Annotated in this window: 47 protein-coding genes and 1 tRNA gene (2 of these 48 running past the window's edge); 36 read left to right on the forward strand and 12 right to left on the reverse strand. The window is 69.5% G+C overall.

Annotated elements, in window-relative coordinates; translation table 11 throughout:
• The 8 genes in view from proB to RS86_RS12445 are tightly spaced (at most 48 nt apart) and all read left to right on the forward strand, a layout consistent with a single transcriptional unit that may run on beyond the window.
• A protein-coding gene (proB, locus tag RS86_RS12410; RefSeq protein WP_045272561.1) for a glutamate 5-kinase crosses the window boundary here: on the forward strand, window positions 1-11 show its end. The gene continues 772 nt to the left of window position 1, outside the view; the window shows 11 of its 783 coding nt (coding positions 773-783); its start codon lies beyond the left edge, outside the window; its stop codon occupies window positions 9-11.
• A gap of 48 nt (window positions 12-59) precedes the next feature.
• Window positions 60-1,364, forward strand: a complete 1,305-nt coding sequence (locus RS86_RS12415; RefSeq protein ID WP_045272562.1) for a glutamate-5-semialdehyde dehydrogenase — start codon at window positions 60-62, stop codon at window positions 1,362-1,364.
• A 48-nt stretch (window positions 1,365-1,412) separates the two neighbouring features.
• Complete coding sequence (locus tag RS86_RS12420) at window positions 1,413-1,640, forward strand: hypothetical protein (RefSeq protein WP_045272563.1); 228 nt, start codon at window positions 1,413-1,415, stop codon at window positions 1,638-1,640.
• A gap of 9 nt (window positions 1,641-1,649) precedes the next feature.
• Entirely contained in the window at window positions 1,650-2,246 is a 597-nt protein-coding gene (gene nadD, locus RS86_RS12425) for a nicotinate-nucleotide adenylyltransferase (protein ID WP_045272564.1), read from the forward strand.
• A complete protein-coding gene (locus RS86_RS20640; protein ID WP_045272565.1) occupies window positions 2,243-3,796 on the forward strand; it encodes a hypothetical protein in 1,554 nt (517 codons plus the stop codon). The genes nadD and RS86_RS20640 overlap by 4 nt, the downstream gene beginning before the upstream one ends.
• Window positions 3,793-4,182 carry a ribosome silencing factor gene (gene rsfS, locus RS86_RS12435; RefSeq protein ID WP_045272566.1) on the forward strand — a complete coding sequence of 130 codons (390 nt, stop codon included), beginning with the start codon at window positions 3,793-3,795 and terminating at the stop codon, window positions 4,180-4,182. Before RS86_RS20640 ends, rsfS begins: the two co-directional genes overlap by 4 nt.
• A 38-nt stretch (window positions 4,183-4,220) precedes the next feature.
• Window positions 4,221-5,105: a formate dehydrogenase accessory sulfurtransferase FdhD gene (gene fdhD, locus RS86_RS12440; protein WP_045272567.1), complete on the forward strand. Its 885-nt coding sequence runs from the start codon at window positions 4,221-4,223 to the stop codon at window positions 5,103-5,105.
• Window positions 5,102-7,456, forward strand: coding sequence for an FdhF/YdeP family oxidoreductase (locus RS86_RS12445; RefSeq protein WP_200892804.1), 2,355 nt, complete (start codon window positions 5,102-5,104; stop codon window positions 7,454-7,456). The genes fdhD and RS86_RS12445 overlap by 4 nt, the downstream gene beginning before the upstream one ends.
• A gap of 18 nt (window positions 7,457-7,474) precedes the next feature.
• On the opposite strand, the gene RS86_RS12450 is transcribed toward RS86_RS12445, so the two are convergent.
• The 5 genes from RS86_RS12450 to RS86_RS12470 all read right to left on the reverse strand — a co-directional run bounded on the left by RS86_RS12450 (window position 7,475) and on the right by RS86_RS12470 (window position 13,443).
• A complete protein-coding gene (locus RS86_RS12450; RefSeq protein WP_045272568.1) occupies window positions 7,475-8,017 on the reverse strand; it encodes an NUDIX hydrolase in 543 nt (180 codons plus the stop codon).
• A gap of 44 nt (window positions 8,018-8,061) precedes the next feature.
• Window positions 8,062-9,321 carry a diaminopimelate decarboxylase gene (gene lysA, locus RS86_RS12455; RefSeq protein WP_045272569.1) on the reverse strand — a complete coding sequence of 420 codons (1,260 nt, stop codon included), beginning with the start codon at window positions 9,319-9,321 and terminating at the stop codon, window positions 8,062-8,064.
• A gap of 101 nt (window positions 9,322-9,422) precedes the next feature.
• Entirely contained in the window at window positions 9,423-10,328 is a 906-nt protein-coding gene (locus RS86_RS12460) for a universal stress protein (RefSeq protein ID WP_045272570.1), read from the reverse strand.
• The gene (locus RS86_RS12465; protein WP_045272571.1) at window positions 10,325-11,824 is read right to left on the reverse strand and encodes an amino acid permease; all 1,500 of its coding nucleotides are present in this window, start codon (window positions 11,822-11,824) and stop codon (window positions 10,325-10,327) included. The genes RS86_RS12460 and RS86_RS12465 overlap by 4 nt, the downstream gene beginning before the upstream one ends.
• 62 nt (window positions 11,825-11,886) lie before the next feature.
• Window positions 11,887-13,443, reverse strand: coding sequence for an aminotransferase class I/II-fold pyridoxal phosphate-dependent enzyme (locus RS86_RS12470; RefSeq protein WP_082076754.1), 1,557 nt, complete (start codon window positions 13,441-13,443; stop codon window positions 11,887-11,889).
• Window positions 13,444-13,563: 120 nt separating this feature from the next.
• Between RS86_RS12470 and RS86_RS12475 the strand changes: the two genes are divergently transcribed.
• From RS86_RS12475 to RS86_RS12505, 7 genes are all read left to right on the forward strand, one after another.
• Window positions 13,564-14,490 (forward strand): LysR family transcriptional regulator, encoded by a 927-nt coding sequence (locus tag RS86_RS12475; RefSeq protein ID WP_045272572.1) that lies wholly within the window; start codon window positions 13,564-13,566, stop codon window positions 14,488-14,490.
• 113 nt (window positions 14,491-14,603) lie between these two features.
• A tRNA-Ala gene (locus RS86_RS12480) sits at window positions 14,604-14,676 on the forward strand.
• Window positions 14,677-14,846: 170 nt separating this feature from the next.
• Window positions 14,847-15,329 carry a hypothetical protein gene (locus RS86_RS12485; protein ID WP_045272573.1) on the forward strand — a complete coding sequence of 161 codons (483 nt, stop codon included), beginning with the start codon at window positions 14,847-14,849 and terminating at the stop codon, window positions 15,327-15,329.
• A 114-nt stretch (window positions 15,330-15,443) separates the two neighbouring features.
• Window positions 15,444-16,484 carry a hypothetical protein gene (locus RS86_RS12490; protein WP_152642156.1) on the forward strand — a complete coding sequence of 347 codons (1,041 nt, stop codon included), beginning with the start codon at window positions 15,444-15,446 and terminating at the stop codon, window positions 16,482-16,484.
• 88 nt (window positions 16,485-16,572) lie between these two features.
• Window positions 16,573-18,042, forward strand: coding sequence for a DUF3375 domain-containing protein (locus RS86_RS12495; protein ID WP_045272575.1), 1,470 nt, complete (start codon window positions 16,573-16,575; stop codon window positions 18,040-18,042).
• Window positions 18,039-18,767, forward strand: coding sequence for a DUF4194 domain-containing protein (locus tag RS86_RS12500; RefSeq protein ID WP_082076755.1), 729 nt, complete (start codon window positions 18,039-18,041; stop codon window positions 18,765-18,767). The genes RS86_RS12495 and RS86_RS12500 overlap by 4 nt, the downstream gene beginning before the upstream one ends.
• Window positions 18,764-22,120 (forward strand): ATP-binding protein, encoded by a 3,357-nt coding sequence (locus RS86_RS12505; protein ID WP_045272576.1) that lies wholly within the window; start codon window positions 18,764-18,766, stop codon window positions 22,118-22,120. The genes RS86_RS12500 and RS86_RS12505 overlap by 4 nt, the downstream gene beginning before the upstream one ends.
• 31 nt (window positions 22,121-22,151) lie before the next feature.
• Here RS86_RS12505 and RS86_RS12510 read toward each other — a convergent pair whose 3' ends face one another.
• The gene (locus tag RS86_RS12510) at window positions 22,152-22,379 is read right to left on the reverse strand and encodes a hypothetical protein (protein WP_045272577.1); all 228 of its coding nucleotides are present in this window, start codon (window positions 22,377-22,379) and stop codon (window positions 22,152-22,154) included.
• Window positions 22,380-22,464: 85 nt separating this feature from the next.
• Here RS86_RS12510 and RS86_RS12515 point away from each other — a divergent pair, with 85 nt between their 5' ends.
• Window positions 22,465-23,466 carry a helix-turn-helix domain-containing protein gene (locus RS86_RS12515; protein ID WP_045272578.1) on the forward strand — a complete coding sequence of 334 codons (1,002 nt, stop codon included), beginning with the start codon at window positions 22,465-22,467 and terminating at the stop codon, window positions 23,464-23,466.
• Between the two features lie 29 nt (window positions 23,467-23,495).
• On the opposite strand, the gene RS86_RS20645 is transcribed toward RS86_RS12515, so the two are convergent.
• On the reverse strand, window positions 23,496-23,663 hold the full coding sequence (locus RS86_RS20645; protein WP_160299689.1) for a hypothetical protein: 168 nt from the start codon (window positions 23,661-23,663) through the stop codon (window positions 23,496-23,498).
• 167 nt (window positions 23,664-23,830) lie between these two features.
• Between RS86_RS20645 and RS86_RS12520 the strand changes: the two genes are divergently transcribed.
• Window positions 23,831-25,168, forward strand: coding sequence for an RNA polymerase sigma factor (locus RS86_RS12520; RefSeq protein WP_045272579.1), 1,338 nt, complete (start codon window positions 23,831-23,833; stop codon window positions 25,166-25,168).
• A 466-nt stretch (window positions 25,169-25,634) separates the two neighbouring features.
• Complete coding sequence (locus RS86_RS12530; protein ID WP_045272581.1) at window positions 25,635-26,705, forward strand: flavin-containing monooxygenase; 1,071 nt, start codon at window positions 25,635-25,637, stop codon at window positions 26,703-26,705.
• 516 nt (window positions 26,706-27,221) lie between these two features.
• On the opposite strand, the gene RS86_RS12535 is transcribed toward RS86_RS12530, so the two are convergent.
• The gene (locus tag RS86_RS12535) at window positions 27,222-28,511 is read right to left on the reverse strand and encodes a threonine/serine exporter family protein (RefSeq protein WP_045272582.1); all 1,290 of its coding nucleotides are present in this window, start codon (window positions 28,509-28,511) and stop codon (window positions 27,222-27,224) included.
• 313 nt (window positions 28,512-28,824) lie between these two features.
• On the opposite strand from RS86_RS12535, the gene RS86_RS12540 reads away from it, so the two are divergent.
• The 3 genes from RS86_RS12540 (at window position 28,825) to RS86_RS12545 (ending at window position 33,227) form a co-directional block, all read left to right on the forward strand.
• Window positions 28,825-30,615 (forward strand): sigma-70 family RNA polymerase sigma factor, encoded by a 1,791-nt coding sequence (locus tag RS86_RS12540; RefSeq protein ID WP_160299690.1) that lies wholly within the window; start codon window positions 28,825-28,827, stop codon window positions 30,613-30,615.
• 222 nt (window positions 30,616-30,837) lie between these two features.
• Window positions 30,838-31,587, forward strand: coding sequence for a hypothetical protein (locus tag RS86_RS20980; protein WP_235281766.1), 750 nt, complete (start codon window positions 30,838-30,840; stop codon window positions 31,585-31,587).
• A 434-nt stretch (window positions 31,588-32,021) separates the two neighbouring features.
• Window positions 32,022-33,227 carry a glycoside hydrolase family 3 N-terminal domain-containing protein gene (locus RS86_RS12545; RefSeq protein ID WP_045272584.1) on the forward strand — a complete coding sequence of 402 codons (1,206 nt, stop codon included), beginning with the start codon at window positions 32,022-32,024 and terminating at the stop codon, window positions 33,225-33,227.
• A 21-nt stretch (window positions 33,228-33,248) separates the two neighbouring features.
• Here the strand turns inward: RS86_RS12545 and RS86_RS12550 are convergent, their stop codons facing one another.
• Together RS86_RS12550 and RS86_RS12555 are read right to left on the reverse strand one after the other, a co-directional pair.
• Window positions 33,249-34,160 carry a hypothetical protein gene (locus RS86_RS12550; RefSeq protein ID WP_045272585.1) on the reverse strand — a complete coding sequence of 304 codons (912 nt, stop codon included), beginning with the start codon at window positions 34,158-34,160 and terminating at the stop codon, window positions 33,249-33,251.
• The gene (locus RS86_RS12555; RefSeq protein ID WP_045272586.1) at window positions 34,157-35,215 is read right to left on the reverse strand and encodes an App1 family protein; all 1,059 of its coding nucleotides are present in this window, start codon (window positions 35,213-35,215) and stop codon (window positions 34,157-34,159) included. Before RS86_RS12555 ends, RS86_RS12550 begins: the two co-directional genes overlap by 4 nt.
• Before the next feature lie 123 nt (window positions 35,216-35,338).
• Here RS86_RS12555 and leuS point away from each other — a divergent pair, with 123 nt between their 5' ends.
• On the forward strand, window positions 35,339-37,957 hold the full coding sequence (gene leuS, locus RS86_RS12560) for a leucine--tRNA ligase (protein WP_045272587.1): 2,619 nt from the start codon (window positions 35,339-35,341) through the stop codon (window positions 37,955-37,957).
• 45 nt (window positions 37,958-38,002) lie between these two features.
• Window positions 38,003-39,745, forward strand: a complete 1,743-nt coding sequence (locus RS86_RS12565) for a GDSL-type esterase/lipase family protein (RefSeq protein ID WP_045272588.1) — start codon at window positions 38,003-38,005, stop codon at window positions 39,743-39,745.
• A gap of 46 nt (window positions 39,746-39,791) precedes the next feature.
• Here RS86_RS12565 and RS86_RS12570 read toward each other — a convergent pair whose 3' ends face one another.
• On the reverse strand, window positions 39,792-40,394 hold the full coding sequence (locus tag RS86_RS12570) for an HD domain-containing protein (protein ID WP_045272589.1): 603 nt from the start codon (window positions 40,392-40,394) through the stop codon (window positions 39,792-39,794).
• Window positions 40,395-40,702: 308 nt separating this feature from the next.
• Here RS86_RS12570 and RS86_RS12575 point away from each other — a divergent pair, with 308 nt between their 5' ends.
• The 10 genes from RS86_RS12575 to RS86_RS12615 all read left to right on the forward strand — a co-directional run bounded on the left by RS86_RS12575 (window position 40,703) and on the right by RS86_RS12615 (window position 53,842).
• The gene (locus tag RS86_RS12575) at window positions 40,703-41,299 is read left to right on the forward strand and encodes a hypothetical protein (RefSeq protein WP_045272590.1); all 597 of its coding nucleotides are present in this window, start codon (window positions 40,703-40,705) and stop codon (window positions 41,297-41,299) included.
• Window positions 41,296-47,505 (forward strand): DUF6531 domain-containing protein, encoded by a 6,210-nt coding sequence (locus tag RS86_RS12580; protein WP_045272591.1) that lies wholly within the window; start codon window positions 41,296-41,298, stop codon window positions 47,503-47,505. Before RS86_RS12575 ends, RS86_RS12580 begins: the two co-directional genes overlap by 4 nt.
• A 128-nt stretch (window positions 47,506-47,633) precedes the next feature.
• On the forward strand, window positions 47,634-48,143 hold the full coding sequence (locus RS86_RS12585; protein WP_045272592.1) for a hypothetical protein: 510 nt from the start codon (window positions 47,634-47,636) through the stop codon (window positions 48,141-48,143).
• A 472-nt stretch (window positions 48,144-48,615) separates the two neighbouring features.
• Window positions 48,616-48,924: a hypothetical protein gene (locus RS86_RS20420; RefSeq protein ID WP_152642158.1), complete on the forward strand. Its 309-nt coding sequence runs from the start codon at window positions 48,616-48,618 to the stop codon at window positions 48,922-48,924.
• Window position 48,925: 1 nt separating this feature from the next.
• Window positions 48,926-49,168, forward strand: a complete 243-nt coding sequence (locus RS86_RS12590) for a hypothetical protein (protein ID WP_152642159.1) — start codon at window positions 48,926-48,928, stop codon at window positions 49,166-49,168.
• A 31-nt stretch (window positions 49,169-49,199) separates the two neighbouring features.
• A complete protein-coding gene (locus tag RS86_RS12595; protein ID WP_152642160.1) occupies window positions 49,200-49,574 on the forward strand; it encodes a hypothetical protein in 375 nt (124 codons plus the stop codon).
• 56 nt (window positions 49,575-49,630) lie between these two features.
• A complete protein-coding gene (locus RS86_RS12600) occupies window positions 49,631-50,062 on the forward strand; it encodes a hypothetical protein (protein WP_045272595.1) in 432 nt (143 codons plus the stop codon).
• A 208-nt stretch (window positions 50,063-50,270) separates the two neighbouring features.
• Window positions 50,271-50,924: a ComEA family DNA-binding protein gene (locus RS86_RS12605; RefSeq protein ID WP_045272596.1), complete on the forward strand. Its 654-nt coding sequence runs from the start codon at window positions 50,271-50,273 to the stop codon at window positions 50,922-50,924.
• Window positions 50,921-53,293 carry a ComEC/Rec2 family competence protein gene (locus RS86_RS12610; RefSeq protein WP_045272597.1) on the forward strand — a complete coding sequence of 791 codons (2,373 nt, stop codon included), beginning with the start codon at window positions 50,921-50,923 and terminating at the stop codon, window positions 53,291-53,293. Before RS86_RS12605 ends, RS86_RS12610 begins: the two co-directional genes overlap by 4 nt.
• A gap of 84 nt (window positions 53,294-53,377) precedes the next feature.
• Window positions 53,378-53,842, forward strand: coding sequence for a MarR family winged helix-turn-helix transcriptional regulator (locus RS86_RS12615; protein WP_045272598.1), 465 nt, complete (start codon window positions 53,378-53,380; stop codon window positions 53,840-53,842).
• A gap of 80 nt (window positions 53,843-53,922) precedes the next feature.
• Here RS86_RS12615 and ligM read toward each other — a convergent pair whose 3' ends face one another.
• On the reverse strand, window positions 53,923-55,323 hold the full coding sequence (gene ligM, locus RS86_RS12620; protein WP_045272658.1) for a vanillate/3-O-methylgallate O-demethylase: 1,401 nt from the start codon (window positions 55,321-55,323) through the stop codon (window positions 53,923-53,925).
• Between the two features lie 232 nt (window positions 55,324-55,555).
• Here ligM and RS86_RS12625 point away from each other — a divergent pair, with 232 nt between their 5' ends.
• The 3 genes in view from RS86_RS12625 to RS86_RS12635 are tightly spaced (each overlapping or abutting the next) and all read left to right on the forward strand, a layout consistent with a single transcriptional unit that may run on beyond the window.
• Window positions 55,556-56,311 (forward strand): PIG-L deacetylase family protein, encoded by a 756-nt coding sequence (locus tag RS86_RS12625; RefSeq protein ID WP_045272599.1) that lies wholly within the window; start codon window positions 55,556-55,558, stop codon window positions 56,309-56,311.
• The gene (locus RS86_RS12630) at window positions 56,308-57,006 is read left to right on the forward strand and encodes a 4-carboxy-4-hydroxy-2-oxoadipate aldolase/oxaloacetate decarboxylase (RefSeq protein WP_045272600.1); all 699 of its coding nucleotides are present in this window, start codon (window positions 56,308-56,310) and stop codon (window positions 57,004-57,006) included. Before RS86_RS12625 ends, RS86_RS12630 begins: the two co-directional genes overlap by 4 nt.
• Window positions 56,996-57,671, forward strand: the 5' portion of a protein-coding gene (locus tag RS86_RS12635; RefSeq protein WP_045272601.1) for a PrpF domain-containing protein. It continues 413 nt past the right edge of the window; 676 of the gene's 1,089 nt are visible here — the first part of the coding sequence; its start codon is at window positions 56,996-56,998; the stop codon falls past the right edge of the window. Before RS86_RS12630 ends, RS86_RS12635 begins: the two co-directional genes overlap by 11 nt.

Here is a 57,671-nt window from a genome sequence, read left to right on the forward strand (position 1 = left end):
CCGCGGTCTGATTCCGTCATCCGGGCCTCCGCGGCGCGGCGCGTGGGTACACTGACCGCATGTCCACCGTGATCGCCGACTTCGCCGTGCCCGCAGACGCCTCCGCGCAGGACGGGACGGAATCGCCCGAGACGCGGATGCGCGCCGCCAAGGAGGCGTCCCGTGAGGTCGCGCGACTCACGAGCGCCGGCAAGGCGGCCGCCCTGCACGCGATCGCCGACGCGCTCACGGCTTCCTCGGCCGACATCATCGCCGCCAACGCCCGCGACCTCGCGCGCGGCGCGGAGGACGGCATCGGCGACGGGCTCCTCGACCGGCTCCGTCTGGACGAGAAGCGGATCGAGGCGCTCGCGGCGGCCGTCCGCGAGGTCGCGGCCCTGCCGGACCCCGTCGGCCGCGTCGTCGGCGGGCATCGCATGCCCAACGGCGTCGCCCTCGAACAGGTGCGGGTGCCCTTCGGCGTGGTCGGCGCGATCTACGAGGCCCGCCCCAACGTCACTGTCGACATCGCCGCTCTCGCGCTGCGCTCGGGCAACGCGGCCGTGCTGCGCGGGGGCAGCGCCGCCAAGGAGAGCAACACCGTGCTCGTGCGCGTCATGCGCGACGCCCTCGCTGCAGCAGGGGTGACCGCAGAGGCGATCCAGACCGTGGACGACTTCGGCCGCGCCGGCGCCACGGCGATGATGCACGCCCGCGGTCTCATCGACGTGCTCGTGCCGCGCGGAAGTGCAGGGCTCATCGAGACCGTCGTGACCGAATCCACGGTCCCCGTGATCGAGACCGGGGCCGGCGTGGTGCACATCGTGCTGGACGAGACCGCGCCGCTGGACTGGGCGCGCGACATCGTCGTGAACGCCAAGGTGCAGCGCCCCAGCGTGTGCAACGCGGTGGAGACCGTCCTGGTGCTCCGCGCCGCCGCCGACCGGCTCGTGCCCGAGGTCGCGGAGGCGCTGATCGCGCAGGGCGTCACGATCCACGGTGACGAGGACGTCCGCCGGCTCGTGCCCGCGGCGGTCCCGACGACCGACGAGGACTGGGCCACCGAGCACATGAGCCTCGACCTGTCGATGCGCGTGGTGGACGATCTCGACGGCGCCCTCGCGCACATCCGGCGGTACAGCACGGGGCACACCGAGTCGATCATCAGCACGGACGCCCTCGCGATCGAGCGCTTCCTGGCCGAGGTCGACTCGGCCGTGGTGATGGCGAACGCGTCGACGCGGTTCACGGACGGGGGCGAGTTCGGCTTCGGCGCCGAGGTGGGCATCTCCACGCAGAAGCTGCACGCCAGAGGCCCGATGGGACTCGCCGAGCTGACCAGCACCAAGTGGCTCGCGCGCGGAGCGGGGCAGACGCGCGGCTGAGGGCTAGACTGAGGAGCTGAGATCCACCCTGATCACTCTGGAGAATCGATGAACCTCGTCGCACAGCTCGTGCAGACCGCCGCAGAGACCACCGAGCACCACGGCAACGTGGCGCTGGAGACCCTTCCGTTCGGTCTGATCGCCGCCGGCGTGTTCGCGCTGCTCGGCCTGGTCGCGCTCTCCTACCGCAACGTCGCCAACCGCCACGACCGCAAGGCGCAGGCGTGGGCGGCGGAGCACGGTCACGAAGGACACGGGGCCGGTCACGGTCACTGAGCTGATCCGATGACGACCACTCCTGCGCCGCGGATCGGCGTGATGGGCGGAACTTTCGACCCCATCCATCACGGTCACCTCGTCGCCGCCAGCGAAGTGGCGCACTCGTTCGGACTGGACGAGGTCGTCTTCGTGCCCACGGGTCAGCCGTGGCAGAAGAGCGATGTGTCGGACAGCGAGCACCGCTATCTGATGACGGTCATCGCGACGGCCTCGAACCCGTCGTTCACCGTCAGCCGCGTGGACATCGATCGTGAGGGCCCGACCTACACGATCGACACGCTGCGGGATCTGAAGACCCAGCGCCCCGATGCGGAGTTCTTCTTCATCACCGGCGCAGACGCCGTGGCGCAGATTCTCAGCTGGAGGGATCATGATGAACTGTGGGATCTGGCCCACTTCGTCGCGGTTTCCCGACCAGGTCACGTGCTGAGCACGGACGGTCTGCCCAGCGACGACGTCAGCCAACTCGAAGTCCCCGCCCTCGCGATCTCGTCGACCGATTGCCGATCCCGCGTCCGCGAGGGGGATCCCGTCTGGTACCTCGTGCCGGACGGTGTGGTCCAGTACATCGCGAAGCATCACCTTTATCGGAGCACGTCATGAGCACATCGGATCAGCACGCGAACATTGCTGATCAGTCAGCCGGCAGCACCCAACTCACCCGCAAGCAGCTGCGGGAGGTGCGCCTCACCGGATCGACCCCGATCGTCACTCCGGAGGAGGCGGAGGCGTCGCGCTTGCAGAGCGTTGCGGCGGCTGCCGCGGCTGCGCCGGTGGCGGAGCCCGTCCTCGAGGCCCCCGTTGCGGAGCCCGTCGTCGAGGCCCCTGTCGTCGAGGCCCCTGTCGTCGAGGCCCCTGTCGCTGAGCCCGCTGTTGCTGAGCCCGCTGCACTGGCTCCCGCGCCGGCCGCGCCGGCCGACGTCGACTCCCAGGACTCCGCCGAGGGCGATGAGCCGCTCACGCGTCGCCAGAAGCGCGAGCAGGAGCGGCTCCGCACCGGCGCTCTGCCGGTGTCCGATCCGTCCGCCCAGGGCGCTCCGAGCGCGCCTGCCCCCGCTGCCGAGCCCGTTGCGGCTCCTGCCACGGCGGCCCCCTCGTTCGCCCCGCCGGTGGTCCCGGCCGCGGCGCCTGTCGCATCCGAGCCCGCGCCGGCCGTGCCCGCGACGCCCGCGGCGTCCGAGATGATCACCGACGTTCCGCGGCCCAGCTACCCGAGCCGTCGCCGGTCGTTCGAATCCACCGCGCCCGTGTCTGCCCCGGAGCCCGACGAGCAGGACGGCGTCGACGACGCCGAACAGGGCGTCGCCCCGGTCTCGGTCTCCTCGGTCGTGCGCGCCGAGGAGGAGACAGGACGCACGTGGCACGCGGATCCCGTCGCCGCCGCGCCTCAGCCCGTCGAGGGCACGCGGTCCTCCCGTCCGGCCGATACGGCTCCCGCCTCGGTGCTGCCCGCGGTCCCCGCCGCAGGCCCGACGCCCGCGCCGGACGCCGACCCGGTGAGCCTGCCCTTCTCGTCCGAGCAGACGGCGCTCTGGTCGGCAGCGGCGGACTCCGCCGCTGAGGCTCCGCAGATCCCCGCCGCTCCGACTCCGGCCGCACCCGCCGCGGCCGCGCCGCGCCCCGTACCGCAGACCGCACCTGTCGCGGGTTCCGCGTCCACGGTCAGCGCTGGTTTCGGCCAGCGCGTGCTCGCCGAGCAGGCGCGCACTCCGCAGGCCGACTCCTTCGACGCGCTGATCGGCGACTCCACGGGCTCGCACCACGCCGCACCGAACGCGCTGATCTTCCAGCAGGCGCCTGCGGGTCTGTCGCTGTCGGGTCCCGTCGCCTCCACCGGAGAGATCCTCGTCACCGGCAGCTACGACCTTCCTTCGGGCCTCGGCTCGCGCGGCCACGCCGACGGCGTCGCCGACGGCAAGGAGGTCGACGCCGTGCTCGTCGACGGCGAGCTCGCTCCCGCGTCCTCGCCCACCCCGATCGCCGCCAGCGCGGCGATCGGCACGATCAAGCCCGCCGGCGAGGTCATCCGCCCGCCCGAGCCCGAAAAGGGCAACAAGCTCATGCTCGCTCTGACCATCACCGCCGGCGCTCTCGCCGTCGCCCTGGTCGGCGCGCTCATCGTCGCCATCACCACAGGAGCGTTCTCTTCATGATGCAGTCGCCGTCCGCCGCAGACATGCTGCAGATCGCCGCCGACGCGGCCCGTTCCAAGGGCGGAGAGGATCTGCTCGCGCTGAACGTGTCGGAGCCGCTGCCGCTCGTCGACATCTTCCTCCTCGTCACCGGCAACAGCGAGCGCAACGTCGCCGCGATCGCCGACGAGGTCGAGGACAAGATGATCGAGGCGGGCCACAAGCGCGTCCGTCGCGAGGGCCGCAGTGAGGCACGCTGGGTGCTGCTCGACTTCGGCGACCTCATCGTGCACGTCTTCCACGAGGAGGAGCGCACGTATTACGGTCTGGAGCGCCTCTGGAAGGACTGCCCCGTCGTGCCGATCGCCGAGCCCGCGCCGCTCGGCGTGCCCGCCGAGCGGGACTGATCCGGCGAGGATCCGCGATCCGCGAGTAGGGTCGAGCCGTGGGACGGATCACGACGCTGCGGCCGGTCACCCGGATCGCCCTGGGGGAGGGCGTGCATCGTCGCGCCGACACGCTCGCGGTCGAGGAACCGCTCGAGATCCGGATCGGCGGTGTGCCGCTCGCGGTCACGATGCGGACCCCCGGCCATGACGTCGAACTCGCGATCGGATTCCTCGTCTCGGAGGGCGTGATCTCGGAGAGGGCCGACTTCCGCGCCGCGATCCACTGCGGCGGTCCCGGCACCGGCGGCGCCGAGAACACCTACAACGTGCTCGACACGTCGCTCGCCCCCGGGGTGCGGCTGCCCGGCGCCGACGAGGCGCGCCGCTTCTACACGACCAGTTCGTGCGGCGTGTGCGGCAAAGCCAGCATCGACGCGGTGCGGACGGTGTCGCACTACGACGTCGTACAGGACGACGTCGAGGTCGAGGCGGGATGGATCGCGGAGCTGCCGGACCGGCTCCGCGCCGAACAGGCCGCTTTCGACAAGACCGGGGGACTGCACGCCGCCGCCCTCTTCGACGCCGTCAGCGGCGAGCTGCTCGTGATCCGGGAGGACGTGGGCCGGCACAACGCCGTGGACAAGGTGGTCGGCTGGGCGCTTCAGGAGGGGCGGCTCCCGCTACGTTCGACCGTGCTGCAGGTGTCGGGACGGGCGAGTTTCGAGCTCGTGCAGAAGGCCGTCATGGCGGGGATCCCGATCCTCTCGGCGGTCTCGGCACCGTCCTCGCTGGCGGCGGAGCTCGCCGAGCAGACCGGTCTGACGCTGCTCGGCTTCGTGCGAGGACGATCCATGAACGTGTACGCGCATGCGCAGCGCGTGCTGATCGATGCGGCGACGCAGGGCGAGGAGCCCGTGCGGGAAGGACAGGCAGAGCGATGAGCGACGACGTGGACGCGCGCGGAGGAACGGCCTTCGGGCTCATGCCGGACGAGCCCCGACAGGGCGGCTACGGGCCGCGCACGACGGCGGCCTGGTCGCGGAAGCCCTACCGTCACCCTGCCGCGGGCTGGGGCGCGGCGAAGTCGGTCGGTCAGGTGCTGCTGCGCGAGCGCGAGCCGATCGCGGGTTCCGGCGCGATGCTCATCATGAACCACGGCGTCTCGGGATACGACTGCCCCGGCTGTGCCTGGCCGGACGATCCGGGCAATCTGCGCCTGGACATCTGCGAGAACGGGATCAAGCACGTCACGTGGGAGATGACGCACAAGCGCGTCGACCGGCAGTTCTTCGCGTCGCACACGGTCGCCGAGCTGTCCTCGTGGACGGACTTCGACCTCGAGGATCAGGGGCGCCTCACCGAGCCGATGAGCTACGACGCCGCGAGCGACCGGTACGTGCCGATCTCCTGGGACGACGCGTTCGCGCTCATAGGCGAAGAACTGCAGGGTCTCGCCAGTCCTGACGAGGCCAGCTTCTACACCTCGGGACGCCTGAGCAACGAGGCGACGTTCCTGTATCAGCTCATGGTGCGCGAGTATGGCACCAACAACCTCCCGGACTGCTCGAACATGTGCCACGAGGCCTCGGGGCGTGCGCTGAAGGCCTCGCTCGCCACGGGCAAGGGAACCGCGGATCTGCGTGACTGGGACGAGTGCGACGCGCTCTTCGTCCTGGGCGTGAACGCCGCGTCGAACGCCCCGCGCATGCTGACGGCGCTGTCCGACGCCGTCCGTCGCGGCGCGCAGGTGGTGCACGTCAACCCGCTCGTCGAGGTCGGGGCGACGCGGACGATCGTGCCGCACGACTTCGTCGACATGGCCCTGTTCAAGAGCACCGCCACCAGCACGATGAACCTGCAGGTGCGCCTCGGCGGCGATCTCGCGCTCATCCGCGGGATGGCGAAAGTCGTCTTCGAGGCGGCAGAGGCGGATCCCACCGTCCTCGACACCGCATTCCTCCGCGCCTACACGAACGGTCTCGAGGACTACCGGGCGCTGGTCGAGGCCACGCCCTGGGCGGAGCTGGTGCGGCAGTCCGGCCTCAGCGAGGAGCGGATCCGCGAATCCGCGGCGGTCTACCTCGGCTCGGAGCGGACCGTGATCAGCTGGTGCCTCGGCGTGAGTCAGCATGAGCACGGGGTGGACACCGTGCGCGAGATCGTGAACCTGCTGCTGCTGCGCGGCAACATCGGGCGCCCGGGGACCGGGCCGTCGCCCGTGCGCGGGCACAGCAACGTGCAGGGCAACCGCACCTGCGGCATCGACCACCGCCCGCCTGCGTGGACGGATCGGCTGGCGGAGGTCTGCCGCATCGACCCGCCGCGCCATCCCGGTCTGGACACGGTCAAGACGATCCGCGGCATGCACGACGGCACGGTCAAGGTCTTCGTCGGCATGGGCGGCAACTTCGTGCTCGCCGCCCCCGACACGGCGTACACCGCCGAGGCGCTGAGCCGCTGCCGGCTGACGGTGCAGGTGAGCACGAAGCTCAACCGCAGTCACCTCGTCCACGGCGAGAAGGCGCTGATCCTGCCCTGCCTCGGACGCACCGAGCGGGATCAGCAGCAGGCCGGTCCGCAGGGCGTCACGGTCGAGGACGCGATGAGCATGGTGCACCTCTCGGTGGGACGCAAGCGGCCGGCCTCGGCCTACCTGCGCTCTGAGCCCGCGATCATCGCCGGGATCGCGAAGGCCACCCTGCCGGCTTCGCAGACGCCCTGGGACGACTACATCGCCGACTACGACCGGATCAGGGACGTCATGGCGCAGGTCCTCCCCGGCTTCGAGGGCTTCAACGACCTGATCCGCAACCGTCACGGCTTCCGCATCCCGCAGCCGGCCCGCGAGCGCGTGTTCGAGACGGAGTCCGGGCAGGCCGAGTTCTCGCACGCGCCGCTGCCCGATGTGATCCCCGCGTCCGCCGAGACGCTGGTGCTGCAGACCATGCGCTCGCACGACCAGTGGAACACGACGATCTACTCGAGCAACGACCGCTACCGCGGCGTGAAGAACCTGCGCGAGCTGATCTTCCTGCACGAGGAAGACATGCGTTCGAGGGGGATCGCGGAGGGGGATCTCGTCGACATCCGGTCGACCTCGAAGGACGGATCCACCCGTGTCGTGCGCTCCTTCCGCGCGGTGCCCTACGACCTTCCGCAGGGCTGCGCGGCCGGCTACATGCCGGAGTTGAACGTGCTGATCGGGCACGCCGACTTCAGTGCGCAGAGCGACCAGCCGCTCATGAAGAGCATCCAGGTCACCGTCACCCGGTCCGCGGCCCGCGCGGCCTGAGCGCCGCCGGGTTCGTCCTCAGGCGTCCGCGAGCTGCAGCGCCGCCTCGCGGACCGCGCGGAGGCGCTCTCCGAACCCGTCCGGCACCTCCGCGGGCAGGGCGTCGACCGGGAACCAGCGCACATCCTCGCTCTCGTCGCTGACGGCGATGGGCGCGGCGGGATCCGCGAGGGCCGCGAAGCCGATGTCCCAGTGCGCGGCGCAGGCGAAGCCCTGCTGCAGCGCATGCCGGTCGAGATCGAGGATCGCGGCCGAGAGCAGGCGCAGATCGCCGATCCCGGACTCCTCCCGCGCCTCCCGCTGCGCGGTCGCGGAGACCGACGGGTCCTGCGGTTCGACGTGCCCGCCGAACTGCACCCAGAACCGCCCCTTGCCGTGGAAGCACAGCAGCACCTGGGCGAAGTCGGGGGAGAACACGAAGCAGGATCCCGTGACGTGCTCCGCTCCGCCGTCGCGGCGCAGTGCGTCATCGCCGCCGGCGCGCACGAACTCGAGATAGGCGTCCCGCACGGGGGAGAACGGCAGCGCGGTCAGGTCGCGGAGCAGGTCGTGATGGCGCATCCCGCCATTCTGCCGTGGGATGAGCGGGCCCGTCGCCCTCGCGCTCAGAGGTCGCGGGCGAAGAGGTCTTCCCAGGTCTCGCGGCGGATCACGGCTCTGGCCGCGCCATCGCGCACGAACACCACGGGAGGACGGCGGTAGCCGTTGTAGTTGTTCGCCATGGTGTGCGTGTAGGCGCCCGTCGCAGGCACCGCGAGCAGGTCGCCGACGCGGACCTCGGGGAGGCGCAGGGGATCGATGAGGACGTCGCCGGACTCGCAGTGCCGACCGACCACGACGACGTCCTCCACGGCGTCCTCGTGCAGGCGCTGAGCGAGCGCGGCCTCGTAGCGCTGCTGGAAGAGCGCCACCTCGAGGTTGTCGCCCATCCCGCCGTCGACCGCCACGAACGTGCGGGCGTCGCGCTTCACCGTGGTCACGGTGTACAGGGTCAGCGCCGAGGCGTTCACCATGCTGCGTCCGGGCTCGATGATGATCTCGGCCTCCGCGGGGAGGTGCTCCGCCGCCGCGGCGAGCAGCGCCTCGATGTAGGCGTCGACTGTGGCCGGGTGCTCGTCGTAGGTGTAGCGCGCTCCCAGCCCGCCGCCGAGGTCGTAGACGGGGAAGGTTCCGAGCGCGGCGAGGGGTGCGACCGCGGCGGCGAGTTCGGCCGGATCCATGATCTGCGAGCCGACGTGGGCGTGCACACCGCGCATCCGCAGTCGCGGACTCGCCTCGATCCTGGCGATGAGGGCCTTCGCGGCGGCGGCGGTGAGGCCGAACTTGGATCCCACCTGTCCGGTCTGCACGTGCGGATGCGTGGAGGACTCCACCTCGGGGATCACGCGCACGAGCACGTCCTGGGCGCGTCCCTCCGGCACCAGCTGCTCGAGGCGGTCCACGTCGTCGGCGTTGTCGACGACGACCAGGCCGAGTCCGGCGTCCACCGCGATCCTCAGCTCCTCGGTCGTCTTCGCGTTGCCGTGCATGACCAGCAGCGCGGGGTCGATGCCGGCGCGCAGCGCGCTGAGGATCTCGCCGCCACCCGCGACGTCCAGCCCGATGCCCTCCTCGACCATGACCCGCTGCACGGCCGTGGCCGGGAACGCCTTCGACGCGAACACCACGCGGGCGTTCGGGCGGCGCGAGGTCAGCGCAGTGCGGTACTCCTGCGCGCGGGCGCGCAGTGCGGCCTCGTCCACGATGATCGCCGGTGTGCCGAACTCCCGGGCGAGATCGTCGACGCGGCATCCTCCGATCCTCAGGGTGCCGTCGGCATCGACCTCCGTGCCGACGGGGAGGAGCTCGAGCAGGGGGTGCGGCATGGGTTTCGCCCTTCGTTCGGTTCGGAGTCTACGCAGGGGCCGCGGCTCGAGAGCGGCGGCCCCTGCCGTGCGGAGGATCGGGGATCCGCCGCACCCGTGGGTCAGTCGAGGTCGGGGACGGCGGCGCCGCGGGGCACCACGACCACCGGAACAGGGGCGTGGCGCACGACCTTCGCCGCATGCGAGCCCAGGAAGACCCGGGCGATCGGCCCGAGCGTGCTCGAGCCGACCACGAGCACCTCATCGGCGCGCCATTCGACCTGTGCCATCGCCGCATCCCAGCTGTCGCCCACGCCGATCTCGGTGCCTGCGATCCGAGGCGCCTCCTCGAGTCGCGACACCTGAGCGAGCAAGCCGCCCGCCTGACGCTCGATGTCCTCGGTCCACTGCCGGGCGATGCGCTTCTCGGCATCGAGACCCGCTCCCGAGGTCCCGGACTCCGGGGGGACGACGGCGAACGAGGCGATACGCAGATCGGCGCCCACCGCGGCGGCCACGCCGGCCGCGCCGAGCACGAGGTCGCCCGAGGAGTCGGTCCCGCGGAATGCCGCAGTCACGCGGCCCACGCGGGCGTCCTCGGCGGCGCGGAAACCGCGGGGTGCGATCGCGACCGGTACGGGCGAGGCATGCAGCAGAGCGTCGCTCTCCGACCCCAGAGCGATCCGGCCGACGGGAGCGGCGGAGGACGAGCCGATCACGATGAGGGCGGCGCCGCGGTCGACCGCGAGCTCGGCGAGCCCGCGCCGTGCGGAGGACGCCTCGTGCACGAGGTACTCCGCGCGGACGCTGCCGCCCAGCACGGCGGCGGCATGATCGAGCACGAGATTCGCGGTGTCGCGCGTGTACCCGCGCCATTCCGCGTCTGCGCTGCCCGCGGCCATCGGCCACGTCTGCGGAAGCACCGTGGCGACCACGAGGTCGGTGTCGGCGGAGCGGGCCAGCATCGCTGCGAGATGCAGCACCGCCGTGGAGCGGTGCGCCGGATCCAGCCCGACGACGAGGCTCATGTCCGGTCCGCCTTGCGGCGGGCCTCGGCCGCCTCTCGCACGGCTCCGGTGCTGGGCTGTGCGACATTGGTCGTGTACGGCGCCTCGGCCTCGATCACGGGGTGTCCGACCTGGAGCGCGGAGTGGCGACGGCCGTAGAACCAGTAGAAGACGAGGAAGACGGCGGTCCAGGCCAGGAACACCAGGATCGTGAACAGGCGCAGCTGGGTGATGATCGCGATGCAGCCGAGGATCGACAGGATCGGGATCGTCCAGCCCAGCGGGAGGCGGAAGCCGCGCTCCAGCTCGGGCTCGCGGACACGCAGGATGATCACGCCGAGGGACACCACCAGGAACGCCACGAGCGTGCCGATGCTGGTCATCTCCGCGAGGAAGTCGATCGGGACGACCGCCGCGAGGACGCCGGTGGCGATCATGACGATGACCGTGTTGGGGATCGGCGTCATCGTGCGCGGGTTGACCTTCGCGAAGACCCGCGGGATCATCCCGTCGCGGGACATCGCGAACAGGATGCGCGTCTGCCCGTACAGGCAGACCAGCGTCACTGAGAAGATCGAGATGATCGCCCCGATCGCCACGACGGTGCCCGGCCAGGTGGATCCGATGATGTTCTGCAGGATCGCGGCGAGGCCGGCGTCCTGGTTCTTGAACTTCTCGGGCGCCTGGGCGCCGAGCGCGGCGAGGCACGTGAGCACGTACAGCGTGATGATGATCCCGAGCGCGAACATGATCGCGATCGGCAGGTTGCGCTTCGGGTTCTTCGCCTCGTCACCGGCGGTGGAGACCGCGTCGAGTCCGACGAACGAGAAGAAGATGATTCCGGCTCCGCCGACGACGCCCGCGAGGCCGGCGGGGGCGAAGTTGTGGAAGTGGTCGGTGTTCCAGCCGGTGAACGCGACCGCGCAGAAGAACAGCACGACCGAGATCTTGATGACCACCATGATGCTGTTCACGAGCGTGGACTCGCGGGCGCCGCGCATGAGCAGCAGCGCGCAGAGCACGATCACGATCACGGCGGGGATGTTCACGATGCCGCCCTGCTCGGGCGCCTGCGACAACTGGACCGGGATCTGCCAGCCGAACAGGTTTTGCAGCAGCTGATTGACGTACTGGGACCACCCGACGGCGACCGCCGCGGTCGAGACGCCGTACTCCAGCAGCAGGCAGGCGCCGACCGCCATCGCCGTGCCCTCGCCGAGAGTCGCATAGGCATAGGAGTAGGTGGATCCCGACACGGGCACCGCACCGGCCATCTCCGCGTAGCAGAGCGCGGTGAGCCCGGCGACGACGCCGCCGATCACGAAGGACCAGATCACGGCGGGACCGGCGATCGGCACGGCCTGCGACAGGATGAAGAAGATGCCGGTGCCGAGCGTCCCGCCGACGCCGATCATGGTCAGCGAGAACAGGCCGATGCTCCTCTTCAGGTGCACCTCCCCGGTCGCGACCGGCGCGGTGGGTTTCCGGCGCAGCAACTGCTGGGCGATGGTGGGCATGGACCAATCTCCTTCGAATGGTGGGGCCGACCCGCGACGCGGTGCGCCGCGGGAACCTTTGTTCAGACTTCTCTCGTCACCCGGAAGCGCGACACCTGCGCGTCCACGGCACCGCGGACGTACCCGCTGGGGGACACCGCGACCGCCTGCAGGAACGCGACGGTCTCCGCCGTGATCTGCTCGCCGGGGATCACGTTCGGGATCCCCGGCGGATAGGCGGCGAGGGTGTCCGCAGAGATACGGCCGACCGCTTCCGCGGCAGGCACGAGCTCGGTGGCGGAGAAGAATGCGTCGCGCGGCAGGATCCGCAGTGGTCCGGACGGCGGGAGCGCCGGGAAGCCGGCCGCGTCGCCCGCGGTGCGCTCGGCGTGAGCGTCCGCCGAGTCGACGGCGGCGACGAGCGCGCGGTGCGCGGTCGCGAGATCCGGCGTCGTTCCCGCGCCGATGAGGGCGACGAGGGAGGTGGCGGTGGACATCTCGAAGTAGATGCCGTCGCGCTCGATCAGTCGCTGACGCAGCCAGTGACCGCTCACGCCGGTGGCGGAGACGTCGATGGGAACCCGCAGCGGGTCGACGGCGACGATGTCCTCGAAGGCATCGAAGCCGTCGCTGAGGACGGCGAAGCGCGGGTCCTCGCGCAGCGCGTCGCGGAACGACTCCGCTGCGGCGATCGACTGACCGATGTGGTGCTCGCCGGTCATCAGGGAGTGGCGGGCGATGTCCAGCGAGGCCTGCAGCAGCGCGGAGGACGAGGTCGAGGCGGTGAGCGTGACCGCGCGCTCGACCAGCGGCTCCAGACGATCGGCGAACGGGCCGTCCCCGAGGTGCAGCATCGCCGACTGGGTCAGGGATCCGGCGAGCTTGTGCGTGCTCGAGACGACGAGGTCGGCGCCGAGCCGCGTGGGCGACTCCGGCAGATCGGGGTGGAACCCGAAGTGGGGGCCCCAGGCGCCGTCCACGATGAGCGGAGCGCCGTGCGCATGGGAGACCTCGGCGAGGCCGGCGATGTCGGCGACGGCGCCGAAGTAGCTGGGCGAGACGATGTACACGGCGCTCGCGGCGTGCCCGTCGCGCGCGGCGGAGGTCATGGCCTCGTCGAGGGCCGCGGGGGAGACGCCGTGCGCGATGCCGTGCCGGGCGTCGACCGAGGGCAGCACGAACGACGGGGTGAGTCCCGCGGTGAGGACGCCGTCGCTGAAGCTGGAGTGGGCGCTGCGCTGCGAGAGGATCCCCGGGCCGAGCCCGCGCACCGCGAGAGCGGCGACGCGGTTGGCCTGAGACGCGCCTCCGGTGAGGAACCAGGTGCGGCGTGCACCCCAGGCATCTGCGGCGAGGTTGAGCGCCTGGGAGAGCGGCGAGTCCTCGCCGAGATCGATGCGCTCCAGCAGCATGGGGACGTCGAGCTGCAGCACGCGCTCGCCGAGGAACTCCGCGAGCCGGGCGCTCAGCCCGCGGCCGGTGCCACCGTGTCCCGGGACCATCAGCTGGATCGGCGCCCGCTCCGCGTGCCGCTCCAGAGCGTCGGCGTATGGGGTCTCGCGGTGGCGGGGATCCACGATCGGCGAGCCGGACGATGCGGCGGGGGACGGGTCGAGGGTGAGGGACTCGGGGAACGGCATTGGTCCATGGTGCGGCCATTCGGACGAAGGAGGAATCCCCGGAATTTCTCCTGGCCCACATATCCTGTATGTGACAGAATGCTGCCAAACGGTGCTTGCCGACATAGGAGGTTGGTTTCCATGCTCGATCTGCGCCAGCTGGAAGCGCTCCGCGCGGTGCACGCCGAGGGGTCGGTGACCGCGGCCGCGCGACGGCTCGGCTGGGGGCAGCCGACCGTCGACTACCACCTCAAGAACCTGGAGCGCCTCGTCGGCTCTCCCGTGCTGATCCGCTCGTCGCGGGGGAGCCGGCTCACCCCGGTCGGATCGCTGCTGCTGGAGCGGGCGCAGGAGATCCTGACCCTGGGCGAACGCGCGATCCGCGACGCCAGGGAGCTGACGTCGATGGGGCAGGTGCGACTGCGCTTCGGGACCTTCCCCACGGCGGCGGCGAAGATCCTGCCGTCGGTCGTGACGCGCGTGGACGATCTCGGGATCGAGGTCGACGCGATGCTCGAGGAGGTGCCGACGCTCGTGGACCGGATCAATCGCGGAGGCCTGGACGCCGCATTGGTCTACACCGTGCCGGGGTACGAGCTGCCGTTCCGCGCGCACGTCGCCACGAGGGAGGTGCACCGCGATCCGCTCCTGCTGGCCCTGCCCGTCGGGCATCCGCTCGCGACGCCGAGGCCCATCGACGTGCCGACGCTGCTCACGCTGTGGCAGGAGCGCTGGCTCTTCGCCGCGGCGGGGAACGATCCGATGGACACGATCGTGATCGACGCCTTCGCCGCCAGAGGGCATGCTCTGGACGTCGCGATCCGCACCGACGACTTCCAAGTGATGCTCGGGATGATCGCCGCCCGTCTCGCGGTGGGGCTGTTGCCGAGCCTCGCGGTCGGCGGATCTCATCCGGGGATCGTCCTGCGACCGATCGCGGATCCGTCCTTCGTGCGCTCGATCCTCGTGGCCACCTCGGCGGAGGGGTCGACGCGCGGGCCGTCCACCGCGGTCCGCCAGCTGGTGCTCGCGATCCGCGACGCCTTCAGCGCGCTGCCCTCCGCGTGACCCGGGGAGGGGATGACACGCCCGGCGGCGCGTATCAGGCGTCACGATTGGCGCAGTGAGACGGCCATGTTGTAGGCTGAACGAGTTGTCGCGGGAAGCCGCGAACAGCGTCTGGGCCTGTGGCGCAGCTGGTAGCGCACCTGCATGGCATGCAGGGGGTCAGGGGTTCGAGTCCCCTCAGGTCCACGAAAAACCCCTGGTCACCCAGGGGTTTTCGTGTATTCGGATGGGGTGGGAAACTCCCTGTTCCCGAGATGCGACGCACGCTACTGAACGCGCAGCGCTCATGGGTCTCAGCGCTGCGGGCCATCGGGTCGCGATCCCGTGAGCTGTGGGATCGTGGACGGATGCGATCGATGAACATGGGTCAGAGGGCGATCGCGGTCGCGCTCGCGAGCGTGCTGCTGTGCGGAGCGGCGACAGGCTGCTCCGTCATCGCCTCGGAGATCGACCACCGCGCCGGTGAAACGACCGGCTACGGGAGCATCGCTGAGGCTGTCGTGGCCGCGTCCCCCAGAGTGCTGGCAGTGGAGGACCTCGGAAAGTCGCTCAACGGGTTCGCCTACCGGCTTGACCTGTCACTCGTGACAGACAGCGGTGAACCGTTCTCCGCAGAAGAACTCGATGCGGTCGTCGAAGCGATCTGGGGTGCGGTGCCGTGGGAGCCGAACGCGATTGAGATCACGGCCGGAGCGGACACGACCGACGGTCACGAGGTGGTCGATCTGAGGGCGGCGGCGAACGGCCTCGCTCCACTGGGCGTGACAAATGCGGGGACAGGGGGCGTCGGGCTCACGGGCATGACCGAACGCTACGGCGCGTGGACCGGACCTCGGTGAGACTCTGACCTCGCTCCCGCGCATGCCATCCGCTCGAAGACTCCGGGCACCCCGCATGCGAGGTGGCAGACTGCTCCGTTGTGCGATCTTCGTGAGGGAGGACAAATGGATGGCGTGAGCTCCTTCGAGTTCGACACCGCCGCCCTGCGGGGACCGGTCGACCGATCAGCGCATGTCCGCCTGCCGGAGAGCGCGATCCACGGAAGCGCTGAGGAAGAGCTGTCGGTGCGACGGCTGGTGATCAGCGTCGTCATCCAGGCTCTCGGGTTCGGGGTGCTGGCCGCGATCGTGGTGGTGTTCGTGCAGCTGATCTTCGGCGGGGACGGGATGAACGTCCTCACCTGGATCATCGCGGCGTTCATGGTCGCGCCGTTCGCGATCGCGCAGATCAGAGCGTTCGGATCCCGCCGCCGGGCGCTCGACGAGAGCACCTACCGGCTCACCCGCTTCGCGGCGGACAACCGGATGAGTCACGTCGGCGCCGAGCCTGCGGCACAGCATCTCGTCGCCCGATTCCGCACCGGCGGGCCGCTCGCGATCAGGGATCTGCTGCGCGCGCCCGAGAGGTCCGGGCTCGAAGCGGGCACCTATCACTACGCGCGGAGCATGGGGCGCTCGACGGTCGCGCACAGTTCGAGCTATGTCGCGCTGGATCTTCGGGCCGCAGCGCCGTCGATGACCGTTGCCACGAAGTTCGGAGACGTCTGGAGCCAGACGTCGACCCGCGGAAGCACGCAGCATCAGGTCAGCATCAACGAGGACTTCGACGAGCGGGTCCGGGTTTACTGTGAGCCCCAGGACGACGAAGCCGTGCGGAGGCAGCTGACACCGCAGGTGCGTGACGCTCTGCTCGAGGTCGCCGGGAAGTGCGACATCGAGGTGGACGGCGGCCGGATCCACATCATCGCCCGCAAGACACTCCCGTTCACCGACCCCGTGTTCTGGCGCTGGGTCGGCGACATCGATCGTCTCGTCTCGCTCTTCTCGCGGCCGGACGCGCCAGTGCCCGCTGAGACGGCATCGGGATGGAGGAGCCGCAGCGTCGAGCGCGACGCTCTCTTCGCGGTGCCCCGGTCGGGCCGCGGCTTCGCCATCGGAGCCCTCGTCATCGTCCTGGGGCTGGTGGCTGCCGCCGTGACCACGGCGATGAGCTGAGGCGCCCGGGTACGACGTCTCGCAGCGAGCGGCATTGATAGGCTGAGGCCTTTGGGAACGGCGCGTTCCACAGCTGTAGGGAGCGATCGTGACCGGAAGCAGGGCAGAGGGCGCCTATCTGCGCGCTCTCGCGGCGTTCAAGACGCCGACGCTCGACCTGCTGCACGGCCGGTTCGCGCCCTTCGTCGTCGCCGTGCTCAGCCAGATGTTCTCCGCCGACCGGCCGACAGTGGCCGTCGCCGATGCGCACGTCGAGGTCGGCGAGATGCTGGATCAGCTCCGCGCGGCGGGCTATGGGCGCGACGACCGCCGGCTGCCCGCCACGACCGGTCGTGAGGTGTGCCGGTACTGGATCAAGGTCGGCTGGCTCGGCCAGCAGATCGAGGGCGAGAGCGAGGTCTACCGCCTCACCGCGCACGCCGTGCGTGCGCTCGAGATAGCCGACCTCACCGGGGGCGGCGCGCGCGTCTCCAACTCCCGGGTGCGCACCCTGCTCGAGGCCGTGGAGCGCCTCGCGGGGAACGCGGACGACGACCCGGCCCGGCGCCTGAGGCGCCTGCGCGCGGAGCGGGCGGCGCTCGACGCCCAGATCACGGCGCTCGAGAGCGGGGCGGCCGATCCTGTGCCGGAGGACGAACTGCTCGAAGAGGCTGAGAACGTGCTGCACCTCTCGCGAGGGCTGCCGGCGGACTTCACGCGCGTCGCGGAGTCGATCAAGGCGATGCAGCGCGATGTGATCCGAGACCTCCGTCGCGACGAGCGCCCGACCGGGGAGGTGCTGCGCGAATATCTGCTGCGCGGCCAGCAGGTCATGCAGTCGACGCGCGAGGGGCAGGCATTCGCGGGCGCGCTGCGCCTCATCGGCGACCCGGAGCGGATCGACGAGCTCACGGAGCAGCTGCACGGGCTCCTCGCGCGCCCGTTCGCGCAGCTGCTGGACGGCACTCAGCGCACGGAGCTCGACATGATCGGGCGTCGGATGGAGCTGGGCGTACAGGAGGTCTTGACCGCACAGCGCCGCGCGTCGCACGTCATCGCGGGTCAGGTGCGCACGCACGACCCCGCGCGCGATCGCCAGGTCGACGAGCTGCTGCGCGACGTCATCGCGGGGATGCAGGCCTGGACGCAGACGCGGACCCCCGAGACCCCGGTGGAACCGCTCCGCCGCCTGCCGGTGGCGAGCATCGGCCACCTGCGCCAATCGCTCGGCGACATCCGCCCGCCCGGATCGCCGGCGGCGCTGGTCACGCAGGGTCAGGACGCCGAGTTCGTCGACGCCGACACGCGGGCCTGGGGTGGCCCGCACTACGCCGAACTCGAGGCGCACGTCTCAGGACTCGCCGACGAGTTCGACCTCGGCGAGGCGTTTCAGGCGATCACCGCGGAAAGCACCCGCCGCCCGGTCGATCTGCTCGGACTGCTCGAGATCGCCCACCGCAACGGGCTGGCAGAGGCGGACGGGGTCTCGATCGTGGAGACCGTGCGCCCCGACGGCACCGCGCGCCGATTCGCGTTCGGATCCGTGACCGCCCATGCGAGGAAGGAAGAGGAACGATGACCTCCGATGTTGCAGAGACCTCCGATGCCACCGAGACCTCGGGGTTCATCGAGCCCGTCGCGATGGAGGACGACCTCGCCGAGCTGTTCCCGGGTGACCGCGGGGTGCTCGATCCCGAGGTGCGGCGCACGCTCGCGCTGATCCTGCACCGGCGCTTCCTGCTCGCCGACCGCAACCGCACCGAGTGGCGTGCCCTCCTCGACCACCAGACGGTGATCGAGTCGCGCCTCAACGATCTGTACATCCGGCTGATCGTCGATCACGCGCACGGTCTGGCGTACAAGCAGCAGATCCGCATCGACGAACTCGACATCCCGATCCTCCTGCGCGATACGCCGTACACCCGCTCCGAGACGCTCGTGCTGGTGCACCTGCGCACCGTCTACGAGCGCGAGAACGTGGCGGGCGAGGCCGCGCCGCGCATCGACATCGAGGACGTCGAGCAGACCGTGCTCAGCTACTTCACCGACGCCGATGGCGACATCTCGCGCCGCCAGAAGGCCGTGCGCGATGCGATGCGCAAGCTCTCGAACGACGGGATCATCAGCGAGGAGACGACCGGCCGCTATCGGATCGGTCCTCTCGTCGAGGTCGTGCTGAGTGCGGAGAAGCTCACCGAGCTGCGCGACTGGCTGCGCGACACCGCCGCCGAACGACGTGCCGCCGCAGGCGGCGTCGCGCTCGACGACGCCGCCGAGGAAGCCCTGGAGGACGCCCTGTCATGACCATGGTCGACACTCTCTTCGGACTGATCCCCGAAGCATCCCGCGGCCAGCAGTGGGTCGCGGAGGATCTGCAGCTGGTGAACTGGGGCGGCTACGACGGAGGACCGCACCGCGTGCGGTTCTCTCCTGCCGCGACCCTGCTGTGCGGCGGATCCGGATCCGGCAAGTCGACGCTCATGGACGCGTATATCGCGCTCATGATGCCGCACACCACGCCATTCAACGGCGCGTCGAACGGCGGTGTCACCGGGCGCCCCCGTGGCGACGAGCAGCGCAACGTGCTCTCCTACGGGCGCGGCAAGCTCGACGAGACGCGCACCGAGGAGGGCACGAAGGTGCAGGTGCTCCGCGGCGACGGCGAGGACACCTGGACAGCGATCGCGGTGACGTGGCGGGACCACGACGACTCGCGCTTCACAGCCGTGCGCGCCTGGTACATCCCGGCCGGCGCGCGCGTGCTCGAGGACACGGTGCGCGTGCGCGCCACCGCGAACACCGCGTTCGACCTCGCGACACTCGAGCGTGCGGCCGCGCAGCGCCTCACCGACGCCTCCGTGCGCGCCGCCGGGCTGGAACCCGTGGGCACGGACCGCGAGTTCTCGGCACGGCTGCACTCCGTGCTGGGCATCGGAGCCGCGGGATCCGGCGCGAACGCGATGAGCCTGCTCGCCCGCATCCAGGCGGGACAGCAGATCACGACGGTCGACGACCTGTACAAGCGCCTGGTGCTCGAAGAGCCAGAGACGATGCGCACCGCGGACGCCGTGGTCGTGCACTTCGACGAGCTCGAGAGCACGAAGCAGCGCATGCTCGTTGCACGCCAGCAGGTCGCCGCCCTCGAGCCGATCCGGGACCTGCGCCAGCGCATCGACACCGCGGCCGGCCGGATGACGCTCATCGACGCGGTGGGCGTGTTCGAGGATCCGACGTCCGTCGCCTCCCTCTGGCGTGCCGAGCGGCGCATGGATCTGCTCCGCACGGTCGAGGATGAGCTCCGCGACCGTACCCGCGTGCTCGACGTCCTCGTCCGGGAGAAGCGCGTGCAGGCCGAGGCCGCGGAGGTCGAGCACGAGGGCCTGCGGGATCTGCTGCGCGAGCGCGGCGGCGACAGGCTGGAGACGGCGCAGCGGGAGCTGCGCGGCGTCGAGCGGCGTCTCGAGGACGCTCGAGTCCTTCGTGCGAGGTTCGACGACGACCTGCGCGCGCTCGGCGCGGAGGTGCACAGCAGGGCGGAGTTCGACAAGCTCGTCGGGCGCGCCCGCGCGGTGCTCGGCGACGCGGATGCCAAGGGCAGCGCGCGCGAGGCCTGGGCCGACGCGCGTCGCACCAGGGACGGCCTCAAGACCGAACTCGCGCAGCGCGAGCGTGCGGCCGAGGAGGCCACGGCGTTCGCGGGAAACATCCCCGGCGACCTGTACCGTTCCCGCGAGATGCTCGCCGAGGCGGCGGGGCTCGAACCGCACCAGCTGCCCTTCGTGGGCGAGCTCATCGAGGTCCGCACCGAGTACGAGCCGTGGCGCGAGGCGTTCAACCTCGCCCTCGGCGGCTTCGCCACGACCGTGCTGCTCGACATCGCCGACCTGGACCGGTTCCGCACCGCGATCGACGGCATGCGCACTCCGCGCCGCCTCACGTACCAGGGCGTGCACACCGGACTCTCCGTGAGCGGTGGGGGAGCGGAGAACCGGCTGCCGGGACGTCTCGAGTACGCCGACACTCCGTTCGCCGGGTGGCTGCAGGTGCGGCTGGCCGAGCGGTTCGGCTTCGTCTGCGTCAACACTGCCGCGGAGCTCGCCGCGCACGAGCAGGCGCTCACGATCACGGGTCAGGTCTCCCGCGGAGACCAGGGCGCGCATGGCGGCCACGGCCGGGCCAACGTGCTCGGCTTCTCCAACCGCGCCCGGCTGCGCGAGCTCGAGGCCGCGGTCGAGGAGCTTCGGCCCGCTCTCGAGCGTGCGGAGGAAGCCGTGACGGCGGCCGAGACGGCGCTGGACCGTTTCGATGCCGAGCGCGCGGCCTTCGCGCGGATCGTGGACGTCGTGTGGGACCAGGTCGACGTCGATGCCCTCGTCGCCGTGCAGGAGCGCTGGCGCGGCGTCGAGACCGAGGTCGCGGAGAAGAACCCGGACATCGCCGGGATCGCGGCGCAGATCGAGAAGGCCAAGGGCCTGGCAGGACGACTCCGCGAGGAGATCGGCGCGGCCACGGCCGAGCGCCAGCAGGTCGAGCGACGTTGGGGCGAGATCACCGACGACGTCGACGCCGGTCAGGCGCTGATCGACGAGGCGACCGGATCCGATCGTGCCGTGGGCACGGAGCAGGCGCAGTACCTCGACGACCGCTTCGCCTCGCCCGCATCGGCCAAGGCCGCACCCTCGGTGCTGCTGGAGCGCTTCGACGGTGCGCTGCAGACCGCGGGCAACCGGCTGAACGAGGACCGGGCGACGGCGTTCGAGGCTCACCACGAACAGCGCGAGAGCATGCGCCGTCTGATGGCCGGATTCCTGGAGCGCTGGGAGAACCCGAACCTAGTCGCCGATCCGGATCTGTACGTCGACGACTTCGAGAGCATCCTCGCGGCGCTCGAGACGAGCGGTCTGCATCAGCTCGAGAGCGAGTGGCGGGACAGCCTCGTCCACCTCTCCGGGAACGATCTCACGAACCTCGACTCCACGCTCGGCCGGGCGCTGCGGGACATCCGGGAACGGATCGAGCCGATCAACCGGATCATGCAGGACCTGCCGTTCTACGACGACCACCACCGCCTGCAGATCACGACCCGCGAGAGCCAGTCCGAGGCGCGCAAGCGCTTCCGTCGTGACCTGCGCGAGGTGCGAGGGCTCATCGAGACCGCGTCCAGCGATCAGGAACGCGAGCAGGCCTACCGCCGGATGTCGCGTCTCATCGGGCACCTGCGGCGCACCGCGCCGGACTTCGCCGATCTCATCGACGTGCGCAACCACGTGCGGGTGAGTGCTGAGCGCGTCACCGCCGACACCAAGCAGCACGTCGCGCTCTACGACCACATCGGCGAGAAGTCCGGCGGCGAGTCGCAGGAGCTCATCGCGTTCATCGTCGGCGCCGCGCTCCGCTACCAGCTGGGCGACGCCGGGGCCGAGCGCCCGCGCTACGCCCCGGTGTTCATGGACGAGGCCCTCATCAAGGCCGATGCGCACTTCACCAAGCGGGCGATCGGCGCCTGGCGCGGTCTCGGGTTCCAGCTCGTGATCGGCGCCCCCAACGACAAGTACAGTGCGATCGAACCGCACGTCGACGTGGAGTACGACATCCTGAAGGACACCCAGGGGCGATCCTGGGCGAAACTCAAGGTCGCGTTGCCCGAGGCTCGCTGAGCCGCGCGGATCCTCGCACAGAGGCGGCCTGTCACCAGTCGCTGCGATCGAGCGCGGCCTGCAGGTCGCGCATCGCGCGCGCGTCCTCGCGGGTCGGCACGCCGCCGCGCTGCAGGATCCGGCGCGGCAGCCACGTCGGCATCGCGAGACGCGGGCGTCGCTGCGGCGACGGCGCGGCGTCCGCAGCGGTACGCGGGGAGGCATCCGTGCGCGCAAGAGGGATCCGGAAAGGGGCGGGGGTCGTGGCGGTCTCGGTCATGGCTTCAAAGCTACGAGCACCAGGATCCTGCCACCAGATGGCGGAAAGACTTTCGCCATAAAGATTCAGCCAGTATGATCGCAGCATGCTGCAGAGCGTCACCCTTCCCGTGATCGACGGGCTCGCCGTCTTCGAATTCGGCCTGCTCAGCGAGGTTTTCGGACTGGACCGGAGCGTCTATTCGGACGTCCCCGCCTTCGACTTCCGCGTGTGCGGCCTCGAGGCCGGGCGACCCGTGAGCACGGAGGTCGGGGCGCAGGTCATCCCCGCCTACGGGCTCGAGGCGATGGACCACGCCGACGTGATCGCGGTGCCCGCGGCACGCGTCCGTCCCGCCGAGGAGTACCCGGTCGAGCTGCTGGATGCGCTGCGCCGCGCCGCGGATCGCGGGGCGATCCTGCTGAGCGCCTGTTCCGGGGCCTTCATCTTGGGAGCCGCCGGGCTTCTCGACGGGAGGCCGTGCACGACGCACTGGCGCTATGCCGAGGAACTGCAGCGGCGCTACCCGACGGCCCGCATCGATCCGGACGTGCTGTTCGTGGACGACGGTGATCTGATCACGAGCGCCGGTACCGCGGCGGGCATCGATGCGAGTCTGCACCTCGTGCGACGCGAGCTCGGCAGCGCGATCGCCAATGTCATCGCCCGGAACATGGTGGTGCCGCCGCAGCGCGACGGCGGGCAGCGTCAGTACATCGAGCGCCCGGTGCCGCAGGCCGATTCGGATGCCATGGGCGATGTCCTGGCCTATCTGGGCGATCGTCTCGGCGCCGCGCATTCCGTCGCGTCGCTCGCGCAGCGTGCGCACATGTCCACCCGCACGTTCGCGCGGAGGTTCGTCGCAGAGACCGGGGTGACGCCGATGCAGTGGCTCACCGCTCAGCGCGTGCTGCATGCGCGGCTCGCCCTCGAGACGACCGATGCATCGATCGAGGAGATCGCGGCCACCTGCGGATTCGGCAGTGCGACGCTGTTCCGGCACCACTTCACGCGGGAGGTCGGGATCGCGCCGAGCGCATACCGTCGCACGTACGCCTGCGACCTCGCGGAGCAGACGGCGGAGCGAGAGCTGCTGTCCCTCGGGTAGCGCCTGGCCGGTCTGCTTGGAGCGCAGGGCTACCGCGTCGACAGATAGAGGACGAGCACGCCGATGATCACCAGCGCGACCGCAAGCATGCTCCACACCGGCGCTCCGTAGACATCTCGGAGGATCCACGGCGTCCGATATCCGCGCTCTGCGGCCGTCCGCCTGCGATGTCGTCTGCCGTCGTTCCGCGTCGCCATCGGGCGAGCGTAGGTCGGTGGGCTGAGGCTCGGCTATGACTGCGCCCGGTGTCGCCTGAGCGCGGTCAGGGTTGCGGATCGGATGGGGCAGGCATCCGCTCACCGGGATCCGATGGCGGGATGACAGACTGAATATATTGGTCCGACGTCTTGCGGAGGGAGCGAGCATGCACGACAATCGCAGCGATGCGCAGCTGCTCCGCGCTGTGCGGGACGGCGACGGCGGCGCCTGGGAGCTCCTGTGGCACCGGCACTACGACTCCGCTCTCCGGTACGCCCGGCGCCTCTACTGGTCGCGGGCGGAGGATCTCGTCTCGGAGTCGTTCCTCGCGATCTACCAGCAGCTGCGAACGCGGGACAACGGTCCGGATTCGTCCTTCCGCGCCTACCTGAAGACGGTGATCCGCAACACCTCCGCCCGATGGCATGCGGACGCCGGCCGGATGCTCGACACCGAGGACATCGATCAGGTGGATCCTCGCGATGGCCTCCGCCATGTCGAACGGGAGTCCGGTTCGGAGGATGTCCTCGCCGCGTTCGGAGCGCTTCCCGACCGCTGGCAGCGGGTGCTCTGGCTCTCCGAGGTGGACCAGGCGGGGCGTCCCGCGATCGCGCGCGAGCTGGGCATCAGACCGAATGCGGTGTCGGCGCTGCAACGTCGTGCCCGCGCGGGTATGAAGTATCAATGGCTGGTCCGGCAGGTTCCGACGGGGCTGCGCGGCGATGCCGCGCACGTCGCCCGACTGCTGCCGCAGCACGTGGCGCACCCCCGGAATGCGGCTCTCGCCGCCGAGGTCGCCGCGCACCTCGTGACCTGCATGCTCTGCACGGACCTGCTGCGGGGCATGCATGCCTCCGTCGCCCGGGCACAGGGCGGGGCGCTGTCGGCGGTGCTGCTCGGGACAGTCGGAGCGGGGGTGCCGGTCACCGCGTCGCTGAGCGCCGGGACAGCCGCCGCGGCCACGACCACGGCGGGCGCAGGTGTGCTGGCCTGGCTGTTCGCAGGCGGCGTCACCGCCGCTACGGTCGGCGGTCTCGTGGCGACGACGCTGCTCACCGTCACGCCTGCGGTCGCACCGCCGGCGGAGGCCCTCCGCGCCCCGACGGCGACAGCGCCGCCGTCGCCGTCGCCGGGCCCGTCCGCGGCCGCGGAGGCAGCTCGGATCGAGGTGCCCGAGCCGGTTGCGCCCGCGCCGGGTCCTCCGGGGGAGGCGGCGCCGGATCCCGCTCCGGTGGCTCCGGATCTCTCTGCGGTGATTCCGGATCCCGTTGCGGCCGTGATTCCGGATCCTGCCGTGCAGCTGCCTCCGGATGTCGTTGCGGGGGCGATTCCGGATCCCGTCGTGCAGGTGCCTCCGGATGGTGTTGCGGAACTGTGGTCGATGACCCTCCCGGACGCGTCACTGCCCGTCGTCGACCCGCCGCCGACGAGTATGCAGCGCGTCGCGACGTCCCAGATCGGCGTCCTGGGACTCTCGCTGGAACTGCGCGTCGTGCTTCCCTGACGTCTAGCCGCGGGCCGGGGCGGATCCTTTGCGCAGATTCCGTCGCTGGTGGTCATGCGGGCGGACGTCGTGGGGAGCGCAGCGCGGCATCCCATCCTCTGATTCCGTCGGTGCGGCGGGGACTGCCGCGGCTGCGGCAGCCGCTGCGGCATCGTCGGCGGCGGCGACCGCGGTGATGACGCTCAGGTTCCACGCAGCGCTGGGCCGGACTCGTCTGCGGTCGATCGCGCGTTCGCCCGGCTCCTCCGGATCGAGGGCGGATCCTTCGGCTGGCGTCTCGGAGTTGCGCATGTCATCCTCACTCGTGCATCGGCCCACCGCGAGCCGATCGTCCGACCCGGTGAGGGGTCGTCGATGTAGAGAGTCGGCAATCGGCCGATAGTGACGCGCTCCGGTGAAGAAACCCGAGGGGCATCCGCAGATCGTTGCGGGGAACACGGGAAGCGCTCGAGATGTTGCACCGGCCGTGGACATCCTCGACAGCATCGTGATCGGCGCGGGCCAGGCCGGCCTGTCGAGCTCGCACCATCTGCGCCGGCTCGGCATCGCGCATGTGGTCCTGGACGCGGACGATGCGCCGGGCGGTGCGTGGCAGCACCGATGGGACGCGCTCACGATGCAGGATGTGCACGGCGTCGCCGAGTTACCGGGATCCGTCCCGCCTCCGCGCACGACGGAGCAGGCGAACCGTGCGGTGCCGGCCTATTTCGCCGGCTACGAGCGCGCCCATGAGCTGCCGGTGATCCGGCCTGTGTACGTCGACCGGGTGACCGACGACGAAGGGATCCTCGTCGTGCACGCGGGGGATCGGAGCTGGCGCACGCGCACCCTCATCAACGCCACGGGCACGTGGACGCAGCCGTTCCTGCCGCATTACCCGGGTATGGAGACCTTCCTCGGGGAGCAGTTCCACACGGTCGACTACCCGGGACCGGAGCACCTCCGCGGCAAGCGTGTGCTCGTGGTCGGCGGCGGGGCGTCGGCCGTGCAGTTCCTGGGTGCACTCGCACCGATCGCGGACGTCGTGTGGGCCACCCGACGTCCGCCCGTCTGGCGCAACGACGACTTCACCCCCGAGGCGGGCGCCGCCGCCGTGGCGCTCGTCGAACAGCGCGTCGCGCAGGGTCTCGCCCCGCAGAGTGTGGTCAGCGTGACCGGGCTGATGCTGCGGCCGCAGGAGCAGGCGGCGGCCGAGCTCGGCGTCTACGACGCGCGCCGGCCCATGTTCGAGCGCATCGAGCCGGACGGCGTCCGATGGGCGGACGGCTCTTTCGAGCCTGTCGACGCGATCCTGTGGGCCACGGGGTTCCGGCCCGCGATCGGGCACCTCGCCCCGCTGCATCTGCGCAGCGAGCGCGGCGGGATCCAGCTCGACCGCGACGGGAGGGGCACGACGGCCGTGAAGGATCCGCGGATCCAGCTCGTGGGCTACGGCCCCTCGGCGAGCACGATCGGCGCGAACCGGGCCGGCCGCACCGCCGCGCGCGGCGTGCAGCGCTACCTCGCGCGGGCGCTTGCCGCGGTCGACGCGGGCTGAGCCGCTCGGGCCCGCGCGGGGTCCGGGCGCCCGCTTTCGGGGCGCGTTCTCCGGTTTTGGGGCGCGCTACGACGTGCAACCGGGGTGGGGCGCGCCCCAAAACGAGGTGGTGCGCCCCAAACCGAGCGACTGCGCGCGGGAGGGTGTCGAGTCAGGAGGGCGTCGGGACCGGATCCGGTCGACGTGGTGTTTCGGGGCGCGTTCTCCGGTTTTGGGGCGCGCTACGACGTGGAACCGGGGTACGGTGCGCCCCAAAATGAGGTGGTGCGCCCCAAACCGAGCGACTGCGAGCGGGAGAGCGTCGGGACCGGGCCCGTGTGAGATCAAGGGTCGGCCGGGTCCCGGCCCGGATCCGGGCTGTCAAGTTCGGATCCGGAGTTGGCCGTGGATTCGGGGCGCGTTCTCCGGTTTTGGGGCGCACCACGTCGTCGAAACCGGGCGTGGTGCGCCCCGAAGCGGTGGGGTGCGCCCCAAACGGAGCACAGGTGCGCCAGGAGAAGGAAGAGTGCGCGGGGGTCAGCGGATGATGCGGATCGAGCCGGTCGCGGTGGACGGGGAGACGGGCCGCGTGATCCGCAGCGCGTCGGCGATCAGCGCGCCGACCTTCGTCCCGATGCACAGGCTGATGAAGATCATCGGGGCGGCTGCGAGCGCCGCGGCGTCGAACGACGCGAGCGCCACGAGCCCGACCGTGCCGGGGACCAGGAGCAGGAAGGCCGGCTGGAACGAGACCGTCGCGGGGACCGCGAGCGTCATCCTCTCCAGCACCCGCGCCGCGAGGAACAGCAGCCCGGCGGTGATCCCCGTCGCGACGGTGCTGCCGGTGTACGGGCTCAGCAGCATCAGTGCCGCGTAGGTGCAGATCATCACGATCACCGTCGCGATCGTGAGGCGGAATCCGGATCCGAAGCTCAGCCCGATCCCGATCGCGAGCACCACGACACCGACCCAGCTCCAGGCCAGCGGCGGCACGGCCTCCCACCCACCGTGCCCCGTGACGAGCGAGGTCTCGCCGACGAGGGCCGCGGAACGCGGATCCACGCGCAGCCCGGTCGCCGCCGCGCCGGTGAAGATCCCCGCTGCCATGAACGTGAGCATGATCAGGCCGTACACGAGCCGCGATGCCCCGGTGACGATGTCGGCCGCGGTCAGTTCGAGGAGTGCGTTCGTGATGAGGGCGCCCGGCACGAGCAGCGCGACAGGGGCGCACACCGCGAAGAGCGGCACGGCGCCCAGATCCAGGCGATCGGCGACCACCCCGACGACGAGGGTCGAGATGAGCGATGCGACGAACGGGACCACGGCCGCGGCCGCGCGGATCCGCTCCGTGGCCAGCACGATCGCGGCGACGAGTCCGCCGACCAGCAGCGCGAGCACGATCGCCCACCACGGGCAGCGGAACAGTATCGCGAGTCCCGCCGCGAGGAGCGCGCCGCCGAGCGCGGTCTGCAGGACCGGATGACGGCGCTGCAGACCGCGGATGTGCGAGATGTGCGACGGAACCTGGTCCAGCGTGACGCGTCCCGCCTCGAGCCGTCGTGCGAGGCGGGAGGCGTGGGCGGTCTGGCGGAAGGTCAGCCCCGGCCCTCCGCCGGCGGAGATCGTGGTCGCTCCGGGGATGCCGGGACGGCTCACGAACACGTGCTCGGGGAGCACGGCGAAAGAGAGGTCAGCGCCGGGCGCAGTCGCGTCGCGGGCGCGCTCGAGCGTGCCGCGCACATCGGTCACGGACACGCCGGAATCGAGCAGCAGCGCGCCGAGGTCGCCGAGAGCGACGTCAGGGGAGACCGGATCGGAAGGGGACATCACCTGAAATCGTAGAACGTGCGGCGGCCCCCGCGCGGTTCGCAACGGTCAGCGGCGACCGGCCCCCGCGGAGACGCCCAGCCGCGGCGACCTAGGGCCTGTCTGACAAAGCCCGGACCGCACTGGAGGACGCCGACGACGAGGAGACCTCAGCCTCCACGCATCGGGGAAGGATTTGCTTGAGGAGAAGTGACGATAACTTGCGGCGTGTCGGTACCGATAGCCTGTCTGAGTTCTGTGCTGACCCCGCGCAGACGTTACTGGCGTGGAGGGAAACGCGCCAGGTGGGCCTCGTTTCTGGAGAGACTTCGTGGTGGACGCACGCACCGACGCTGACTTGCTGAGCGCTGTCCTCGAGGGAGATGAGCGCGCGTATGCGGTGCTGTGGGAGCGACACTTCCCTGCTGCTCGACGCTATGCGCATCGGCTCTTCGCTGCCAGAGCGGATGACCTGGTCTCGGAGTCTTTCCTCGCGATCTACCAGCAGGTGACCACGACGGATGCCGGGCCGCGGTTCGCGTTCCGGTCGTACTTGAAGACGGTTCTGCGCAACACGGCCATGCGGTGGTCTAACGAAGCGCGCCAGATGGTCCTCGCGGAGATGGTTGATTCCGTCGATGAGCGGGACGCGCTCAGCATGGCTGAGGTCGACAGCGAAGCCGGAGATGTCCTGGCGGCGCTGCAAGCCCTGCCGGAGCGGTGGCAGCGAGTGCTGTGGCTCGCGGAGGTTGCAGAGGTTGGTCGTCCTGCGATCGCGCGGGAGCTGGGGGTCAAGGCCAACGCTGTCTCAGCCCTTCAACGCAGGGCGCGCGCCGGTCTGAAGTATCAGTGGCTCATTCTCCAGGTTCCGCCCGCCGTTCGAGACGATCAGACCCATGCGGCGCGGCTTTTCCCGCAGTATCTGACCGAGCCGGCCAATGCGGCAGTTTCCGCCGAGGTGAACCTGCACATCGCTGAGTGCACGCCGTGCCGGGCCTTGCTGCGGGATACGCGGAGTTCGGCCGCACGCATGGGCGGCAGCACGCTTGCTGTGCTGCTGGGCACCGGCGGTGTCGGTGCTGCCACGGCTGCGTTGTCGTCGGCCACGACGGCCATCGCTGCAGTCGCCGGCGCAGGAGCCATGTCGTGGCTGGTGGGCGGAGGCATCGCGGCCGTCACCGCTGGCAGCCTGGTCATCTCGTCGTTCTTCACCGTGGGGCCAGCGGTCGCCGAACCTCAACCTGAACGCGTGCAGACTGTACCTTCCGCAGCCACCCCGCCAGCGTCCAGTGCAGAGCCCACCGCGTCGGCCGCTTCGCCGGCGGTCGGGGCACCGGAGCGGGTATCGGGTCAGCCGGATCCCGCGGATCAGGCCCTGGGCTTGACCGATGACCCCGCACACTACTTCCCTGGGTATCAATCCCGCCCGGATCCCGCCTCGAACGTCCCCGACCCGGGCATCGGCCCGACCCCGGAGCCGAGCCCGACAACGGGACCGGGCAGCAGCCCCACGGGGTTCACGCCCGGTGTCACCAGCCCGACCAGCAGCTCCGCGTACATCTCGCCGATCATCGCGGGAAAGACTTCGCCGGGCACCAAAGTCGCCGTTCAGATCGACACGCGGCGCTTCACTCCCGAGGTCGCCTCTGACGGTTCCTGGAGCCTGGACACCCGCGGGCTGGAACTGACCGCTGGCAGCTACACCTACCAGGCCCGGGCATATACGGATTTCGTGTCTTCCGCCGCTGTCGATGGTGCGTTCACCGTGCTCCCGCTTGAGATCCGGGGCTTCGAGAACATCACCGGGTTCGAGGACCTCACCACAACGCAGGCCGCGACAACTGGCCTCATCGTAGAGTTCCAGGGCCCGGTGAACGGTGTCGTCTATGTCCAGACGATGGAGGGCATCACCGCGCTCGTCGCCCTCGACGCGGACGGGTACGCGAAGCGCCGGCTGCTCGTGCACTCGTACGGCTGGTACTGGTTCAATATGCGCTATTTGGACAGCGACGGCTATATGGGACCAGGTTGGGAACACAACCTCGACGTCTACGACCCCGTTGCACCGTACGACCCGATGGGGCCCAACCCCGAAGACATGACCTACGAGTTCGTCACCCCCTAAGCCAACCGTCAGCCCCACGCCGATCGCGCGGACCGGGCCGCATGTCCAGCCGATCGCGCTCGTCGAAAGCGACCTCCCCGTCGTCTTTCGGATTTCTGGATCGACGCGTCACCTTTCCGATGGCTCTGACTCCTTCCCCATTGACAGGTGTGCTAGTTCCGTCGGCGTCGCCCAACGACGTCGACGGAAAGGCACGCGCCAACAGAAGGGGAGATTTGAACTATGTCGACGGAACAAAGCACTGACACCACCAAGGAAGCACGACGCGTATCCCGGCGAACGATCGTGAAGGGCGCGGCGTGGTCGGTCCCCGTCATCGCCGCAGCGGCCGCTGCGCCGCACGCCGCAGCGTCGGTCTGCAACCAGCCCGGCATCTTGCGCGGCGTCGGGGCCTGGAACATCAACGGCCCCAAGGGGGGAGGGGCCGGATACGTCGGCTCGATTCCCAACAACGCCCCGAACGGAAGCCGATGGTTCTACGCGGCAGGCAGCGTTCTCCCGTTCACCTGGAACTGGACGGCGACGTCCGACCCCACGGGGATCATCCCAGCCGGAACCACCTTCAGGGTGGGACTCGGCGGAGTCGACACACTCGACAACTACTGGATCCAGAGCTTCCCTGCTCCCATCGCCAACATCCCCGCGGTGGGAGTGGGTACTCCTCTTCCTGAAGCCACCTGGGGACCGGTGTATCTTTACACAACCACCGCCGATATCCCCGCAGGCACCGTCATCACCTGGACCTCGACAGCCACGTTGAAGAACACCATCCCAGCCCAAGAGATTGACGCAGCCAACTTCGGGGCTTATGCGACGATCGCGCCGAAGAAGGACAGCACGGCTTGCCCTCCCGTTCTTGGGAGCTCCGTGATCGCGTCGGAATGGCTACCGTCTAGCTCGACAAACGGGCCGGGTACGTATGCGATCGTTTCCGAATACGGGCTCTCCCACCCGGGCTACTACCAGCCCTAGGACGTCCCAGAAAGTGTTCGGGTCTTCGGTGGCGAGGAACCGACCTCTCGCCACCGAAGACCCGGTGTTGCCCCATCGCGACGTGCACCCCCCCGGCGCCGCAAGCGCCTTCAAGAGCTGTGCGCGTGCGATCCTGGCGGGTTGCACGCACACAGCTCTTGTTCATTGCCGGGCGCAACCGTCATTTTCAAGCGGACATGCACTCCTTAACAGATGGAAGCTGGGCCCCTCCCCGTCCCCCAGCTTCCCCCGGTGTGGTCCGTCCGTGCGGGGATGTCAGGGTTGGGCCACTGATGCTCACAAGACAAGCGAGCCGGACCACACCGGACACAATCGCAAGCGCTCTTCGTCGCTCCGGTGGAACCGCGACACCACTCCAGACTCCCGGACGCTGCCACACAAGCCCTTTGTCAGACACGACCTAGGCTGGAGGCATGCGGGTGTTCACGAGGCGAGCCCACGCGTCGCGCGCGGTGGGCAGGCGTGCGGGCGCCGTGGTCCTGCTGCTCTCGACGCTTCTCGCCGCATCCGCCTGCGCACCGGACTCCTCGTCGGCGGGTGGATCCGGCGCATCCGCGCCCTCCGCGCACACACCGAGCGCCGAGCCCGCGCCGATAGCGTCCCCGCACTCCCGCGTGCAGGAGATCGTCGCGAGGATGGATCTCGCGCAGCAGGCGTCCGCCGTGGTGATGGGCAACACGCCGGGTGCGGATCCGGTGGCGATGCGCGCGATGATGAGCCGCGGGTACGGCGGGTTCATCCTGATGGGATCCAACGTGCCCGCCACCCCGGGCGACCTGCACGCGATGACCGCGGCGCTCACGATCGACCCCGCGCTGCCGCCCCTGATCGCGACCGACGAGGAGGGCGGCGACGTGGTGCGCCTGCCCTGGGACGATCAACCGGGTGCTGACGTGCTCAAGACGCAGCCCGCCGGCGCTACCAGGGCCGCGTTCGCCCGGCGCGGGATGCTGCTCGCGCAATCGGGGGTGACGGTCAATTTCGGCGTCGTCGCGGATGTGGCGTCGTCGCCGGATTCGTTCATCTACGACCGCTCGTTCGGCACGGATCCGGCCGCCGCGGCCGAGCGCGTCGACGCGGCCGTGCGTGGGGAGGCGTCCTGGGTATCCACGACCCTCAAGCACTTCCCGGGACACGGCGCGGCCGAGGGCGACTCGCACCACATGATCCCGAGCACGGGGATGGATCTGGAGACCTGGCACTCACAGGTGGCTCCGCCGTTCCTGGCCGGGATCAGGGCGGGTGCGCCGATCGTGATGATGGGACATCTCGCGTACACGGCGGTGGACGCTCAGCCGGCGTCCCTGTCGCCTCGCTGGCATCAGATCCTGCGCGACGACCTCGGCTTCCGCGGCGTCATCGTCACCGACGACCTCGACATGCTGGTCGACTCCGGCGATCCCGCGTACGCGGACGAGGTGTCCGACGCCGTGCAGGCGGTCGTCGCAGGGAGCGACCTCGTGCTCGCCCTCGACGGCGCGGGACCCGACACCGCACAGAAGATCGCCGACGGGCTCGTCGCGGCGGTCCGCAGCGGCGCCCTTCCCGCCGATCGCCTCCGTGAGGCCGCGACCCGGGTGATCGCGCTCCGCCTGGACATCGCGGACCGTCGGCACTGAGCCCGTCACAGGCCCCGTGCGTCAGCCCGGTGCGCCCCGCCAGCCCTCGAGGATCCTGGCGCGCAGGATGTTGCCGCGCTCGGCGAACTCGCGCTGACGACGCACATACTCGGCCTTGCCCTCCGCGGTCTCGATCCGCACCGGGACGACGCCCCAGTCGGAGAGATCGTAGGGGGCGGCCTCCATATCCAGGATGCGGATGTCGCGAGCCAGCTCGAACGCGTCCAGCAGGATCTCGCCCGGCACGAGGGGGCCGAGCTTCATCGCCCACTTGTAGACGTCCATGCCCGCATGCAGGCAGCCGGGCTGCTCGAGGAGGGGCTGCGTCTCGCGGGTCGGCGCGAGCCGGTTGCGGGGCACCGCGTCCGGTGTGAAGAAGCGGTACGCGTCGATGTGCGTGCAGCGCAGCTCGCCCTGCTCCACGACCGCGTCGGTTCCCGCCTGCCCCAGTCGCAGCGGCACCTCGTGCCGGTGCTCGGGCGTGCGGTACACCATCGCCCACTCGTGCAGGCCGAAGCAGCCGAACTGCCCGGGACGCGCGGCGGTGCGCGCGAGCATCGCGTGCACGAGGCGCGCGAGCTCCGGTTTGTCGGCGGCGAAGGCGTCCGCGTCCGGCATGACGGCATCGGATCCGGATCCGGATGACGCGGCGTCCTGATGCGGCGCGGGGGAGTACCAGCGCCAGTCCGCCCGTTCCGGGGCGTCCTCGAGCACCGCTCCCGCCCCGGGGTGCCAGCGGCGCAGCTGACCCGGCTTGTAGCCGTAGTACGTGAAGAGGAAGTCGTGGACGGGGTGCTTCTCGCGACGCGCCTGGCGGGCGCGGTGCTCCGCGGTCAGCGCGTCGGCGCGCTCCGCGTGGGCCTCCGCGCGGGCCGACCACGTCGCGCGATCCAGGCGCACCGGCGGGGCCGCCGTCGGGGCTGGGCCGGTCATGGCTCCGAGCGCACGACGCCGGCGTCGATGAGCTCGTCGAGGATGCCGGCGCCGTCCTCCGCGCTCACCCACGGCGCGAGGTCCTCGTCGCGCGCCTCGGCGTCTGCGCCGTCGCCGTCGGCACGGGCCGAAGCGCGACGGCCGGCGAGGACGCCCTCCGCGGGGAGCAGGCGACGGATCGCGACGGCCGCGACGTTCTCGGGGTGGTCGATGAGGAACTGCCCGTAGATGGCCTCGTCGTGCTGGCCGTCGTCGCCGATCAGCAGCCACTGCATGTGCGGGAACTCCTCGGCGAGGCGGGAGAGGTTCCGCAGCTTGTGCTCGCGCCCGCTGCGGAACCAGCGCTCATGCGTGGGACCCCAGTCGGTGAGCAGCATGGATCCGGCGGGGAAGAGGTGACGGGAGAGGAAGCGGTTGAGCGTGGGAGCCACGTTCCAGGCGCCGGTGGAGAGGTAGATCATCGGCGAGCCGGGGTTGTCGCGCATGAGCCGCTCGAGCAGCACCGCCATCCCGGGGACCGGGGTGCGCGCGTGCTCGTCGACGACGAAGGAGTTCCACGCGGCGATCAGGGGCCGCGGCAGGGCCGTCACCATGACGGTGTCGTCGACATCGGAGATCACGCCGAAGCGGACGTCGTCGGCGACGACGAACACCCGCGCGGGGGTCGGATCCTGTCCCTCGACGGACATCGTCACCTGCTGCCAGCCCGGGGCGAGGTCGGCCTCGATGCGGCAGTCGACGACACCGCCGCGATCGGCCGCGACCTCGTGCGCGCGACCGGCGACCGTGATCGTGACGGTCGCGAAGCTCACCGGGATGCCGACGAAGCTGCGCCAGCCCCGGACGCTCGCGTCCTTGCCGCCGCGACGGGTCTTCGGCAGGATCAGGACGCGGCCGACGACGCGGACCCAGCCCGCGCCGCCGTAGCCCGGGAAGGGCACCACGCTCGCGGTGCGGCCGCGTTTGCGGGCACGCCGTTCACGCCACGCGTGGAAGCGGTGCTCCAGGCGGGCGAACCAGTGGATCCGCTCCGGTCGGGCTGAGGACGAGGGCATAGCGCCTCTAGTCTTTCACGTCCGCGCCCTGACGCAGGCTCCGGGGCGGAACGCCGGTCCGCGCGGGCTGGGATAATCTGGAGGTTGCCCTGTTCGGGGCATTCTTTTCCCCTGCTGCAGAGAATGGTCGTCGCGTTGTCTGAGAACCCGTCCCACACCGCATCCCCGTCGATCGACGAGTCGCTGCCGGTGCACGAGCTTCAGGCGCGCCAGGCCCAGCGGCTTCAGGAGAAGTGGCAGAGGTACTGGGCCGAGAACGAGACCTTCCGGGCCGGCGGCGCCGAGGACGTGCGTCCCCGCAAGTACGTGCTGGCGATGTTCCCGTACCCGTCGGGGGACCTGCACATGGGGCACGCCGAGAACTACCTCTACTCCGACATCGTGGCGCGCTTCTGGCGTCACCGCGGACACAACGTGCTGAATCCGATCGGCTGGGACTCCTTCGGGCTGCCCGCCGAGAACGCGGCCATTCGTCGCGGAGCGGATCCGCGCGAGTGGACGTACCAGAACATCGCCCAGCAGAAGGCGGGCTTCCAGTCCTACGGCGTCTCCTTCGACTGGAGTCGCGTGCTGCACACCTCTGACGAGGAGTACTACCGCTGGAACCAGTGGCTGTTCCTGAAGCTGTACGAGCGGGGCCTGGCCTACCGCAAGAAGAGCCCGGTGAACTGGTGCCCGAACGACCAGACGGTGCTCGCGAACGAGCAGGTCGTCGACGGGCGCTGCGAGCGCTGCGGCGCCGAGGTCGTGAAGAAGAACCTGACCCAGTGGTACTTCCGGATCACCGACTACGCCGACCGCCTGCTGGACGACCTGAACCAGCTCGAGGGCTTCTGGCCGCACAAGGTTCTGCAGATGCAGCGCAACTGGATCGGCCGCTCGATCGGCGCCGACGTCGACTTCGCGATCGAGGGCCGTGAGGGCGTCGTGACCGTGTTCTCCACGCGCCCCGACACCCTGCACGGCGCGACCTTCATGGTCGTCGCGCCCGACTCCGACCTGGCGTCCGAGCTGGCCGCCGGATCGTCCGAGGACGTGCGGATGCGCTTCCAGGACTACCTGACCCAGGTGCAGAAGACCAGCGAGATCGACCGCCAGTCCGCCGACCGCCCGAAGACCGGTGTGTTCCTGGACCGATTCGCGATCAACCCCGTGAACGGCGAGCGGCTGCCGATCTGGGCCGCCGACTACGTGCTGGCCGACTACGGCCACGGCGCGGTGATGGCCGTGCCCGCCCACGACCAGCGCGACCTCGACTTCGCCCGCGCGTTCGACCTGCCCGTGAAGGTCGTGGTCGACACGACCGCGCCGATCACCGGCGCGCTGCCCGTGATCGAGGTCGACGAGGACGGGGTCCCGATCGAGCCCCTGGAGTCGCTCGACGACCAGCACCCGGTGAAGACCGGCATCGCCCTGACCGGCGACGGCCGCATGATCAACTCCGGCGAGCTGAACGGCCTCTCCAAGCGCAACGCGATCGCCCGCGCGATCGAGCAGCTGGAGGCGGCCGGCACCGGCCGTGCCGCGAAGAACTACCGTCTGCGCGACTGGCTGATCTCTCGCCAGCGGTTCTGGGGTACGCCCATCCCGATGCTGCACACGCAGGACGGCGAGATCGTGCCCGTGCCCGAGGAGCAGCTGCCCGTGCGCCTGCCGAGCATCGAGGGCCTTGACCTGTCGCCGAAGGGATCCTCGCCGCTGGGCGCGGCGACCAGCTGGGTGCAGACGACCGTGCCCGGAACCGGTGAGCCCGCGCTGCGCGACCCGGACACCATGGACACCTTCGTGGACAGCTCCTGGTACTACCTGCGCTTCCTCTCGCCGAACAGCGACACCGTGGCCTTCGACGTGGACGAGGCCCGCCGCTGGGCGCCCATCGACTCGTACATCGGCGGCGTCGAGCACGCGATCCTGCACCTGCTGTACGCGCGGTTCATCACCAAGGTCCTGTTCGACATGGGGCTGATCGATTTCACCGAGCCGTTCTCCAGCCTGATCAACCAGGGCATGGTGATCCTCGACGGCGCGAAGATGTCGAAGAGCAAGGGCAACCTGGTGCTCTTCCAGGAGGAGCTCGATGCCTACGGCGCCGACGCGCTGCGCGTCGCCCTGGCCTTCGCCGGTCCCGTGGAGGATGACAAGGACTGGAAGGATGTCTCGACGACCGGCGCGCAGAAGTTCCTGGCTCGTGCGCTGCGCGCGGCGCAGGACGTCTCGAGCGCCGTCGACGTCGTCTTCGATGGAGGCGATGCGGGGCTGCGCCGGATCACCCACCATCTGCTGGCCGACGCCCCCGCGCTCGTCGAGCAGACCAAGTTCAACGTGCTGGTCGCCCGCCTGATGGAGCTGGTGAACGCGATCCGCAAGACGATCGACGCCGGATCCGGCCCCGCCGACCCCGCTGTGCGCGAGGCTGCGGAGACCGTCGCCGTCATGCTGGACCTCGTCGCTCCGCACACGGCGGAGGAGATGTGGGAGATCCTCGGTCACGAGCCGTCCGTGGGACTCGTCACCTGGCGTCAGGCCGACCCGCTGCTGCTCGTCGAGGACACGGCGACCTGCGCCGTGCAGGTCAACGGCAAGGTGCGCACGACGCTCGAGGTGCCGGCCAAGATCGGCGACGCGGAGCTCGAGGCGCTGGCCCGTGCGGACGAGAAGGTGCAGCGGGCACTCGACGGCAAGGAGATCGTGCGCGTCATCGTGCGGGCTCCGAAGATCGTGAACTTCGCCGTCAAGGGCTGAGTTCCGTTGCGCTCCGGGGGGAAAGGAGCGCGCGCCCTCCGGGTGATGAGGCGCGTGCTCGGCACGGCGGTGATCGTCGCGCTGGTCGCGGGCGGGGGGCTGCTGCTGGTCTGGCAGCTGCCGCGCCCCATCAGCGACACCAGCGCGATCGGCGTGCTCTGGCACAAGCACAGCGATGAGCTGGGCGCCGCGTGGAACCGCGAGACATGCGCGGAAGGGGTGTGTCGGCAGAACTACCGCGGGGGCACCATCTACGCCGCAGTGAAGGGCGACGCGCACATCGTTCACGGTGGTGCGGTCGGCGAGGCGTTCGACGAACTCGGAGGCGTGGCGAGGCTGGGTCTGCCGATCGCGGAGCAGAGCGGACCCGCCGACCGGCCGTGGCAGGCGTTCCAGCGCGCGGGGATCTTCGCGAGCGAGGACGATGTCCCGACCCTCGTGCGCGGCGTCTTCTGGCAGTCATGGCTGCGCTTCGCCGAAGAGCGCGGCGGCCTCGGGTTCCCGAAGGACGCGGAGCACAAGGACAGGCACGGCATTCCGGTCCAGAACTTCATCAACGGTGTGATCTATGTGCGCGATGGCGCGCCCGTGCCCACGATCTCGGACATCGCGGCCGCCCACCGTCGCGCCGGAGGGGCGTACGGACCGCTCGGATACCCGAAGGGCACGCAGCGCGCGGTCGGCGATCGTCTCGTGCAGCAGTTCGACGGGGGCGAGGTGTGGTGGTCCGGCGACACGGGTGCCGCTTCGGTGCAAGCTCCGTTCCTCGCCGCCTTCCACGAACGCGGCGGCGCGGACGGGGCGCTCGGCCTGCCCACCGCGGAGGCATCGCGACTCGAGGGCGGCTCGATGCAGCCCTTCCAGGGCGGAGTTCTGTATCGCTCGGACGAGGACGGGTCGATCCGTGCCACGACCGCCGGCGTCATCCAGCAGCGGTACGAGGAGCTGGGCGGGCCAGGAGGCGAGCTGGGCTTGCCGATGGGCGAGAAGATCGACGTCGCCGGGGGCCGCTATCAGGCGTTCGCCGGAGGCGCGCTGCTGTGGCACGAAGGGGCAGGGGTGTTCCGCCTCGACGCCGCGAACTTCGCATTCTGGGTGGCGGATCCTGCCCGGTTCGGATGGCCGACGAAGGACTCGCGCACCGACGAGCGCGGGGAGCATCAGGACTGGGAGAAGACGCAGACGGTGCTGCGCGAGGGGCGCCTGCTCACGGTGCCATCGACACCGGTGGATGCCTCGACGGCCGTGCTCCTGTGCGATTCGCAGTGCAGCGGCAACTCCTGGATCAAACAGGGAGCGCGGCGGGCCGGGTTCTCCAACATCGTGGAGTTCGGATACGGCGGGTCAGGATATCTCGCGCCGATCAGCGGGTTGGGCACCGGCTTCACCGAGAGCGTGTCGCGCAACAGCCTGCTGCTTCCGGACGGGGATCCTGGCGTCGTGATCATCACCCTCGGAGGCAATGACGCGGCGCAGAAGCGCGCTGTCTCCGATGTGACGGCCGCCGAGGGGCAGCTGATCGGGATGCTGCGGCAGGCCTACCCGAACGCCGCCATCGTCGTGGACGGCGTGATGAGCCGCAACGATGCCGCTCACGCGGCGCGGCGCGCGATGGACGCGGCTGTGACCGAAGAGGCGCAGCGGCTCGGCGTCCACGCGATATCCGTCGCCGGATGGGTCAGCGACTACACGGCTCCACAGGTCGACAACGTGCACCTGGCGCCCGCGGGGCACGACAAGATCGCTCCGCACTACGCGGACGCGCTGCGCGCGGTGCTCGGACGCTGATCCGGTTTCTCCGCAGGGCGCGCGGCTCAGCGGTCGCCAGGTCGGGTCAGATCCGCTCGAGGGGGTTGTCCGCGAGTTTCCCGACGAGTCCTCCCTCGACGAGACGTCGTGCCTGGCTGTACGGCTTGCGCTCCGCCTGCTGCTGCACGCAGTCGCCGAACTCGGCGGCGAGGCTGAGCCGGGGGTACGTCGCCAGCACCTCGCGGCGGAACTCGAGGGGGATCTCGTCGTCCCGGCGTCCGGCGATGTCGAGCCCGGTCGACGTCTCGAGCAGGTGCCCCTCGACGTCCTGGGCGGGATCCACGGAGGGCCAGTTGTGCCGCACGATGATCTCGTTGACGCGGCGCTGCCGCTCGACGGACCATCCGGCTCCGGCCGTCAGCGCTTCGCCCACGAAGCCGCCAGCCTCCTCGTAACCGAGCACGTGGTTGTCATACGCCGGCGCGAGCCCGATGTCGTGCAGCACGGCTCCGGTGTAAAGCAGCTCGTGGTCGATCCCGCGGTGACCCTCTACGATCGCGAAGGCCTCCGCCCACAGCCAGCTGCGCAGCACGTGATTGACCAGCGCGGGGGACTGGAACCGGGTGACGAGCTCGTGCGCCCCGCGGGCGGCAGCGGTGTCAGGAGGGAGGAAGTCGTGCAGGCGCATGGCGGCTCCGGGTCGATCGTGGGATGAGGCCAGCGTAACGCTCGGTCCGGCGGCGGCTCCGCGCAGCAGGCCCGTGCGGCCGGCGCAAGCGGAATGATGAGCCGGATTGGTCGGCAAAACAGAGTCGAAAACGGCTGATCCATTACGCGGTGTTATCGACTCTTGATCGACCTCGGAGATTTTCTGCACCAAGACGGAAATTTGCCACTTTAGCTTGGTCGCCTTCTGTCACGCCCCCTATGCTCGGCGGTGAAACTGCCAGGCACCTTACAGCTTCGGTGGTTCGACCGGAGACATCGGGGGATGCCGTGGGCAGTGACGTGCGCGAAAAGTACAGCAGTGAGGGGGCGACTGGTCGCCGCGTCTTGTGGTGGGCGATCGGCGGTGGGGCCGCAGCCGTGGCCGTTGCGGTCGCCGGGGTGACTCTGTCGAGTGGGCTGCATCCGACGACCGGGCGGGGCGAGGCTCTTCAGTCGTTGCCGACGGGGGCGCCGCGACCGGTCCCGACGGATGCGTCGCTGATCGACGATTCCTCGAAGGCGACGACGGTGGATGGTGTCTGGTCCGACGCGCGCTCCGGGGTGGAAGCGAAGGCGCTGACCCGCAGTAGTTGTCTCGATGATGTCGCAAGAACGTACGCGGAGGCCGCCGTGAAGGCGGGCGGTACGGGTGCGAGCCCTGCTGTTCCGAAATCGGACTGCGGGGGCGACGCGACCTTCGGGTATGTGCTGGGGTTCGACGAATCCGGTCTGTCGCAGGCGACGGCGGCGTTGACCGCGACGAAAGGCAAGGTCTCTCCGCTGGTGGCCGAGGGCGAGCGGGAGGTGGGCTGGTCGTTGGTGCCATCCAAGGGTGACACCGGCAACGTGAACGGCTACATCCTGGGCTGGGCGGTGTCGAAGTGAGCCGGCGCTGGCTGGCCGCGGTCGCGATCGCCGCGGTGGCGGCGTCGACCTTGTCGGCGGCTCCGGCCTTCGCAGCGGCGAAGACGCCGACCGCGAAGGTGGTCCTTGATCCGGACAACGACTTCTCGCACGCGATCTGGGATGGGGTGTCGTACAGCGAGCTGCCGATCACGGCGCAGATCGCGAAGGATGTGAAGACGCAGCTCGAGGGGCTGTGCGACACGAGCGTGCTCATCACCCGGGACGCATCTACGCCGAACGTGGCGGAGGCTGACCGTGCGGCGATGATGCGGGACGCGGATGTCTCGCTGACGATCTCGCTGAACAACCTGACCGGCACCCCGTGGGGCACGGCATCGGACGGCGGCGCGATGGCGTACGCGACGATGTTCTCGAACAATGTCGCGTTCGCGCAGAAGACCTCGGACGAGTGGACCCGGTTCACGGGGCGTCCGTCGGCGGGCGTGAACCTGGGATCCACGAACGGCCAGGAGCGCCCGTACGCGGAGTTCCGGAATCTGCCGGGCACGTACGCGCAGACGTTCTTCGGGTTCATGGACCACAACTTCGATTGGCCCGCCATCGACGGCACATATCAGGGCACGAAGTACGGGTTCGAGATCGACGCGATCGTCACGGCGATCGGCCGGCAGCTGCTGGATCAGGGAATCACATGCGGTGACGCAAGCGCGGGGCAGTCGGCGTTCCCGACGGTGCCGTCCCAGGCGGAGCTCGACGAGCTGTTCCGCCTCGGGTTCGCGAACTGGCAGCGATACGGATCCGACCCGGTGAACTTCGCGACGGGCAACTTCCTGCAGAAGGCGGATGTGTTCACGGTCTCCGGCCCGGGCGGCACGAAGACACCCGTGAGTCTCACCTACAACTCGATGGATAGACGTACTGGCGCCTTCGGGCGTGGATGGTCGTCCCAGGTGACCGGCTCAGCGCAGACCTACTCGGATGGCTCCGTCCTCGTGACGTATCCGGACGGGCATACGCTCGCGTTCACTCGGAACGGCGAGGGTTCCTACAAGCCCGCCAACGCAGGCATCTACACCAAGTTGACGTCGGACCTGCCGGCACCGACCGATACCGCGCTCGTGTCGGGCCAGGCGGCGAAGCACATCACGGTGACGGAGCCGGACACATCGACGATGGTGTTCGCCGTGAACCCGGTGACCGGCAAGGGCGACCTGGAGTCGCGGACCGACCGGCAGAGTCACGTCTGGACCTACACGTACCAGCAGATGACGTGGACGTCGCCGGTGCCGAAGACGCAGTGGCCGGTCGCTCCCGATGGCACGTCTGGCGGCCCGGTCATCGCGCCGGTGACGCTGACGGTCAATGGCTCGCTCGCGTCGGTGACGGAACCGGGCGGCCAGGCGATCGGGTTCGCCATGAACGCGGACGGGCGCATCGAGAAGGTGACGCGACCGGACGGTGCGGTGTGGTCGTTCGCGTACTCGGGCGAGCAGCTGACATCCATCACCGACCCGCTCGGCCGCGCCGCGACCTATGGGTATGACGACAACAAGCGAATGAGCACGGTGACCGCGGCGGATGGCGTCACGTTCGTCACGAACACGTACGACGACCAGGGTCGCGTGGTGAAGCAGGTCAACGGCGATGGGTCGATCTCGACGCTGGCGTACAACGGCAACGACACGGTGTATACCGACACGACGGGTGCGAAGACGACGTTCACCCGGGACGACCAGGGCCGTGTGGTGAAGGTCGTCACCCCGTTGAACAACACGATCAGCACGGGATATTCGAACTGGGATACGTCATCGAAGATCGACGGCAACGGCAAGACGACCTCGTACTCCTACGATGCGCAGGGTCGTCCGGTGCAGGTGTCGAACGCGGACGGCACGAGCACGAAGGTCGCCTACACGGCGGCAGGTGACGTGGCGAAGACGACGGCGGCCGACGGCGCGGTGACGACGTACACGGTCGACGCGAAGGGACGCGTCACAGGAGTCACCGGGCCAGACGACGCGGTGTGGGCGTCCACGTTCGATGACGCGGGAAACCTCACCTCTCGGACAGACCCGAATGGCAACGTCACCGCGTACACCTACGACGGGCACGGGAACCTGACCGGCATCACGGACGCTGCGGGGGGAGTGACGCTGCTTGCGTATGACGCAGCCAGCAGGCTCGTCTCCGCGACTGACCCGACCGGGGCGGTCTCGACGTTCGCGTACGACACGGTCGGGAACCTCACTTCGCGGACGAACGCCGATGGCGCCGCGACGACGTATGCGTACAACGCGACGAACAAGGTGGCGAGCGTCACAGACGCGAACGGCGGCGTGACGACCTACGCGTACAACAACGGCCTGCAGGTGAGTTCTGTCATCGACCCGGCCGGCGGCGTGACGACGTATGGATACGACAGCGAGTACCGGCGCATCTCGGTCACGAACGCCGATGGCGGGGTGACGAAGTACGAGTACAACGGCGAAGGCCTTGTGACGAAGGTCACGGACCCGAACGATGGCGTCACAGCGAAGGAGTACGACGCCAACCAGAACCTCACGAAGGTCACGGACCCGACCGGTGCTGTCACGACGTATGCCTACGACGCGATGAACCGCCCCACCGCCGTCACGGACGCGAAGGGTGGCAAGACGACCTACGGGTATGACCAGGCTGGTCGCGTCATGAAGGTGACGAACGCGAGCGGCGAGTCGACTGAGTATTCCTACGACGCCGCGGGACGCGTGACGAAAGTCACGGACGCGACAGGGGCGGTGACCAGCTACGCGTATGACGAGGCGGGCAACGTCACCGGCTCCACCGATCCCAACGGCCGGACGACCACGACGGCCTACGACACGTTGAACCGTGCCGTGTCGGTGACCCAGCCCAGTGGTGCGGTCACCGGGTATGAGTACGACGCAGCGGGCCGGGTGACGAAGAGCACTGATGGCGCTGGACGATCCACCGACTACGGATACGACCCGGCCGGGCAGCTGACCTCGATGACCGACGGTACGGGAGCGGTCACGAACTACGCGTACGACCCGGTGGGGAACATCACCGGTATCACCGATCCGCGGGGCGGAACGATCACCCTCGGGTACACGCCCACCAACCAGGTGAAGGTGCAGACGGACCAGAACGGGGACACGACCCAGTACGCATACACCGCGGCAGGAGTGCTCGCGCAGGAGACGAACCCGCTCGGTGTCGTCACGACCTACGGGCATGACATGAACGCGAACCTGACCCAGGTCGTCGAGAACGCCAAAGCGGGGGCGGACGCGACGGTCGACACGAACGTCACCACGAACTACGCCTACGACCCGGTGAATCGGCTCACGCAGGTCACGGATCCGAAGGGCGGGAAGAGCGCATACGAGTACGACCCGCTCGGGGCGCTGACGAAGAGCACCAACCAGGTCGGCGACACGACGAGGTACACGTACGACGCGGCGTCGCGCACCAGCACCGTCACCGACGGCAACGGGAAGAAGACGACCTACAGCCGTGATGCGGACGGTCGCATCACGAAGGTCGCTCCGCAGGGGGCCGACTCGGCGACGTTCACATACGACAAGGCCGGGCAGCTCACCCAGATGGTCGACTCGACCGGCAAGACCACGTGGGCGTACACGCCCGACGGGCTGACCGCGTCGGAGACGACGAAGGACGGGTCCGCGGATGCGAAGGCGGTGGCCTACGCGTATGACGCCGGCGGCGCACGCACGGGATTGACCTATCCCGACGGCAGTACAGTCGCCTACGCGCTGGACGGTGCGGCACACGTGACCGGCCTGACGGATGCGACGGGAACGACCACGTACGCGTACAACGCGTCGGGTCTGCTCACACAGGCAGACCGATCCAACGGCACGACCAGCACCTACGCGTACGATGCGGTCGGCCGCATCACCGACATCCTGCACACCGGCTCCACAGCCACCAACCCGGACGCCAAGAGCGCGACCGCGGTCAGCGCACCGGTTCCGGCCGATCCGTCACCGAACACCACGGTGACCCCGGGGGCGGATGTCGCACCGACTCCGGTCGCACCGACGCTCGCCCCGTCGACCCCAAACCCGTCGGTGCCTACACCGAGCCCGTCTCCGACCTCCGCGTCGAGCGCCAAGAGCACGGGGAACGGCAAGGGGAATGGCGCCGGCAACGGGTGCGGCAACGGCGGGACCAAGCCGGGCTGCCCAGGAGCCACGCCCACGCCGACTCCGACGGTCAGCCCCACCCCCAGCCCGACCCCGTCGACGCCCTCTGGCGCGACGGACGGACCAGGCTGCGGTAACGGGGGAGTGACGCCGGGTTGCCCGGTGGCCGCGCTCACTGCGGCGGATGGCCTGCCGCTGCACCTCGCGTACACGTACAACGCCGCGGGGAGCACGACCCAGCAGGTGCAGGAGTCGGCGACGAAGGACCTCACCACCGACTACGCGTATGACCCGCTCGGACGACTCACCGGTTCGACGCGCACCGATGGAGCCAAGGCGACGTACTCGTACGACGCGAACGGCAACCAGACCGGCGGGACGGACACGGATCGCCTCACCGGCCAGCTCGTGAAGTTCTCCGCGACGTTCAACTCGGCGAACCAGCTCACCGAGCGCAAGACGGACCCGTCCGCGGGGCTCTCGTTGGATGGTCCCGCATCGACGGTCGTGAAGAACACGTTCGACGAGGCGGGGAACCTGACGGTCCAGGCGACGGATTCGACACGGCAGGTGAACGGCAACTCCGGACACACCGAGACGACCACGGTGACCGCGAAGAACACGTTCGACTACACCGGCCGGCTCCTGACGCAGGCTCGGGACGACGGTCAGAACACGGCATTCACGTACGACGGTCTGGGCCGGACTGCCACGCAGGCCCTGCCGACCGGGCTTGCCGACGACAAGAAGAACAAGAACGGCAACGGCGCAGGTCCGCACCTGACCGGGTGTGGGATCGGGGGAACGACCCCGGGCTGCCCCGGCGTAGGTGACCTCACGATGTTCGGCGGGCAAACCGCACGAGTGTTCAACGATGGGCTCACCCCCATCGCGTGGGCGACCGGAAGCCTGACCACGGGACTGGTGTACGGGCCGCAGGGTGCAGACCACCAGCTCACCACCACCAGCACTGGGGCGTCGAGTTCGTGGCTATACCTGGACCGGCAGCGCACGGTCCGGGCGACGGCCAGTGCGGACGGGGCGACCACCTCGGCGTCGGCGTACACGGACTTTGGCGTTCTCGAGCCCGCGGCCGGCACTCTCTACGCCGGCGCAGGAACCGAAGCCGCGCCGGGGCAGGAGGACAAGCTCTCTGCGGTGCACCTTCCGGTGGCGACGACTCGCACTCCGGTCGGGTACACAAGCGAGCAGGCGAACCCTGTCGCCGGGTTGCAGCACTACTACGCCCGCGACTACCAGCCTGGAACCGCGTCCTGGATCCAGGACGACACGTGGTCGGGGAACTCGGGGAAGCCCGGGACATTGAACAAGTACGCGTACGTGCTCAACAACCCGACCACGCTCACTGACTGGATGGGCAACCGCCCGTGGGACCCGGCGTACGACGTCCGCTCGGATGGACACGGGTCTTGGAACCTACAGCCGAAGCCCGGCGTCACCACCCTAGAGGGCAATACCCCGCCCAGCTTCAACTGGGCTGACCCCGGCGGTCCCGCGCCCGACCCATGGGTCTCGAACGAGCCCACGGGAGGAACCACGCAGGAGGGACCATCAACCAATAGTCAGCAAAGTGGCTACTCTAGTGCGGGCGGCATGTGTCCCAAAGACTGGACTACATCCGCCTACGACTACCAGTGCGAGTTCTACCTGGCCAATGGTGACAGCTACAAATGGGGAAGCAATGAAGAAGCGTTCCGCTACTTCTCAAGCCATCTCGAACAGTTGTTCCCATTTGATGCGAAGAACAATCCAAAAGAAGGTCAAGAGTTCAACCTCTGCGTGAAGACGGTTTTCGGTTGCTTCGGCGACGCGCCTATTCGCGTTACGGAGGTGGGGTCAAACAGTCTAACGTTCACGTCCTTGCCGGGGCACCCTGAAGGTGCCGACAACGTGATCACGTTCTCATTCTATGACAATGGAAGGGGGTTGCGGATCGCAGCCACCGGGCCAAACAGTCGCAACTGGTTCCAAAGCTATTTGCCATGGTATTTTTGGAGTCGACTTGACTACGGGCTTGAAAGTGCGGCGCAATGAGAAGGTTTAGAACTTGGATCGGGACACTGGCGTTTGCCCTCTTCTCTTTCGCCTGGACGTTTCTACTTCAAGTTTGGAGCGTCATTGTAGGCAGGGAGCCAGCGAACTTTCATTGGAGTTCCGAGATCGTGGCCTCGGTTTTCCCCTTTGGTATCGGCGTGATATATCTGGCTCCTATTGTCTTGTTGTCCCTGCGCCCAAAGAAGCACTTTGCATTGCGTATCGGAATCTTCATTCTGGTTTCGATCATCGTGAAGATGTTCGGTTCGTCATCCATGTATATTCCGGGATTTATCGCCTTTGCTGCCGTGACATCACTCTTCGTTCTCGCGCTCGGGTATTTAGGTGTGAGTGAGGCATTTTGGTGGTACGTTACTGCGTACTGGCTTGCCATTAGCGGCGGGTTTTGGATTGCTGTTGCCAGCGGTAGTGTAATCGCTCGCTTCGATTCGCCGTCGCAGTGGTGGCTTATCATCCTGATTCAGATTACGATCATGTTTTTGCTCGCCGCCATTGCGGCCAAAGCGAACGGTCGAGTTCCAACCGACACTATGGTCAAACTGGCGATCTTCACCTTTGTTTGTTTGCTTCTTCCGTATGTGTATCTCGTTTCCGGTGTTCCGGCTGACCGCCTCTGATGGAATCATGTAGGTGTCGCGGCTTGCGGACTGATCTGTCTTGGAGGGTGTCAAATTCGGTGGCTGCCTGACCGGTTTTCTTCAAGGAGCAGATTCATGAATATCGAGACTTGAGTCAAGCTCCCTTAGCCCCAGCATCCCCGGGCGCGAAAGCCTGGGCCGCGTCGAGCGCCAACCTCGTCAATGTGGCCGCCGGCCGAGCGCAACGAAGCCTCTGCGTGATCGGAGGCCGAGAGGCCTGGATCAAGCAGAACAACTCTTGTCGGCTCGCCAACGCTCTTGCGCGGCGAGCTGGCGACAAGGCGCCCGAGGGGTCGATTCGTGCGCACATCATGCGGGACGAGTGGCCAGCAGAAGCCACCGATCCGCACACGGCTGCTCGTGATGCTGTGTGAACTGGCCGGTTTCTTGACCGCAAGGTGGCAATAGTGAGTTACGGCGACCTTCGACCATGACGTATCATCCTGATCGTATGGAACCGATTCAGATCGCCCTCATCGCGGCGGCTATTGACAGCCTCGATCGCTTTGACGGAGATCTGACTCATCTGGCCGAAATGCAGGCTCGAACAAAAGCCGCGCTGAACGCTCTTGACATTGGTCATCAGACGGACGATTTGCGAGCAGCGCGTCGTGAATGGGGTCAGAACGAGATCATTTACGCGCTTGCACTTGACCAGAAGAGTTCAACACTTCGAGTCGACGAGCGAGAAGGCATGTGGCAGGCCGTTCGGGCGCTTCGAGGATTTTTTGATGGGCTATTGCTGCATGAGGGTGTGTGACGTGACGCTTGAGAACTACTTGGCGACGGTGATCGGGGTGACGGCGGTCGCGTGTGGACCTTTCATCATTCGTCATCGTGTTCGGATCTTCCACGTCATTGTGGATGCCAACAGGGCCATGTACGGGTCATCCGGGAGGCTTCTGGCGCGGCGGTCGAGCCCGTGGTGGGTAGGGTTCTGTGGCGTGTGGTTGATGATCATCGGCGTCGGCGCGATTCTCGTCGGGATTTTCGGGCGAGAGTAGTCGATTGGGAGTCTTCTCTGTGGTGTGTGTCGTGGCAGGCGCGGTCGCGATGCTCGCAGGCATGTTGGCGCTGCTGTTCCGAGTTCGCGTGCTGCGTTTCGTGCGGGGACGATACGCGCGCGTCCATCGCGAGGATGGCTTGTCGGGGGACGAGTCCCTCGAACGGATGCCGCGGATGTGGATGCTGCTGGCCATCGCGAGCGGCTACCTTGCATTCGGCATCTTGTCCATCACTGTGGGCCTGATGAGCGCGGGTGCGATTGCACAGGGTGCTGACGCAATGGGCGATCAGGGGCAGGCGGCACTCGAGCTCGCCCTGAGCCCAGGGGGTGGCCGTGACCGCAGAGTTAGCGGCTTTGAAAAGAAGGCGAGCAACCTTGCTCGCGAGCCTTGGGGGGATCAATGATCACTGGACCGAGCGTTGGCGGCGTCGTCATGGACGACGCAGAGATCAAATGACATGTGGACGACATCACGCGATTCGTGCTCAGCCGCCCGGTCGCGCTGATGGTTCTCGTTCTCGGACCGCTCCTGTGGCTGTGGACCGGGCTGATGTTCTCGTCGGCCACCTGGCAGCCGCTGATCCTGGCTCTGGTCGGATCGATCCTGTTGATCGTCGTTTTCGTCGTGATCACGCGGAGGTCCGCTTCTCGCGTCGTGCGGGCGCAGTATCCGGGGGGCTCGCGCGTTGTGGCCGAGGTCGACGGCGACGTGCTGCGCACATGGACGGCGCTGAGCCGCGGCGAGACTTCCTTCGCGTTACTGGCCGGAGTGCTCATCGTGGGCGGCACTGTTGTTTTGAAGCGCAGAGGCGGCTCGTTCGTCGCGGTCCTTCCCGCGGCTGCGTTCTCCGCAACCGATCTCGGCGCGCTGCAGGCGGCCTTCGCTGGGTAGGTCAGCCCTGCTGCACGAAGAGGCATGGGCGTGCTCGGTCGATGATCTCCGTTGAGGATCCGAATTCCTCGTACGCCGCCCGTCTTGCGTCCTTCGAAACAAGGGCGGAGCGTCGTACTCGTCCTCCACAGCGCCTGCTCCGACCGGGCACCGCACCGGTTGCGTGGAGCGGTTTCTCGACCCGGCTGCCCGCGTCTAGCGTCGGCGTGTGAGCGAGCAGTCGGAGACGGAGGAGGCGGGGTCGACGGTCGTCGCGCGCGCGCCCCGGCGGCTCCGCCTGGGGCTCGGTGCGGCCGTGGTGGTCGGGCTCGTGGCGGTGTCGGTCACGGTGGGCATCGGCCTGCTCGGCCGGTCGACGGTGCCGGAGGAGGTCGTCGTGTCGCCGTCACCGCGCAACAACAGATCGGCAGTCGCGGCGGGCGCGGTCTACGCGCACGTGCTAGGCGAGGTCTCGAAACCTGGCCTGTACGTGCTCGACGACGGTGCGAGGGTCGCCGAGGCGCTGGCGGCGGCCGGAGGCACGTTGCCGACGGCCGACCTGGCCGCGGTGAACCTCGCCCGCACGGTCGCCGACGGCGAGCAGATCCTGGTGCCGGCGATCGGTGCGGCAGGTGCTGCACCGGGCGCGGCGGCGGGAGGATCCGGTGCGGCGGGCGGGGGAGCAGCGGGCGGACTCGTCGACCTCAACACCGCCGATGTCGCCGCCCTCGACCAATTGCCCCGGATCGGCCCTGCGCTCGCGCAGCGCATCATCGACTGGCGCACCGCCAACGGGCGCTTCACGAGCGTGGATGATCTCCTCGGCGTCAGCGGCATCGGCGAGAAGATGCTGGCGGGGATCCGCGACCTGGTGCGAGTATGACCGTGCCGGATCGGCGGGCTCCGCGGGCTCCGCAACGCCGGCTGCGCGACGTGCGCATGGTGCCGGTCGCCGTCACCGCGTGGGTGATCGCGCTCCTGGTGTCGTTCCTGCCCTGGACGGCCGGCCCGGTGATCGCTCTCTCGGCAACGGGGATCGGGATCCTGCTCATCGTGTGCCGCTTCCGGACCCGCACCGCGGTCGCCCGCACCGGGCCTCTTTCGATCGTCTGCCTGACCGTCGCTGCGGCGATCGCCGGCGCCGCGGCAGCCGCGACGCCGGCCCGAGAGCAGGCCGCCTCACTGGCAGGGCACGCGGTGACCGCCGAGGTGAGCGTGCGATCGCTCCCTTCGATCGGCGCGGATGGCCGGCTCTGGGCCGACGCAGACGCGTTCCGGCTCGGTCCGGGGGACCGACCCGCTCCGCTGCGGGTGCCGGTGCGGATCGGGATCCCGCCCGATGCCGGATCCGCCACCCTGGGACCGGGGACGGTGCTGCGATTCACGGCGCAGACGAAACGCACGGATCCGGGCGAGCGGGCGGCCCTCGTGCTGTTCTCGAACGGGGCGGCGGTGCAGCTGTCGCGTGGCGGCCCGGTCGAGCGGCTCGCCGGCGACGTGCGTGCGGCGTTCATCGAGCGCGCCGGACGTCTGCCCGAACCCGGGTCAGAGCTGCTTCCGGGACTCGCGGTCGGCGATGTGCGAGCCGTGAGCGACGAACTCGATGCCGCGATGAAGGCCAGCGGGCTCTCGCATCTGACCGCCGTGTCCGGCAGCAACCTCGCGCTCGTGGCCGCGGCGGCGTTCGGGATCGTGGCGCTGTGCGGCGGGGGCAGGGTGTTCCGCGTCGCGATCGCCGTGCTAGCCCTCGCCGGGTTCGTGGTGCTGGTCACGCCGCAGCCGAGTGTCATCAGGGCCGCGGCCATGGCCGGAGTAGCCCTGACCGCGCTGCTGCTCGGGCGCCCGCGGGCGGGCCTCTCGGTCCTGCTGCTCGCGGTGACAGTGGTGCTGCTCGTCGATCCGCATCTCGCGGCCGCTCCCGGGTTCGCGCTGTCGGCCGCGGCCACCGCCGGTCTCATCGTGCTCGCCCCGCCACTGGCGCGGGGGCTCGCGCGTCGGCTGCCGCGAGCGGTCGCCCTGGCGATCGCGGTCCCGCTGTCTGCGCAGCTCGCCTGCGGTCCGATCATCGCGTTGTTCGCGGCGCAGCAGTCCCTGGTCTCCGTGCTGGCCAACCTGCTGGCCGCGCCGGCGTCGCCGATCGCGACGGTGCTCGGGCTGCTCGCCTGCCTCGCGATGCCGATCCCGCCGCTGGCCGATCTGTTCGCAGCCGTGGCCTGGCTGCCCTCCGCGTGGATCGCGCAGACGGCGGTGACGACCGCAGCGCTGCCGATGGCCACGATCGAGGCGCCGGCCGGCGTGGGCACGGCGCTCGTGGTGGCGGTGCTCAGCGCAGGGGTCTTCTGGGTCGTCGCGCCGCATCGCCCGCTCCGCGCCCCCTGGCGCGCCGTCGTGGGTGGCGCCCTCGCGGTCGTGATCGGAGCGGGCACGGGCTGGAGCATCGTCGCCGGTCCGGTCGCGCTGCTGCAGCGCCCGGCGGACTGGGCGATCGCCCTGTGCGACGTCGGGCAGGGGGACGCCGTGCTGGTGCGCTCGGCCGGACGCACGATGCTCATCGACACCGGACCAGAGCCGGAACCGCTGCGGCGCTGCCTCGATGCGCTGGGGATCGCGCGGCTCGACCTGCTGGTGCTGACCCATTTCGACCGGGATCACGCCGGGGCCGCCGACGTGGTGGTCGGGCGCGTCGGCACCGTGCTGCACGGGCCGGTGGACACTCCAGCCCATCAGCGGTCACTCGAGCGGCTCGAAGCCGGGGGAGCGGACGTCGTCCAGTCGGCGGCGGGCGTGGCGGGGCGCCTGGGAGATGCGGACTGGCGCGTGCTGTGGCCTCGCCGCGGCGAGAAGGTGTTCCCTCCCGGGAACGAGACGGGCGTGATCCTGCAGATCGAGGGCGGAGGCGTTCCGCGGAGCCTGTTCCTGGCCGATCTCTCGGCCACGGCGCAGGGCGCGCTGCGACGGCTCGCACGCCCGCACGATGAGAGCGTCGTCAAGGTCGCCCACCACGGCAGCGCCGATCAGGATCCGCAGCTCTACGAGGACCTGGGTCCCGCGCTGGCCCTGATCTCCGTCGGCGAGGGGAACGACTACGGGCACCCGCGCGCCTCAACGCTGGAGATGCTGCAGGCACTGCGTGCGCCCGTCCTGCGCACGGATCGGCGCGGCATGATCCTGGTGTCGCAGGGGGAGGAGGGGTTGCGCGTCTGGACCGAACGCGCCGCCCCGGCGGATGGCCGCACCGAGCGTCCGCCATGATCGGCCACCGATGGCCCGGTGCGGCATGTGCGCGGCGGTCGCGCGAAAGCTAGCCTGTATCCGGGGTCGCGACGAAAGGTCTTGATGGAAGGCACGAACTTCACCTATGTCATCAAGCAGCTCGAGCTCGCGCTCCGTCCTTATTTCGAGGAGGTCTGCGCTCAGGCCGGCATGACGATCGCGCAGTTCACGGCGCTCACGGTGCTGGAACGGCGCCCCGGCATCACGAGCTCCGAACTCGCGCGGCGCTCCTTCGTGCGTGCGCAGACGATGGCCCAGACCATGGATCCGCTCCTGGACGCCGGCCTGGTGCGACGGGAGCGCGACCCGGAGCACGCCCGACGGCTGCTGCTCTTCCTCACCGATGAGGGCGTGGCGGCCGTGGCCCGCACCGCCCCGCGCCTGGCCGAGCTGGAGCGGCTCCTGACGAGGGGCTTCGCGGAGGAGGAGACCGCGGCCTTGGCGGACTACCTCCGGCGCGCGCGCCGCACCCTCGAATCGCACACGCTGGCCGAGTTCCGGAAGGGTGCCACGGACCTCGTGCCCTGAGCGGGGCGTGACTCCGCAGGGCGTGACTCCACGGGGCCGCGATCCCCGCGGCCCCGTGATGCCGTCCCCGTCGCCGACTCTCAGGCGCCGGTCGTGCGCCAGCCGCCCTGGTACTCGGTGCGGGCTGTTGCGGCATAGGGCACGGGGCTGACCACGGCGCGCACCGCGAACTGTTCGTGCGGCTCGACCGTGGTCTTGTGCGAGCCGCCGTCCGGCTCGCCCCAGACGACCCGCACCTCGGCGCCGATCGGCACATCGTGGTCGACGGTCGCGAGGGAGAGGCCGCGCCGCTCGTTCGCGGTGACGCCCGTGAACAGGGAGAGCCCGACGGTCTCGCCGTCGGCGTCGATCACCGTGTCGTAGTTCGAGGATCCGTAGTTCGCGTTCGGGAGGTCGAAGAACTGGTAGCCGGGACCGTTCCGGTCGATCGCACTCGCGAGGATCTTGCCGAGGTCCTCGTCGTTCCAGGCGAGCGTCACCTTCTTGCGCTGATGTGCAGGATCGATCTTCTCGAGCGCGTCGCGCCCGATGAAGTCGTGATCGAACTTCACGAACGAGCCGTATCCGAGCTCCCACGGGTTGAGGTAGTAGTCCTCGATGTCCCCGGACACGAACGACCCCGCCACGGCGTTGATGGCCTCGTAGCTGGTTGCGGGCAGCCACTCCCGGTAGGCGCGCTCCGCATCGCCCGTGTAGATGGCCGGCAGCGGAGACGGGATCCATCCCGACTCCAGGGTGTTCGACGAATACGCACGCGATCCGCAGGGCTCGATGCCGAACTCGCGGCCGGCCTCGAGGATCGCGTCGCGGATCTTCCCGTGCTGCGCATACGGGCCCCAGAGCTCCAGGCCGGGCGCTCCCGCCATGCCGTGCCGGAGCGTGCGCACCTGCTCGCCGGCGATCGTCATGTGCCCCATCCGGAAGAACCGCACCGGCTCGACAGGCCCGCCCGCGAGTTTCTCGATGATCGCCCACGCGTTCGGGCCCTGGATCTGGAAGCGGTAGTACTCGCGGTGCACAGCCTGACCGTAGGGGCGCGACGGCGATCGGTCGTCGTAGCGGAACTCGACGTCGTAGCCGCCGGTCTCCGCATGGAACTGGAGCCAGTTGGCGCCCGGGGCGCGGCCGACGTACACGTAGTCCTGCTCGGCCTCGTGGAACAGGATGCCGTCGCCGATCACGCCTCCGTGGGACGCGGTGGGGACGAACTGCTTCGCCGTGTCGACCGGGAAGTTCGCGAACGAGTTGATGCCGGTCTCCGAGAGCAGGCGCAGAGCGTCGGGGCCGGAGACGAAGAAGTTCACCATGTGGTGCGTCTGGTCGTACAGGACAGCGGTCTCCCGCCACGCCTTCTGCTCGCGGCGCCAGTTCGTGAACTCGGCCGGCACGACCGGATAGATGTACGTGCCGAGGGGCGAGTCGCGCAGCATCCGGACCGCATCGCCCTTCTCGTCGAGCAGTTCCTGCAGGGTGCTGGCCATGGTGTCTCCCTCGACATCGATCCGGCTGATCGTCGCCGTCGTCGGCTCGATCTGAGGCCCGATGGTACGGACAATCAATCCCTCTGTCCATAGGTAAAGCGAAGAGGGAAATAATTGGCGACAAGATTGTCGACAATCCTTGACCACGAGGGAGACGCTGTGCTTGTGTGGGGCCCGGCGCGGCGACGAGCGGCGCCGGCCGGCCGGATCCGGCGCGAACCCGAGGAGTCCCATGTCGCAGCGCACGCCCTGTCTGGTGGTGGTCAGTGCGCACGCGGGCGACTTCGTGTGGCGGGCCGGAGGCGCGATCGCGGCAGCGGCGCTCCGCGGAGAGCGCGCGGTCGTGATCTGCCTGTCCTACGGGGAGCGCGGGGAATCCGCGAGTCAGTGGCTCGCCGGCAAGGGGCTCGACGAGATCAAGGCGATCCGGCGGGCGGAGGCGACGGAGGCGGCGAACGCGCTCGGCGCCGAGATCGAGTTCCTCGACCTCGGCGACTACCCGCTGCGGGAGTCGCCGGAGGCGGTGGCGGCGCTGGTCGGCGCGTTCCGGCGCCTGCAGCCGACGGTGCTGCTGACCCACTCTCTCGCAGACCCGTACAACGGCGACCATCCGGCAGCGGCGCGGATGGCGCTGGAGGCGAGAGTTCTCGCGCAGGCGATCGGGGTCGCGAACGCGGATGGCGGCTATCCGGGACCGGACGACGTCATCGGCGCCCCGCCGGTCTTCTTCTTCGAGCCGCACCAGAGCGAGCAGTCCGGCTTCACGCCCGGCGTGCTGCTGGACATCACCACCGCGTTCCCGCGCAAGCGTGCAGCGATGGAGTGCCTCCCCGCTCAGCAGCACATGTGGTCCTACTACACCGATCTCGCCGTCCGACGCGGTGTTCAGCTGAAGCGCAACGCGGGACCCAATCTCGGCCTCGCCCACGACACGATGGCCGAGGCGTACATGCGCTACTACCCCCAGGTCACGGACGTGCTGGCATGAGCCCCGTCGTCGTCACGGACATCGCCCGCGCTGAGCGCGCACTCGTCGACGCGCTCGCCGCGTTCGGGTCGGCCACGGTGCACGAGGCGCTCGGCCGGATCGGCTGCGCGGGCGCGCGGATCCGGCCGATCCAGGAGGGCGTCGTGGTCTCCGGCAGTGCGATCACGGTGCTCCCTGCCGCGGGGGACAACCTCATGGTGCACGTCGCGATCGAGCAGGCGCAGGAGGGCGACATCATCGTCGTGGCGCCGGTGTCGGAGTCACTGCACGGCTTCATCGGGGAGCTCATGGCGACCCAGATGCAGGCTCGAGGGGTAGGCGGCTACGTGACGTCCGCCGGGGTGCGCGACGTCGCGGAGCTGCGGGCCATGCGGTTCCCGGTGTGGACCGCGCACATCACCGCGCAGGGCACCGTGAAGGAGACGGCGGGATCGGTGAACGTGCCGATCTCGCTCGACGGCGTCGTGGTCGAGCCTGGCGACATCGTGGTCGCCGACGACGACGGCGTGACGATCGTGCCCCGCGCGCGGGCGGCCGAGGCGCTGGACGCGGCACGGCGGCGGGCGGAGCGCGAGGCCGCGGCGCGCGAGCGCTACCGGGCCGGTGAGATCTCGATGGACGTCGGGGGCCTGAGGGCAGTGCTCGACCGGCTCGGCGTCGAGCACGTCGCCCAGCGGAGCGGCGATGCGCGCTGACGCCGCCGCCGGCGGCACATCTCCCGGCGGCATCCGCTGCATGCTCATGCGCGGCGGGACATCGAAGGGGGCGTTCTTCCTCGCCGCGGACGTGCCGGCCGATCCCGTGGAGCGCAACGAGCTGATGCTCCGGCTTCTGGGCAGCCCGGATCCGCGGCAGATCGACGGGCTCGGGGGCGGGCACGTGCTGACCTCCAAAGCGGCGATCGTGTCCGTCTCCGAGGATCCGGGCGCGGATCTCGACTACCTCTTCCTGCAGGTCGGCGTCGAGCGCCCCACGGTGGGCGATGCGCAGACCTGCGGCAACCTCCTCGCCGCTGTGGGGCCCTTCGCGGTCGAGCGCGGAATCCTGCCGGCCGGCGGAGAAGCGACCACGGCGCGCATCCGGCTGCGCAACACCGGCGGGATCGCGACGGCCTCGTTCGCGACGCCGGCCGGGATGCCGGACTACGACGGCGGCACGGAGATCGACGGCGTGCCGGGCTCTGCGGGACCGATCGAGCTCCGGCTCGGCGGCGGCGAAGCCTCCGTGCTCCCGACCGGTCTGGTGACGCAGACGGTCGCCGGACACCGCGTGACGCTGGTCGACAACGGCATGCCCGTCGTGCTCATGGACGCCGCGTCGCTCGGGGCGTCGGGGGACGAGGATCCGGGCAGGCTCGAGG

The organism is Microbacterium azadirachtae (genome assembly GCF_000956505.1).
Lineage (GTDB): Bacteria > Actinomycetota > Actinomycetes > Actinomycetales > Microbacteriaceae > Microbacterium > Microbacterium azadirachtae_A.

Excerpts from the sequence above, each read along its gene's own strand:
- RS86_RS12415 (WP_045272562.1), top strand. The coding sequence starts at position 60 with ATGTCCACCGTGATCGCCGACTTCGCCGTGCCCGCAGACGCCTCCGCG.
- RS86_RS12420 (WP_045272563.1), top strand. The coding sequence starts at position 1,413 with ATGAACCTCGTCGCACAGCTCGTGCAGACCGCCGCAGAGACCACCGAG.
- nadD (WP_045272564.1), top strand. The coding sequence starts at position 1,650 with ATGACGACCACTCCTGCGCCGCGGATCGGCGTGATGGGCGGAACTTTC.
- RS86_RS20640 (WP_045272565.1), top strand. The coding sequence starts at position 2,243 with ATGAGCACATCGGATCAGCACGCGAACATTGCTGATCAGTCAGCCGGC.
- rsfS (WP_045272566.1), top strand. The coding sequence starts at position 3,793 with ATGATGCAGTCGCCGTCCGCCGCAGACATGCTGCAGATCGCCGCCGAC.
- RS86_RS12445 (WP_200892804.1), top strand. The coding sequence starts at position 5,102 with ATGAGCGACGACGTGGACGCGCGCGGAGGAACGGCCTTCGGGCTCATG.
- RS86_RS12450 (WP_045272568.1), bottom strand. The coding sequence starts at position 8,017 with ATGCGCCATCACGACCTGCTCCGCGACCTGACCGCGCTGCCGTTCTCC.
- lysA (WP_045272569.1), bottom strand. The coding sequence starts at position 9,321 with ATGCCGCACCCCCTGCTCGAGCTCCTCCCCGTCGGCACGGAGGTCGAT.
- RS86_RS12460 (WP_045272570.1), bottom strand. The coding sequence starts at position 10,328 with ATGAGCCTCGTCGTCGGGCTGGATCCGGCGCACCGCTCCACGGCGGTG.
- RS86_RS12465 (WP_045272571.1), bottom strand. The coding sequence starts at position 11,824 with ATGCCCACCATCGCCCAGCAGTTGCTGCGCCGGAAACCCACCGCGCCG.
- RS86_RS12470 (WP_082076754.1), bottom strand. The coding sequence starts at position 13,443 with ATGCCGTTCCCCGAGTCCCTCACCCTCGACCCGTCCCCCGCCGCATCG.
- RS86_RS12475 (WP_045272572.1), top strand. The coding sequence starts at position 13,564 with ATGCTCGATCTGCGCCAGCTGGAAGCGCTCCGCGCGGTGCACGCCGAG.
- RS86_RS12485 (WP_045272573.1), top strand. The coding sequence starts at position 14,847 with ATGAACATGGGTCAGAGGGCGATCGCGGTCGCGCTCGCGAGCGTGCTG.
- RS86_RS12500 (WP_082076755.1), top strand. The coding sequence starts at position 18,039 with ATGACCTCCGATGTTGCAGAGACCTCCGATGCCACCGAGACCTCGGGG.
- RS86_RS12505 (WP_045272576.1), top strand. The coding sequence starts at position 18,764 with ATGACCATGGTCGACACTCTCTTCGGACTGATCCCCGAAGCATCCCGC.
- RS86_RS12510 (WP_045272577.1), bottom strand. The coding sequence starts at position 22,379 with ATGACCGAGACCGCCACGACCCCCGCCCCTTTCCGGATCCCTCTTGCG.
- RS86_RS12515 (WP_045272578.1), top strand. The coding sequence starts at position 22,465 with ATGCTGCAGAGCGTCACCCTTCCCGTGATCGACGGGCTCGCCGTCTTC.
- RS86_RS20645 (WP_160299689.1), bottom strand. The coding sequence starts at position 23,663 with ATGGCGACGCGGAACGACGGCAGACGACATCGCAGGCGGACGGCCGCA.
- RS86_RS12520 (WP_045272579.1), top strand. The coding sequence starts at position 23,831 with ATGCACGACAATCGCAGCGATGCGCAGCTGCTCCGCGCTGTGCGGGAC.
- RS86_RS12535 (WP_045272582.1), bottom strand. The coding sequence starts at position 28,511 with ATGTCCCCTTCCGATCCGGTCTCCCCTGACGTCGCTCTCGGCGACCTC.
- RS86_RS20980 (WP_235281766.1), top strand. The coding sequence starts at position 30,838 with ATGTCGACGGAACAAAGCACTGACACCACCAAGGAAGCACGACGCGTA.
- RS86_RS12545 (WP_045272584.1), top strand. The coding sequence starts at position 32,022 with ATGCGGGTGTTCACGAGGCGAGCCCACGCGTCGCGCGCGGTGGGCAGG.
- RS86_RS12550 (WP_045272585.1), bottom strand. The coding sequence starts at position 34,160 with ATGACCGGCCCAGCCCCGACGGCGGCCCCGCCGGTGCGCCTGGATCGC.
- RS86_RS12555 (WP_045272586.1), bottom strand. The coding sequence starts at position 35,215 with ATGCCCTCGTCCTCAGCCCGACCGGAGCGGATCCACTGGTTCGCCCGC.
- leuS (WP_045272587.1), top strand. The coding sequence starts at position 35,339 with ATGGTCGTCGCGTTGTCTGAGAACCCGTCCCACACCGCATCCCCGTCG.
- RS86_RS12565 (WP_045272588.1), top strand. The coding sequence starts at position 38,003 with ATGAGGCGCGTGCTCGGCACGGCGGTGATCGTCGCGCTGGTCGCGGGC.
- RS86_RS12570 (WP_045272589.1), bottom strand. The coding sequence starts at position 40,394 with ATGCGCCTGCACGACTTCCTCCCTCCTGACACCGCTGCCGCCCGCGGG.
- RS86_RS20420 (WP_152642158.1), top strand. The coding sequence starts at position 48,616 with ATGGAACCGATTCAGATCGCCCTCATCGCGGCGGCTATTGACAGCCTC.
- RS86_RS12610 (WP_045272597.1), top strand. The coding sequence starts at position 50,921 with ATGACCGTGCCGGATCGGCGGGCTCCGCGGGCTCCGCAACGCCGGCTG.
- RS86_RS12615 (WP_045272598.1), top strand. The coding sequence starts at position 53,378 with ATGGAAGGCACGAACTTCACCTATGTCATCAAGCAGCTCGAGCTCGCG.
- ligM (WP_045272658.1), bottom strand. The coding sequence starts at position 55,323 with ATGGCCAGCACCCTGCAGGAACTGCTCGACGAGAAGGGCGATGCGGTC.
- RS86_RS12625 (WP_045272599.1), top strand. The coding sequence starts at position 55,556 with ATGTCGCAGCGCACGCCCTGTCTGGTGGTGGTCAGTGCGCACGCGGGC.
- RS86_RS12630 (WP_045272600.1), top strand. The coding sequence starts at position 56,308 with ATGAGCCCCGTCGTCGTCACGGACATCGCCCGCGCTGAGCGCGCACTC.